Annotated in this window: 46 protein-coding genes (1 of these 46 running past the window's edge); 16 read left to right on the top strand and 30 right to left on the bottom strand. The window is 43.7% G+C overall.

The features are described from left to right. The 3 genes in view from KUV50_RS09015 to aroB are tightly spaced (at most 30 nt apart) and all read right to left on the bottom strand, a layout consistent with a single transcriptional unit that may run on beyond the window. Positions 1 to 1,104: the 5' portion of a peptidylprolyl isomerase gene (locus KUV50_RS09015; protein WP_222579806.1), read on the bottom strand. It extends 1,026 nt beyond the left edge of the window; 1,104 of the gene's 2,130 nt are visible here — the first part of the coding sequence; it begins with the start codon at positions 1,102 to 1,104; its stop codon lies off the left edge, out of view. A 30-nt stretch (positions 1,105 to 1,134) separates the two neighbouring features. Further along, positions 1,135 to 3,666: a transglycosylase domain-containing protein gene (locus tag KUV50_RS09010; protein WP_222579805.1), complete on the bottom strand. Its 2,532-nt coding sequence runs from the start codon at positions 3,664 to 3,666 to the stop codon at positions 1,135 to 1,137. Continuing rightward, positions 3,659 to 4,732: a 3-dehydroquinate synthase gene (aroB, locus tag KUV50_RS09005; RefSeq protein ID WP_222579804.1), complete on the bottom strand. Its 1,074-nt coding sequence runs from the start codon at positions 4,730 to 4,732 to the stop codon at positions 3,659 to 3,661. Before aroB ends, KUV50_RS09010 begins: the two co-directional genes overlap by 8 nt. A 227-nt stretch (positions 4,733 to 4,959) precedes the next feature. On the opposite strand from aroB, the gene KUV50_RS09000 reads away from it, so the two are divergent. The 3 genes from KUV50_RS09000 (at position 4,960) to KUV50_RS08990 (ending at position 7,787) form a co-directional block, all read left to right on the top strand. Beyond that, on the top strand, positions 4,960 to 5,970 hold the full coding sequence (locus KUV50_RS09000) for a PhoH family protein (RefSeq protein WP_222579803.1): 1,011 nt from the start codon (positions 4,960 to 4,962) through the stop codon (positions 5,968 to 5,970). Positions 5,971 to 6,011: 41 nt separating this feature from the next. Further along, positions 6,012 to 7,271, top strand: coding sequence for a 3-phosphoshikimate 1-carboxyvinyltransferase (locus KUV50_RS08995; RefSeq protein ID WP_222579802.1), 1,260 nt, complete (start codon positions 6,012 to 6,014; stop codon positions 7,269 to 7,271). 108 nt (positions 7,272 to 7,379) lie between these two features. Further along, complete coding sequence (locus KUV50_RS08990) at positions 7,380 to 7,787, top strand: hypothetical protein (protein WP_222579801.1); 408 nt, start codon at positions 7,380 to 7,382, stop codon at positions 7,785 to 7,787. A 58-nt stretch (positions 7,788 to 7,845) separates the two neighbouring features. Here the strand turns inward: KUV50_RS08990 and KUV50_RS08985 are convergent, their stop codons facing one another. Then, complete coding sequence (locus tag KUV50_RS08985; RefSeq protein ID WP_222579800.1) at positions 7,846 to 9,285, bottom strand: OmpA family protein; 1,440 nt, start codon at positions 9,283 to 9,285, stop codon at positions 7,846 to 7,848. A 14-nt stretch (positions 9,286 to 9,299) separates the two neighbouring features. Here KUV50_RS08985 and KUV50_RS08980 point away from each other — a divergent pair, with 14 nt between their 5' ends. Next, the gene (locus KUV50_RS08980; RefSeq protein ID WP_222579799.1) at positions 9,300 to 9,947 is read left to right on the top strand and encodes an outer membrane beta-barrel protein; all 648 of its coding nucleotides are present in this window, start codon (positions 9,300 to 9,302) and stop codon (positions 9,945 to 9,947) included. Further along, the gene (locus KUV50_RS08975; RefSeq protein WP_222579798.1) at positions 9,944 to 10,867 is read left to right on the top strand and encodes a hypothetical protein; all 924 of its coding nucleotides are present in this window, start codon (positions 9,944 to 9,946) and stop codon (positions 10,865 to 10,867) included. Before KUV50_RS08980 ends, KUV50_RS08975 begins: the two co-directional genes overlap by 4 nt. Positions 10,868 to 11,083: 216 nt before the next feature. On the opposite strand, the gene KUV50_RS08970 is transcribed toward KUV50_RS08975, so the two are convergent. The 3 genes from KUV50_RS08970 to recG all read right to left on the bottom strand — a co-directional run bounded on the left by KUV50_RS08970 (position 11,084) and on the right by recG (position 14,663). Beyond that, a complete protein-coding gene (locus KUV50_RS08970) occupies positions 11,084 to 12,037 on the bottom strand; it encodes a D-2-hydroxyacid dehydrogenase (protein WP_222579797.1) in 954 nt (317 codons plus the stop codon). A gap of 50 nt (positions 12,038 to 12,087) precedes the next feature. Then, complete coding sequence (locus KUV50_RS08965) at positions 12,088 to 12,399, bottom strand: hypothetical protein (protein ID WP_222579796.1); 312 nt, start codon at positions 12,397 to 12,399, stop codon at positions 12,088 to 12,090. A 146-nt stretch (positions 12,400 to 12,545) separates the two neighbouring features. Then, a complete protein-coding gene (gene recG / locus KUV50_RS08960) occupies positions 12,546 to 14,663 on the bottom strand; it encodes an ATP-dependent DNA helicase RecG (RefSeq protein ID WP_222579795.1) in 2,118 nt (705 codons plus the stop codon). A gap of 164 nt (positions 14,664 to 14,827) precedes the next feature. On the opposite strand from recG, the gene rbfA reads away from it, so the two are divergent. Further along, on the top strand, positions 14,828 to 15,181 hold the full coding sequence (rbfA, locus tag KUV50_RS08955; protein WP_222579794.1) for a 30S ribosome-binding factor RbfA: 354 nt from the start codon (positions 14,828 to 14,830) through the stop codon (positions 15,179 to 15,181). Between the two features lie 179 nt (positions 15,182 to 15,360). Here the strand turns inward: rbfA and KUV50_RS08950 are convergent, their stop codons facing one another. Next, on the bottom strand, positions 15,361 to 15,906 hold the full coding sequence (locus KUV50_RS08950) for an FKBP-type peptidyl-prolyl cis-trans isomerase (protein WP_222579793.1): 546 nt from the start codon (positions 15,904 to 15,906) through the stop codon (positions 15,361 to 15,363). A gap of 69 nt (positions 15,907 to 15,975) precedes the next feature. Between KUV50_RS08950 and KUV50_RS08945 the strand changes: the two genes are divergently transcribed. The 5 genes from KUV50_RS08945 (at position 15,976) to KUV50_RS08925 (ending at position 21,450) form a co-directional block, all read left to right on the top strand. Continuing rightward, positions 15,976 to 16,281 (top strand): thioredoxin family protein, encoded by a 306-nt coding sequence (locus KUV50_RS08945; RefSeq protein WP_222579792.1) that lies wholly within the window; start codon positions 15,976 to 15,978, stop codon positions 16,279 to 16,281. A 976-nt stretch (positions 16,282 to 17,257) separates the two neighbouring features. After that, the gene (locus tag KUV50_RS08940; RefSeq protein ID WP_222579791.1) at positions 17,258 to 17,488 is read left to right on the top strand and encodes a hypothetical protein; all 231 of its coding nucleotides are present in this window, start codon (positions 17,258 to 17,260) and stop codon (positions 17,486 to 17,488) included. 242 nt (positions 17,489 to 17,730) lie between these two features. After that, complete coding sequence (locus KUV50_RS08935; protein WP_222579790.1) at positions 17,731 to 18,012, top strand: hypothetical protein; 282 nt, start codon at positions 17,731 to 17,733, stop codon at positions 18,010 to 18,012. A 351-nt stretch (positions 18,013 to 18,363) separates the two neighbouring features. Then, positions 18,364 to 18,747 (top strand): hypothetical protein, encoded by a 384-nt coding sequence (locus KUV50_RS08930; protein WP_222579789.1) that lies wholly within the window; start codon positions 18,364 to 18,366, stop codon positions 18,745 to 18,747. A gap of 438 nt (positions 18,748 to 19,185) precedes the next feature. After that, positions 19,186 to 21,450 carry a TonB-dependent receptor domain-containing protein gene (locus KUV50_RS08925; RefSeq protein WP_222579788.1) on the top strand — a complete coding sequence of 755 codons (2,265 nt, stop codon included), beginning with the start codon at positions 19,186 to 19,188 and terminating at the stop codon, positions 21,448 to 21,450. Positions 21,451 to 21,784: 334 nt separating this feature from the next. On the opposite strand, the gene KUV50_RS08920 is transcribed toward KUV50_RS08925, so the two are convergent. From KUV50_RS08920 to KUV50_RS08880, 9 genes are all read right to left on the bottom strand, one after another. Further along, complete coding sequence (locus tag KUV50_RS08920; protein ID WP_222579787.1) at positions 21,785 to 22,417, bottom strand: DUF3365 domain-containing protein; 633 nt, start codon at positions 22,415 to 22,417, stop codon at positions 21,785 to 21,787. Positions 22,418 to 22,755: 338 nt separating this feature from the next. Then, positions 22,756 to 24,183: a tetratricopeptide repeat protein gene (locus tag KUV50_RS08915; protein WP_222579786.1), complete on the bottom strand. Its 1,428-nt coding sequence runs from the start codon at positions 24,181 to 24,183 to the stop codon at positions 22,756 to 22,758. Positions 24,184 to 25,004: 821 nt separating this feature from the next. Continuing rightward, positions 25,005 to 26,189 (bottom strand): glycine C-acetyltransferase, encoded by a 1,185-nt coding sequence (kbl, locus tag KUV50_RS08910; protein ID WP_222579785.1) that lies wholly within the window; start codon positions 26,187 to 26,189, stop codon positions 25,005 to 25,007. Between the two features lie 11 nt (positions 26,190 to 26,200). Further along, positions 26,201 to 27,148, bottom strand: a complete 948-nt coding sequence (locus KUV50_RS08905) for an NAD-dependent epimerase/dehydratase family protein (RefSeq protein ID WP_222579784.1) — start codon at positions 27,146 to 27,148, stop codon at positions 26,201 to 26,203. A 124-nt stretch (positions 27,149 to 27,272) separates the two neighbouring features. Further along, the gene (locus tag KUV50_RS08900; protein ID WP_222579783.1) at positions 27,273 to 28,685 is read right to left on the bottom strand and encodes a hypothetical protein; all 1,413 of its coding nucleotides are present in this window, start codon (positions 28,683 to 28,685) and stop codon (positions 27,273 to 27,275) included. A gap of 17 nt (positions 28,686 to 28,702) precedes the next feature. Further along, a complete protein-coding gene (locus KUV50_RS08895) occupies positions 28,703 to 30,112 on the bottom strand; it encodes a hypothetical protein (protein ID WP_222579782.1) in 1,410 nt (469 codons plus the stop codon). Beyond that, positions 30,102 to 30,836 (bottom strand): type III pantothenate kinase, encoded by a 735-nt coding sequence (locus tag KUV50_RS08890; RefSeq protein WP_222579781.1) that lies wholly within the window; start codon positions 30,834 to 30,836, stop codon positions 30,102 to 30,104. The genes KUV50_RS08895 and KUV50_RS08890 overlap by 11 nt, the downstream gene beginning before the upstream one ends. Before the next feature lie 185 nt (positions 30,837 to 31,021). Next, positions 31,022 to 32,548 (bottom strand): bifunctional phosphoribosylaminoimidazolecarboxamide formyltransferase/IMP cyclohydrolase, encoded by a 1,527-nt coding sequence (gene purH, locus KUV50_RS08885; protein WP_222579780.1) that lies wholly within the window; start codon positions 32,546 to 32,548, stop codon positions 31,022 to 31,024. 89 nt (positions 32,549 to 32,637) lie between these two features. Then, positions 32,638 to 33,234 carry a thymidine kinase gene (locus KUV50_RS08880; RefSeq protein WP_222579779.1) on the bottom strand — a complete coding sequence of 199 codons (597 nt, stop codon included), beginning with the start codon at positions 33,232 to 33,234 and terminating at the stop codon, positions 32,638 to 32,640. A gap of 185 nt (positions 33,235 to 33,419) precedes the next feature. On the opposite strand from KUV50_RS08880, the gene KUV50_RS08875 reads away from it, so the two are divergent. Both KUV50_RS08875 and KUV50_RS08870 read left to right on the top strand, forming a co-directional pair. After that, positions 33,420 to 34,286: a hypothetical protein gene (locus KUV50_RS08875; protein ID WP_222579778.1), complete on the top strand. Its 867-nt coding sequence runs from the start codon at positions 33,420 to 33,422 to the stop codon at positions 34,284 to 34,286. Between the two features lie 486 nt (positions 34,287 to 34,772). Beyond that, positions 34,773 to 36,824 carry an acetoacetate--CoA ligase gene (locus tag KUV50_RS08870; RefSeq protein ID WP_261395073.1) on the top strand — a complete coding sequence of 684 codons (2,052 nt, stop codon included), beginning with the start codon at positions 34,773 to 34,775 and terminating at the stop codon, positions 36,822 to 36,824. Positions 36,825 to 37,526: 702 nt separating this feature from the next. On the opposite strand, the gene KUV50_RS08865 is transcribed toward KUV50_RS08870, so the two are convergent. After that, complete coding sequence (locus tag KUV50_RS08865) at positions 37,527 to 38,999, bottom strand: OmpP1/FadL family transporter (protein ID WP_222579777.1); 1,473 nt, start codon at positions 38,997 to 38,999, stop codon at positions 37,527 to 37,529. 210 nt (positions 39,000 to 39,209) lie between these two features. Further along, positions 39,210 to 40,541 (bottom strand): hypothetical protein, encoded by a 1,332-nt coding sequence (locus tag KUV50_RS08860; RefSeq protein ID WP_222579776.1) that lies wholly within the window; start codon positions 40,539 to 40,541, stop codon positions 39,210 to 39,212. Between the two features lie 230 nt (positions 40,542 to 40,771). Between KUV50_RS08860 and proS the strand changes: the two genes are divergently transcribed. Both proS and KUV50_RS08850 read left to right on the top strand, forming a co-directional pair. Further along, positions 40,772 to 42,238 (top strand): proline--tRNA ligase, encoded by a 1,467-nt coding sequence (proS, locus tag KUV50_RS08855; RefSeq protein ID WP_222579775.1) that lies wholly within the window; start codon positions 40,772 to 40,774, stop codon positions 42,236 to 42,238. Positions 42,239 to 42,849: 611 nt separating this feature from the next. Further along, entirely contained in the window at positions 42,850 to 43,278 is a 429-nt protein-coding gene (locus KUV50_RS08850) for a DUF2147 domain-containing protein (protein ID WP_222579774.1), read from the top strand. Between the two features lie 197 nt (positions 43,279 to 43,475). Here KUV50_RS08850 and atpG read toward each other — a convergent pair whose 3' ends face one another. The 7 genes from atpG to KUV50_RS08815 all read right to left on the bottom strand — a co-directional run bounded on the left by atpG (position 43,476) and on the right by KUV50_RS08815 (position 50,571). Then, positions 43,476 to 44,384, bottom strand: a complete 909-nt coding sequence (gene atpG / locus KUV50_RS08845) for an ATP synthase F1 subunit gamma (RefSeq protein ID WP_222579773.1) — start codon at positions 44,382 to 44,384, stop codon at positions 43,476 to 43,478. A gap of 34 nt (positions 44,385 to 44,418) precedes the next feature. Continuing rightward, positions 44,419 to 46,002: a F0F1 ATP synthase subunit alpha gene (gene atpA, locus KUV50_RS08840; protein WP_222579772.1), complete on the bottom strand. Its 1,584-nt coding sequence runs from the start codon at positions 46,000 to 46,002 to the stop codon at positions 44,419 to 44,421. 26 nt (positions 46,003 to 46,028) lie between these two features. Then, positions 46,029 to 46,568 (bottom strand): ATP synthase F1 subunit delta, encoded by a 540-nt coding sequence (gene atpH / locus KUV50_RS08835; RefSeq protein ID WP_222579771.1) that lies wholly within the window; start codon positions 46,566 to 46,568, stop codon positions 46,029 to 46,031. 12 nt (positions 46,569 to 46,580) lie between these two features. Next, on the bottom strand, positions 46,581 to 47,093 hold the full coding sequence (gene atpF, locus KUV50_RS08830) for a F0F1 ATP synthase subunit B (RefSeq protein ID WP_222579770.1): 513 nt from the start codon (positions 47,091 to 47,093) through the stop codon (positions 46,581 to 46,583). Between the two features lie 85 nt (positions 47,094 to 47,178). After that, on the bottom strand, positions 47,179 to 47,385 hold the full coding sequence (atpE, locus tag KUV50_RS08825) for an ATP synthase F0 subunit C (RefSeq protein WP_261395072.1): 207 nt from the start codon (positions 47,383 to 47,385) through the stop codon (positions 47,179 to 47,181). A gap of 45 nt (positions 47,386 to 47,430) precedes the next feature. Further along, the gene (gene atpB, locus KUV50_RS08820; protein WP_222579769.1) at positions 47,431 to 48,663 is read right to left on the bottom strand and encodes a F0F1 ATP synthase subunit A; all 1,233 of its coding nucleotides are present in this window, start codon (positions 48,661 to 48,663) and stop codon (positions 47,431 to 47,433) included. Between the two features lie 1,056 nt (positions 48,664 to 49,719). Next, positions 49,720 to 50,571, bottom strand: a complete 852-nt coding sequence (locus KUV50_RS08815; protein ID WP_222579768.1) for a hypothetical protein — start codon at positions 50,569 to 50,571, stop codon at positions 49,720 to 49,722. 469 nt (positions 50,572 to 51,040) lie between these two features. On the opposite strand from KUV50_RS08815, the gene KUV50_RS08810 reads away from it, so the two are divergent. Beyond that, positions 51,041 to 51,871 (top strand): tyrosine-type recombinase/integrase, encoded by an 831-nt coding sequence (locus KUV50_RS08810; protein WP_222579767.1) that lies wholly within the window; start codon positions 51,041 to 51,043, stop codon positions 51,869 to 51,871. Between the two features lie 298 nt (positions 51,872 to 52,169). Here the strand turns inward: KUV50_RS08810 and rny are convergent, their stop codons facing one another. The 4 genes from rny to pheT form a co-directional block, all read right to left on the bottom strand. After that, on the bottom strand, positions 52,170 to 53,831 hold the full coding sequence (rny, locus tag KUV50_RS08805) for a ribonuclease Y (RefSeq protein WP_222579766.1): 1,662 nt from the start codon (positions 53,829 to 53,831) through the stop codon (positions 52,170 to 52,172). Positions 53,832 to 53,996: 165 nt separating this feature from the next. Continuing rightward, the gene (gene zapA / locus KUV50_RS08800; protein WP_222579765.1) at positions 53,997 to 54,290 is read right to left on the bottom strand and encodes a cell division protein ZapA; all 294 of its coding nucleotides are present in this window, start codon (positions 54,288 to 54,290) and stop codon (positions 53,997 to 53,999) included. A gap of 4 nt (positions 54,291 to 54,294) precedes the next feature. Continuing rightward, entirely contained in the window at positions 54,295 to 54,594 is a 300-nt protein-coding gene (locus KUV50_RS08795) for a hypothetical protein (protein ID WP_222579764.1), read from the bottom strand. 12 nt (positions 54,595 to 54,606) lie between these two features. Next, positions 54,607 to 57,030 carry a phenylalanine--tRNA ligase subunit beta gene (pheT, locus tag KUV50_RS08790; RefSeq protein WP_222579763.1) on the bottom strand — a complete coding sequence of 808 codons (2,424 nt, stop codon included), beginning with the start codon at positions 57,028 to 57,030 and terminating at the stop codon, positions 54,607 to 54,609. Positions 57,031 to 57,671 lie beyond the last annotated feature (641 nt).

The following is a 57,671-nucleotide window of genomic DNA, read 5'->3' as shown; positions in this document are numbered from 1 at the left end:
CGAATAGACCGATGACCCATATTCCATAATCAACCCCGCCGCTGTACGGGCTACCTGGCTGTTCTGATCACGCAACGTTCCAGCCCATATCCGATGTCGAACTGCCAAAGGCAACGCCGTACACCCGCGCAATAACGCGATGCAAACCCGATCGTCTTTTTCAATTCGAAGAGTTCTTCTAATCCAAGACTCCGCTTCTGACCCCGATTTCCCAATGGCTGTACCAATAAACATCCGGATTTCCGGATTCTCTTCAGCCTCAAAGGATTCGATTAGTTCCTGTCTGTAAATTTCCCTGTTGTTTGAATTTTCCACAGCCAGATAATTGGCTGCAATCAGTCGAACAGACCTACTATAAACCGTGTCTTTGAGGTACTTCACCATACGTGCAGTGGCTGTCGGATCTGAAAACCCACGTTCAGCCATTTTCAATAACCCCAGACACTGTCCTTCCATTAAAAGTGTATCGGTGGGTTGATAGGTCGTGATCCCAGCCAAATGAGACAAAAAACTACTATCTGCACACTTACCCATGCCTTCCAGTGCATACCTGAAGGTCATTGGATCAATCCCCAGTGAATCCTGATTCTGAAAAACCTTCAATAGATAAGGTACTGCCCGCTCATGATAACTTTGTCCCAATACATAAGCTGTTATCCGACGTACTTCAGGAATGGGATCTAAAATACCGCTTCCCACCGTATCGATGTATGCCTCATCCATCATTCCTGAAAAACCACGGATCGCCAGAACCCGGAATGAAGGATCCGGGTGAGACAAATAGAGCAGTAAAGAATCCTGTTCTCCTTGATCAATGAGATTGTAAACCTTTTGGAATTGAACCGAATCAAGTGCAATGTTCACTTTCGTGATTATCGGTCCCTCCCCTCCCGACTCATCTTGGGAACATGAAACCAGTCCCATTACCCCAATCAGAAAGATAAGAACGGTGTTTATTCGGGAAAACCAGCGTAGTCCCATCAGGTCGGACGATGTTTTTCCTTGGAGATCCAAGTCCTGACCTCCTTTGCCTCGAATGACAGAGATAAAACAGTGCAAGCTTGAAGTCATCCTGGCATCAATCCGGGAAAGCATAGATAACATAACTGTAAATTAATTCAAGGAAAATAAAGCCTAGCCGCCAAAAAATTCTTCCTCATGAGCGGGTTCTTCCGGGTGTGTTCCGTCATCTTGCAAAGGGTGGTTATATCGGTCACAATCTATATTAATATCCAATTCTCCGGGAGGTCGAAAAAACTGAGCCTGCGTATCAAAATTCATATCCGGATCATCTTCCAGGCTTTTTATAAACTGAGAAAAAATAGGCCGTGCCATAACAGACCCTTGCCCCATGGTCAGTGATCGAAACCGAACCCAACGGTCTTCACCACCAACCCATGACCCCACGACCAGGTTGGGTGTAATACCCATGTACCACCCATCTGTTTGATTTTGCGTGGTACCGGTTTTACCCCCATTCACCGTTTTAAGTTGATTAATTCCGGGACGACCAGCTGCAGCTTTTTTCAACATATCGACCATGACATAATTGGCATCGGGCTGAAGCGCTTGGCTCTCTTCGGTAATTGACCGATAAATTAATTTCCCATTGCTATCCGTTATAGAGGTTATGAAAGTCGGAGTAACATAAGCGCCATTATTTGAAAATGTAGAATACGCACCCGTCATCGACATCAAACTCAAATCAGGTGTTCCAAGACAGATAGAGGGTTGCCTCGGCAAATAATCTGGATTTATTCCCATGTTCGATGCTAACTGAATGACCGGAGCGACATCACCCAATTGCATCATCAGATATACACTTATGGAGTTAATCGAATTTCGCAACCCTTCATACAACGTCACTCGTTCATTACTAAATTGGCCATCCGAATTTTTGGGATCCCAGGCTTTCTGAAGATGAAAATTACCTTCCCCAGGAACAATAATATATTGACGGTCCAATACTTTTGTACACGGAGAAACCCCCTGGATAGCGATTGAAGTCGCGTAAACAAATGGTTTGAACGTAGACCCCACCTGTCTTCGATTCAAGACATGATCATTCTGAAAGTATTTGAAATCAACACCACCCACCCAGGCTTTCACGTATCCGGTTCCGGGCTCGATCGCCAGCATCCCGGCCTGCAATATCATACGATGGTACATGATTGAATCCATGGGTGTCATCACCGTATCTTTCTCCATTTTATCGTTGTACGCAAAAACTGTCATTTCTACTTCCGTATCAAAAACGTTGTCCGCTTTTGCTTTAAATTCTTTCCAGGCGCTGGCAATAGGCCCATATTCATCGCTGTTGGCGACCTCCGATAAGTAGCGGGACCTGGACGTTGAGATCAGCTTATCATCAATCAATTTCTGAAAATATTCTCCATCTCCCCGGGCACTCTCCAGCACCTCCAAGGTAAAAGGTGTAAACTGAATATCTTTGAATTGTTCTTCGACGTGAGTAAGTAAACTATCAAACTGAGTAGCTTTCATGGTCAAGAACCGCTCTGATTCCATCTTTAGATTTTCGAGGTGTCGGTACTTGAGAGCCACAAAGTCCTTATCGCTTCCATAGGACCATGGTGTTGCACCATAACTCCAATGCTTAAAGAACTGCCCCTGCAATTTTTCCATATGCGTGGTCACCGTTCGTTCTGCATGGTCCTGCATGTCCGGATCCAGGGTAGTATATATTCGCAGGCCGTCCTTATCGAGGTTCCAGCGCGTTCCATCCGGTTTGAGGTACTCCGGTTGGGCCAGCAACCGATCAATGTGTTTTTTAAGTTCCATCCGAAAATAAGGTGCAGGACCCCGGTCATGGGCTGTGATGGTAAAATGGGACATATCCACCGGCTGCGCCTGCAGTGAATCACGCAATTCTTTACTCAGGTGATCATGGTTATACATTTGATACAGAACGACGTTGCGTCGCTTACGCACGTGTTCCGGGAATCGACGTGGATTATAATAGCTTGGATTTTTGAGCATACCGACAAGAACTGCAGCCTCATTCACTGTCAAATCAGACGGTGATGTATTGAAAAAAGTTTCTGAAGCCGCTTTAATTCCATGGGCATTATAACCAAATTCAAACTGATTCAGATACATACTGATGATCTCTTCTTTGGTATACGCTCGTTCCAGTTTGACGGCCGTCACCATTTCTTTTAATTTCTGAGGTGCACGCGCAAAAATATTAGAAGCCGGTTTTTGAGTGAACAATAACTTGGCGAGTTGCTGGCTGATGGTACTTCCACCACCGGCGTTTTTATTCTGAAGAATTATCCGCTTGACCAGGACACGCATCAAAGCTTCAAAGTCAATCCCGGAATGTTTGTAAAAACGTTCATCTTCGGTGGAAATTAAAGCGTTAATTACATTTGGTGAAATCTCGTCAAAACTGACCGGAACGCGGTTCTTGACAAAAAACCGTCCCATTTCGGAATTATCATTAAAGTAAATCTCCGTTGCAAAATCTTCCGTTGGATTTTCTAAATCTTCAAAGGAGGGTAACTTAGTAAAACTCGTAATCACAAAGATCAATAATCCCAGACCAACCCCGCCGAGCACAATGATCCAGAGTACCTTGACCAGGTTTTGTTTCCAGGTTTGTGTGGTATTGTTTTTGGTGTTTTTTGATTTCTGGTTCTCAGACATTACTGTAATCAAATTGTTCTTCTAAATAAATCAAACCGACTTCCACTTCTTCGAGTGAGATATCCTGATTGATAGCGTATTGCCCGATGGCATTCAACAATGTGCATAAGATTTTATCACCTTCATTCTTCTTGTCTCCCTTGATCAGATTTATAATCATATCCCGTTGCTGGAGATCAAAACTGAAATCTACATATTTACGCAGATGATTGGTGATCTCACTGAGTTCATTTTCATTCAGTAATCCTCGGATCTGTGCGATTTTACTTTCGGCTATCATGCCCAGTAAAACAGCTTCTCCGTGCAACAAGGAATGTTCTGTTTCCAGCAAAACCCCTTCAATGGCGTGACCAATGGTATGCCCGAAATTCAAAGCTTTCCGCGGTCCTTTTTCATAGGGATCATTTTCTACGATCCGTTTTTTGATCAACAACGATTCTTCCAGGAAAGGTTCCCAGTCGATGGTACGTAAATCTGTAATACCCTTGATATTATCCCACATCGACCGATCTGCGATCAAAGCGTGTTTGAGCGCTTCCGCAAACCCGCTTTTTAACTGGCGGTCTGATAAGGTGTCAAAGAATGCAGGATTGATAAATACGGCTTCCGGATTATTAAAAACACCCAGGGCATTTTTCAAACTCAGGAAATCTACACCGACTTTTCCGCCGATGCTCGCATCCAGTTGGCTCAGTAACGTCGTAGGCACTTGGATAAACTTAATTCCGCGCTTATAGGTACTGGCTACAAAACCTCCCAAGTCACCAACAACTCCCCCACCCAGGTTTATGATCAAAGCCTGCCGGTCTGCATCATGCAGAAAAAGTTCATTCCATACCCGCTGGCAGGTTTCGATGGTTTTATACGTTTCACCAGCCGGTATCTCGATGATTCCATCTGGTTTGATCTGACTTTTTTCCAGGAACAAAGGCAGGCAATATTCTTTTGTCATGGCATCTACCAGTACAAAACATTTACTGACACCGTTAAAATCAATTGTATTTTGAATTTCAGCCCAAGCATTCCCGATAGACACTTGATAATCCTGTAGTTTTATTTGACGCATCGATAAGTATTATTTCCTATTGTTTATGAATGATTTTATTACAGCCTCCTGACCTGCTTCAGTTTACGAAAGTACCATTGCACAAAACTACTATTTAACTGCGAAAAACGTAAGAAAATTTCGCGGTTGTCCTTTAATTAATGAAGTATTTGAACCATCCTACCTGAAATTTCATTGTATATTCCGAAAGTGATAAGATAAAACTTTAAAAACTAAAAACATCTCATTTGAGCGAAATAGAATTAACCATAGACGGTGTGGATCTGAGAGAGCTTTATGGCGAGCGAAACAAAAACCTCGACATCCTTCAGGAATCCTACCCCGAGTTGCAAATAATATCACGAGGTAATTACCTCAAACTAAACGGTAAGAAGAAAGCCACACAAAATGCAAAAGCCAATCTGGAATCCATGATCCGGTTACTCCGAATGAATAAACCATTGGATGACATGACGGTCAAAGACCTGGTGGCCGGAGAAAATGTTTTTGAAAATCACGTGGAGGAATCCAATTCTAAAACGACGATTGTTCATGGACGCAATGGCAAACCAATCAAAGCCCGGACCCGGAATCAACGTAAAATGGTAGAATCCATCGATAAAAACGACGTCGTTTTTGCCATCGGGCCCGCCGGAACAGGAAAGACCTACACCGCCGTAGCACTTGCTGTACGAGCACTGAAACACAAACTGGTGCGAAAGATTATATTGACACGGCCGGCAGTGGAAGCCGGTGAAAACCTTGGTTTTCTTCCCGGTGACCTCAAAGATAAGGTAGACCCATATCTTCGGCCGCTGTACGATGCTTTGGACGATATGATTCCAGGTGAAAAACTGAATCATTTTATGGAAAACCGAACCATTGAAATCGCGCCACTAGCATATATGAGGGGTCGTACCTTGGACAATGCATTTATAATTCTCGATGAAGCCCAAAACTGTACGATGGCACAGATCAAAATGTTCCTGACGCGGCTCGGTCCATCTGCAAAATGTATGATCACAGGTGACATGTCGCAGGTGGATCTTCCCAGAAGTCAACATTCAGGACTAAAACAAGTGGTCCGGATGCTGGAACCCATTGACGGAATCGATTTTATAAAGCTCGGCGCAGAAGATGTGGTCCGACATCGGTTAGTCAAACAAATCATACGTGCCTTTGAAAAGGAGGATGATCAGAATACTAAAACCAAGAAGAAAAAGGCTACTTTTGCACCCAGCTTCTCTGAAGAGGAGTAGCCATCAATTTTATAACGTATTTCTGAGAACAGATACATCGCATGAGTAAGCAGGTAATAAACATTTCACTCGACCGGGAGAGTCTCGAGGGAGAGATCGCATTGGACGGCTCAAAAAGCATCAGCAACCGAGCCCTGATCATTCAGGCATTAACAGAAATGCCCAAACCTATTCATCATTTATCCACCAGCAATGACACCAAAGCGCTGCAGCACATTTTAAATTCATCCGGGGACGTTTTTGATGCCGGCGCTGCAGGCACCACTTTTCGGTTTCTGACAGCTTATCTGGCGGCATCGGGAAAATCGTGTACGCTAACCGGTTCCGAACGCATGAAACAACGTCCTATAGGTGAATTGGTGGAGGCTCTTCGCACACTGGGAGCAAACATCACCTACTTGGGAGAACCGGGTTATCCGCCACTGCGATTTGAACCAGCGACGTTGACCAAAAATTCTGTACTCCCCATTGCGAGTCATATTAGTTCACAGTTTATCAGTGCTCTGTTGCTGATCGCTCCGACACTTCCGGGAGGTCTTACCCTACAGCTGGGCGGGGAGATGGTCTCTCGTTCTTACATCGAATTGACCCTCCAAGTCATGCAAGCTTATGGTGTGCGTTATGAATGGAAGGACAATGAAATCACAGTTCCACATCAATCGTACCAGGGCAAAGAGTTTACTGTAGAATCTGATTGGTCTGCAGCTTCCTATTATTACAGCATAGCCGCTTTATCGGACTCTTGCCGGTTGCAGTTGCATGGATTAAATGAAAAAAGTTTTCAGGGAGATGCCGTTTTACCTGAATTATATGAGTCGTTTGGTGTTCACACAACCTATACTTCTGCCGGAATTACGTTAACCAAAACAAGTCCTTTAGTACCCGCCTCTTTTGAACATAATTTCATACTTTGCCCAGACATTGCCCAGACCATAGCAGTGACCTGCGCGGGATTGGGTACAGATGGTCTGTTTAGTGGATTGCAAACGCTGAGTATCAAAGAAACCGACCGGATTGCTGCATTGAAAACCGAACTGGCCAAACTCAACGTTTCTTTTACGAAAATGCCGCCTAAATTCAGTCCTTTGACCGGCGAAGAATTTTACTTGGTTTCAGGTAAAGCAGCCTTCCCAGAAACGGTTACTTTTCCGACTTATGAAGACCACCGAATGGCGATGGCATTTGCACCTTTGGCGGTATTGCACCCCGTCCGAATCGAAGAACCGGATGTAGTCCGAAAGTCATACCCTGATTTTTGGCTGGATCTGGAGCGTCTGGGATTCTCCGTGGAGAAGGGATGAGGTGGAGATAGAAGTGGAGTTGGAGATGGAAAATTGACATGAGAAATCATTTATTAGCAAAGAATTTTATCATGGTGTCCGGCTGTCTTAGTATAAGATGGTATAGACTTGGTAACGCCTGATCGTAATTTCAAACATGGCGACCTGGCTGGGATCGTTGCCGGACTCAATGAATATGTGCTAATAAACTGTGACCTCTCTGAGGTCAGTGTAGAAGATACTGGCCATGTGTTCCCAGGTTATGGCTCTGCATCTTGGTATGAGGCATGTTTATTTTATTATAAACAATTTAATTTAACTCAAAATGAAGTAATGACCTGCGGAGCGGGTCAAAGTATACTAGCTCCAAAGTATGGAATCACGCTCGACCCCGTAGGTGGTCGCAATGAGAAAAGGGCAGACAATCTGGAGTTTTACGATACCAATTATTATTTTCTACCCTCATTCCAAAAAGTTGTTCTTCATAAAAACAACTTTCGGCTTTTTAGAACGAGACCTGTGCTGGATGTTGGCTAAAAATAGTAATCCTCTTGATACAGACGATTCCGCAAATCAAGATTCTTAAATCTGAAATCTATTGTCCTATTTTTAGTATTTTAATCTCGACCCGCTGATTGCGCTTTCGTCCTTCGGGTGTTTCATTGGTCGCAATCGGATATTTTTTACCATACCCCATAGCGGTCAACCTTTTAAAATCAATGCCGCGTTCGACCAAATAAGTAGCTACCGCCATGGCCCGTTCCTGGCTTATTTTCTGACACTCCCTGCCATCGGGCAAACTATTCGTATGTCCGCCAATCTCTATTTCTACTTCGCGGTATTCCTGCATAAACTGAAATAGTTCATCCAGTATCATGCTGTCTTTTCTACTCAAGTCACTTCGATCTGCCTTAAACTGCAAATGCTCGAGATTTACAATATCGCCTTTCTTAAGAGAAGACTCACCATCTTTATTTGTGAGCTTATATTTACTGGCATTGATCGTTGTTTTGGGCTTGGATACCGGTTTATTTATGGGCTCGGGTACTTTGTTAACAGCAGCCAAGGGATCAATCGTCCGTATAAACGTGGAATCCGTATCAGTGCCTGCCCGATTACTTCCGATCACTTTGATGGCATTTCGGCCGGGAGCTAGTTTTAGATAGGTAGAAAATGCTCCGGTCTGCGGATTAAAGGTAAAATCTTTGATTTCATAATCATTCACAGCAATAAAAACACGTTCTTTGGAGTCTACGTTCTCTATTTTGGCATGCAGTCGATAGAGCATTTCTTTGGTGTCGATTTTTTCAACCGGATCTATGATTTGCACCACGGGAGCTTCTACGGGATCTTCTTCCTTCAATTTATCATCACAGTGCGCCAAAGCAACGATATCTGATGCATCATCCACCAAGATATTCCCATTATAAGCAAAGAGGGTGGGCGTTTCATAATACGCCTCCAGAAAGATGTATTTGTAGTTTCCCCGTTTTGGAGAGAGCTTGATGTGGTACCGTTCCCATTCATTGTTGGTTACCAGACCGGTTTCACCGATCAGCTCTTGTTTGTGGCACATATCATTTCCAGCCCAGATCCGCAATTTAATCGGTGTCACAAAATTTTGCACCGGCGAGCGTTTTTCTTCATCACCACTGATATCATTGACGCTACTAAAATATACGGGACTCTTACATAGAAAAAAAGAAATCTGATAACACGTCCCGGCCCACAAGATATCATTCAAACGCTGACCCACGCTTTCATAGGTATCATTGTGCCGAGCGACCATCCCCAGATAAGTCTTCCCATCCATGGCTGGCCAGAAGACGCCCCAAGCACCCGATGGCTGAACATCTGGTGGAGACTCATCAAAAAATCCACAGTCCGACCACCCTTCCGGGGGATGACTGTGTTGCGGCCAGTCTTCAAATGATGGGTTATTCAGCTTTATCACTTGTTGGGCACACAACTGCGTCCATGGTATGAGTACCATTGTCACAAAAAATCCGATATTGCGTATTGAAAACAGTTTCATTGATATTCAACTTCATGACCACGTCTGTAACCAAAGATATTAATTCTTTTTTTGTTTCCGTAAAAGGAGTTACCCGGGCTCTTTTAACACTACTTTTTATATTACAGCTTACCAGTCAGAGCTTTAGTCAAAATAACGTTTTTTCAGCCCGAATTATTACAGACATCAATTTTTCACAGATTCGCGGAGATATGCTGGCGGGGTATCATCGGATAGGATATGGCATCGGTACCGGCGTCGGGTACCGAATGGCTCCACGCTGGAATGCCCATTTGGATCTATTTTACCGCAATACCGGAGCCAAAAACAGTCCATATGATCCCATAAAACGTTCTATTGATATTCATATGGCCCAGATTCCACTCTACGCCTCCTATCTGACCTGGTGGGATAACGGACTATCTCGTTTTCATTTTGATGTGGGATTTATGTACGGGCGAATCCTCCATTCCACGATCCGATTTCCGAAATTTGAAAAATATAGTACCTTTATCCGGGACGATGATTACAGTGTCATGACCGGAATGGGGTTCTGGTTCTCTCAACACCATGGGATCAACGTCCACTATATTCGTTCCTTGTCTTTAATATTAAATGTCAAGGCCGACGATGTAGAATGGCAGCTGTATTATATTAGTTTACAATATCAATTTAGATTTTGAAAAAACGAGTCGGCCTTATTGATTTCGGATCCAATACCTTTCACCTTATTATCGCTGAAATAACAACAAGTCAATGGCAGGTAATTTTTCATCAAAGAGACTATGTATTTTTAGCGCAGACGGGAATAACCCATATCGCAGATGAAGCCATGAACCGCGGCTTAAAAGCTGTAAAAAACTTTCATTCCATCTGTACGCAGCACCAGGTAGATGAGATCCTGGCTGTGGGGACAGCGGCACTTCGAACAGCTGATAACAGCAACGAGTTTACATCCATGATTCGCCAAGAATATGGTATACATACCAGGGTCATCGATGGGGAAAAAGAAGCGAACTATATCTATCAGGGCATGGGAATAGCCTGCCCGGACTTCAAAAAAAATGCACTCTTCATGGACATCGGAGGTGGTAGCACGGAATTTATTATTACCCACTCTGACAAAAAGGTTTTTCAGGTAAGTTTGCCGATTGGCTTGGGGGTATTGAAAAACGCCATTCCTTTTAGCGATCCGGTTACCCGGGAAGAAATCCATCAGTTCAATGAGTTTTTAGATAAACATGCAGCGATAATTTCACTTGCAATCCATGAACAAGCACCAAAAACCCTAATCGGCGGCTCCGGTACATTTGATGTCCTAGCCGAAGCGCTAACCGGGGAAGTATTTGATGCAGCGAACTGCAGCAGTATTGAACCAGGGCAGGTTCGTCGATACATCACCGACCGTCTATATACCACAACCAATGAACGATTGGAGGATCCATCTATTCCAGACAAAAGAGTTCCACTAATCATCCACGCCTTTTTGCTGATCATATGGTTAATGGATCATCACCAGTTTCAGCAAGTCGCTTTTTCTAAATATGCTCTGAAGGAAGGGTTCATCCAGGAATACTACGAGCAATGGTTGAAAGAACAATGAAAAGCATAGAGGTGTCCGTTGGAAAAAGAACTCTAAGTCCATCCATAAGTTCTTTTTATTCCCCCACTCTAAGGAGAGTTTTTACAATGCGCTCCAGATCAAAGTAATTGATTAAGGTTTGTGTATGAACTCCATTTTGAATGCCTCAACACTTGAAAAAATGGGAAGCAAATCAAATTTACCTCCCACTTTATGTTCGAATTAATTCTCTGAATATTATTTCAAGGCGGCAATGATCTGATTCGCCAGCTCTATACCTATGTTCTCCTGTGCTTGACCAGTAGATGCACCAATGTGTGGCGTATCGGAAACTCTGGGATGGTTTAGCAAATCTGCTCGTGGCGATGGTTCATTGACAAAAACATCAAGCCCGGCACCCCCGACTTGTCCTGATTCCAATGCATCGAGCAGGGCATCTTCATCGATCACACCTCCACGTGCTGCATTCACGAGAATCACTCCTTTTTTCGCTTTAGCCAATTCGCTTTCACCCAAAACAGCTTGTTTTCCACCGGGAACATGCAATGTGATGACATCAGCTTCACGGAGGAGCTCTTCCAGCGACACCGTTGGGATAGTCACCGATAATTTTTGATCATAGGATGGGTGTAAAGCGACTTCGAGGGTAACTTCCTCCACCATGGGATCAGTTCCGACCACCTTCATACCCATTCCCAGGGCAATCTGAGCAGCTTCGCGACCGATACGGCCCAATCCTACGACGCCAAATGTCTTTCCGCGCAATTCGATGCCACCGGAGTATGCTTTTTTAAGCTTTTTAAATTCCGTGCTGCCAGAGCGCGGCATCTCTCGATTCGATAAATGGACGGATCGGACCAAGGATAAGACATGTCCGAAGACCAGTTCAGCCACGGAACGAGAACTAGCGGCAGGGGTGTTCACTACCGTTAACCCTTTGTTGCGAGCATATTCCACATCGATATTGTCCATCCCAACGCCGCCTCGGGCGATTACTTTCAGATTGGGACATTGGTCGATCAATTCCTGACGTACTTTTGTGGCACTACGAACGATGATAGCATCGTATTCATTCAATTTGTCAGCGAGTTCGTCCTGAGGGATTCGTTCAAGATCCACTTGGAACCCGGCTTCTTCGAGCATCTTTTGTCCGGTCGGGTGAATACCATCGTTGGCTAATATTTTCATCATAGTAAATTTAGAAATTCGTGTAAGGTTAAATAATTATTTCTGGGTGAAGATTAATTCTTGATTCGGGCATCCTGGCATTCATCCAGGAGTTTTTTATAGGTTTCAGCTTCTACCTTATAGTAATCCACATCTTTTTGAAGCCGTCGAAGTTCATCTTGTAAATCGGTCGTTGATTCTTTATCCGGCCGATCTTCATGGCGCATAGAAACGGAAGTTTCTTCTTCACTACCAAAAAGACCGCGAAGCGTGTCCATTGGATCAGACCCATTGATGTAGGACGCCGCAAAAAATGCGAGCGGTGCAACAATAAGTAACACAATAAAAATCCGCGCACATCCTGTCGTTTTATATTTTCTGGCCATTTTAAAAGAGGAGATTGATCATGAAGAATGTTTTTCTATGCCGCTTTATAAGTGTACCACCATAACGCCCGTCAAAGTTACAAACTTACATTGTGCTATTGAAACTATTTAAAAATTTTCAACTTTCCATTTTCAACTTTCCAATTTCAACTTATCCTTCCCCACCATTCAGCTGATTTATGCCGGGCCTCCAGATAGGCCTTGATCCCCCTGTGCTTATCTGATTCCAAATCGGGATCTTCTTCCAGGATAATTTTTGCTGTTTCCCGGGCCGCTTTTAGAATATGCTTGTGTTCGATCAGATCTGCTTTTCGAAAATTCAGCCGACCACTCTGTTCTGTGCCCTGTACCTTCCCTGGTCCCCGAAGCGCCAAATCCACTTCGGCTATTTCAAAACCATCATTCGTCCGAACCATGGTATCAATCCGGGTCCGGGCATCATCACCCAGTTTGTTCCCGGTCATCAGGATGCAATAGCTTTGATAAGATCCCCGACCGACTCGACCCCGCAACTGATGCAACTGAGCCAGACCAAACCGGTTGGCATTTTCGATCACCATCACCGCAGCATTGGGTATATTGACCCCCACTTCAATCACGGTGGTGGAGACCAGGATATGGGTTGTTCCTCTGGAGAAACGCTCCATTTCCTTCTCCTTTTCATCGGGCGTCATCCGGCCATGGACTACACCGATCTGATAATCGGGTCGGGGAAAAAAAGTCAACAGTTTTTCATACCCATTGTTCAGATCTTCGAGATCCAGGCTTTCTGATTCTTCGATCAAAGGATAGACTACATAAATCTGACGACCTTTGGCGATTTCCTGCTTCATAAATTTGATCACATCGGATCGGTAGAATTCGGTTTTGTGCAAGGTTCTGATGGGCTTTCGACCCGGGGGCAGCTCGTCGATCACACTGACATCCAGGTCTCCATAGGTGGTCATATGGAGGGTTCGGGGGATGGGTGTGGCAGACATGACAAGGACATGCGGTGGCAGCCGCTTCCCTTTTTTCCACAGTTTTGCCCGCTGAGCGACACCAAATCGATGCTGTTCATCAATGATGGCCAGCCCAATTTCTTCAAACTGAACCCGGTCTTCCAATAGAGCATGTGTCCCCACCAACAGATCGATGGCTCCAATCCGCAACATCCGCAGTAGCTCCTTCCGTTCCGCTGTTTTGGTCTTACCCGTTAATATAGCGACCTGATATTTCATGCCCTCGGTCAGTTGGGTCAGGGATTCAAAATGCTGCTGGGCCAAAATCTCTGTCGGCGCCAACAATGCAGTCTGAAACCCATTGTCCCGGGCCAGCAAGGCAGCCAGCAGAGCCACAATGGTTTTTCCACTCCCCACATCGCCCTGAAGCAGCCGATTCATCTGTTTTCCCGTCCCCATATCCCGTCGAATCTCCCGCAACACTCTTTTCTGCGCCCCCGTTAACTCAAAAGGAAGATGTTCCTCATAAAAAGTCATAAAATAGTCGCCTACGGTCTCAAACACATGGCCTTTCAGATCCCGCTTGCGAGTAAGATATTGCTTGATCAACCGCAGCTGAACGAAGAAAAATTCTTCAAAGATAATTCGGTTCTCTGCTATTCTTAGTTGTTTCTGATTCATCGGATAATGAATCATTCGTGTGGTTTCATAGATATCGGCAAACCGGAATTTCTGCCGCAATTCGTCCGGGAGGTATTCCTTAAAAGCATCTCTCGGTAATTCCGCAATCAGGGGTTTCATAATCCGATTCCGACCTTTGGTATCCAGTCCGCGTTTGGTCAGTTTTTCCGTACTTCGGTACACCGGAATAAAAGTCTGAAAAGAATCCGTCTTTTTTTTCGATGCCGCTTCCATCTCCGGGTGGGCCATGTTATACTGGTTGCGAAATCGTGACACGCGGCCATTGACCACATATTCCATTCCACGAGTGAGGTGGTTGACCATCCATTCAATGGATTTGAACCAGACCAGTTCCATACCGCCAGTATCATCAGAGACCAAAGCCACTAAACGACGCCCTCTTCCCTGCCCCATCACGCGGAAATCTTTCAGGATTCCTTTGACCTGCACATATTCGCCTTCGGATTTGGCTTCAGCGATGGGAGTGATTTTCGTCCGGTCCAGATAACGGATCGGAAAATCCAGCAAAAGGTCTTCGATCAGGTATATCCCCAATTCATTCTGCAACAGACCGGCCTTGGCGGGGCCGATGCCTTTCACAAATTCGATCTTTCCAGTCAGATATGAACCTGGTATAAACAATGGCAGGGCATTTTTTCTAAAATGGCTAAAATACTAATTCTTTAAAACAATAATCGAATTGTATCTTTGTTTGTTATGCAGACCCATCACGAACGGATGAGGGAAATACCTTTCTGCTATGGTTGCAGGTAGAATCTTTTTTATCACACAAAAACCACGTTATCATGCAAAACAAAAGACAAAGTCAGGTTGGTGAATTGATCAAGCGAAATTTTAGCCTGGTATTGCAGGAAGAAGGTTCTTACATCTATAAAAATGCCCTCGTCACCGTGACCAGAGTGCTCATGAGTCCGGATCTGAAATATGCCAAGATATACCTTAGTGTGTACAACCGGGATGACAAAGCCATGGTGATCCAGGAACTGAACCAGGAAAAGTCCCGATTGAAAAATGGACTGGGAACGCGCATTCGAAAGCACGTTCGTAGAATACCGGAAATTGATTTTTTCCTGGATGACACCCTGGATGAAATGTCCCGGCTCAATGAGCTGTTTGATGAGTTAAAGAAAGAGGACTAGGAATTTGGGACGCTACGCTTTGGAACACTTCGTTTTGGGACGCTATGCTTTGGAAGCTAAACTGTGCTTTTGGTTTTTACAACTGAAATCCACCGTCCCTGTTGTCAGAAACTTGCCGCCAGACCTGGTGAAGAGGATAGTATACCGCTGGATCGGCATGAGACCTGGCTCCTGATACACTAGCGAACGACTGCAATCAACTCCACCTCAAAAATCAACGGCGAATACGGTGCGATCACATTCCCGATCCGCTGGCCTCGATATGCCAGATCGGAATGCGTGAGGATGGTCATCTTCCCATCCTCACCGATCAGCTTGAGGGCCTCCTGCCAGGCCGGGATCATGTCAGAGAGATTAAATTCAACCGGTTCACCGGAGGCGGGGGATTGATCAAACACCGTTCCATCGAGCAGATTGCCCTTGTATCGGACCAGGATCTTGTCTTCTTTTTGAGCTCTTTGATCATTCCCAGGCTTCTGAATCCAATAGAGTAAACCCGATTCGGTTTTATGAACAGGCAGATTGTGGTCCAGGGCGTACTGGAGCAATCGGTTCACCTGGTCTTCCTGATAGGTCTCCGGAGCCGGATCAATCAACATCGTGACCCGGGTCAGTTCCGTTTCATCCATTTCGGGATGCTCGGACGAAGCTGCACCTTTGTGATCTGAGTTACATGAGCACAGCAAGATTAAACTAATCAGGAAAAAGGACGTTGTATATTTCATAAGAGTTAGTCGGTTGGTTATATCATAAATCATCTGACTTCAAATTTAGAAAATTAAATGAAGACAAAAATGTCAAAACTACCTTTTCAGAATCTGATCAACGGGGACATCCCGGTATTAGTGGATTTCACTGCCACGTGGTGTGGTCCGTGCAAAGCGTTTATGCCCATCCTTCAGCAGTTCAAAGATGAAATGAAGGATAAAGTCCGGATCGTCAAAATCGATATCGATAAAAACGAAGCCTTTGCCAATGAAATGGGCATCCGCGGTGTACCTACGGTCCATCTTTATCAGAAGGGTGAGCTCAAATGGTCCGCGAGCGGCGTCCAGTCTTTGGAGACGTTGAAGAATCAGGTGGAAGCAATAAGTAGCTAGGTCATAGGTCGCTTCGCTTTTAGGTTTTAGGTCACTGGGTTGACTTTAAAAAGTGTCTGGCCTATACAAATAACCTGCTTCACAAGAGATCCTTCTGGTATTTATTGGTCACCCATTATAATTCCGACAAATACAGGGCCGGAAATACAGTGAGAAAGTTTAGATGGCTTTCCACACAACTCAACCCAAAGAATTATTCTACTATAAGAAACAGGAGTTCCTTTTATCTCACAAGGTCTCCCCCATTCAGAGCACTTCGCTCTACCTGAAGAGTTGATCACGGAAAAACAGAAAAAGTTGACAAGAACATTTAACCTCAAATGTTAATATTCCGGATTATCGAATCTTTTATATAAAATTCCTTATTTTTACAATCTACTACGTTTATCATATCGCTTTTATTCTATTTCTAGAATACATCTAACCACCTCAAAAGTTATGGTATGATTGCATAACTTATTTTTTAACCATGAAAAGCTTATTATACTTTTCACCCCAAAAGTCTAACTTTTTTAAACACCCCAAATTTTTGATATTATTGGGTTTTCTGATGTATCACTCTTCAATTGGGCGCAACTTAACATGAAGAATGTTACCCACTTTATGGATTAAAAACGATCAATCATGCATCTGATGGAGTTGTAGTAGAGGAATCCGCTAAAGCTTTCGCAGGTGCGACAAAGGTGAAATTTACAGGCTCTAATCATCAGCAAATGAGAAATGATAATATGACGAAAAATTCATTATACTATTTGTTTGGTGGTAGTTATGGTTCATATTGTTCAACCCCTCCCAAATAATGAGAATCTCTATGTATATGTTGTTTTTGTTTTTTGTTTTAATTGAGATTAATTCATGTTCAAAACCCACACCCCCACCTCATGAACCACCATGTATTTGGGATTGCGACACCTTTGACATATCCAAAATAGTATGGACAAACCTTTTAGAGGATGAGCTAGATGGGACTGTATCTATGGAACCTAGAATAGCTGATAGTATTGTGGTTTTTTGTAACCGATTTTATAAAGGGAATCCTGAGATATTTCGTGGGTATAATAGATTTAGTGGTGATCTTGAATGGAGTTGGCTTTTCCCACATCCCGATGGAGGAGAAGAATATACGGCATCTTCCCACAGAAATAAATACATCGTTGATGATCAGATGATATTCTCCATTGCTACCTATTATTATAATCGGTTTTAGTTATAGCAGGAACTGACCATGCTATGTACCCGTTTGGCGTCTCAGACCCTGGGAAAACGGAGCTCCAGCTCCGTTCATATATGAAAATCATATAAAAATCACACATTATAAATTAATTCCCAGGGGATTAACAGCGCTAAACAAATACATAGCGTGGTATCTATAGTGTTGCACAATATTATTATTATTATGGATACATTTCACCATTCACAAAACTGTTTAATTGGGCAAGTATCCTTGATGTGCGGACAGGACGTGAAACCGGAACGACAAACCAGATCGCTATTCCTACTTCCGGTATTGTTACTTACAATGAGCTTTTTTATTATGTCAATGGGTCTCGATTGGTGTCACTTGACCCAGAGGGTCTTAAAATAACCTGGAGTTATACCCCACAACGAAGAAATTCAAGTAATTATGGAAATCAGTTTCCTCACAGAGATGGCATTGCTATCGATCCGGAGAATAAATTGCTTTACACCACTGATAAAAGGTATGCACTGTGTATAGAGCTGCCTGACTGATTGGAGCTCCAAATCCGATATTCAAAGTCAGGGCGATTAAAAAAAAAAATAAATTAAAAAATCACGCAACAAGCCGTTAAGGTTGAAAATGATTTCTTCTTATTTCAATGGAAATAAATGACAAGTTTGTCCGTACGATCTGATATTGCAAGTTTAATATCCTAATAATTTCTATTTCTTTGTGCCGGTGCGGACTTCCTACCTCGTAACGGGAGGTACACTTTGCGAGAAACAGAAATCGAAATATCGAATTTCTTTTGATTGGCCTGTTTTAAAGGTTAAAAATGTTCCGTCTTTCTGAAAAATAGATTACCTTTATATCCGAAATTATTTTTCATCAAACTTGAAGCGGTGAAAACCATAAAGTCTGTATGGGCGGGTGCTTTAATTTTTATGGTGCTGATTATGAATTTTCAGACCATAGGTACCTATGCGTGGTTTTTATATCACCAGGATTACATCGCTGATGTATTTTGCATCAACAAAGACAAACCAGCCCTGCATTGTGAAGGAAAATGTTTCCTGATGGAACGACTGGCTGAGCAAGAGCCGATTTCAACTCAAGATCCAGAGTTTCCCGGTGCCGAAGAACGTCCGGTCTTCCTCTTCTACAATGGGTATGAATCCCCTAATTTCCTTGCAAAAGTATTAAGCTGTACTGACTTACCTTCCTACTCTTCTCCTTGGATGGGCACGGATTATACACAGGGATTGTTCCGCCCTCCAAAATGTTGACATCCTATATCTTCTTTTTTATTAATCGTGCATTTCCAGCCGGGAATGACGTAATATGCTATTCCGGTGTACTGGATTAGCACGATTTTTTCTCAATGAATGCAACAATTATCAAATTCGAAAGACTGTTTAGCATCATAACTTAACCGAGATGACTGCTGGCTATCAGGTACCGGTTTTAGCCCCGGGAAGTCAGAGCTCCTGCTCTGACATAAATTAATCATATATGAGTTTTCATGTATAAACGGAGCTGGGGCTCCGTTCTCCCAGGGATTCCTGGACCTACCATAAATTCGACTGATAGTCACCACTACACTGAATAGTGCCACTACACTGAATAGTGCCACAATTTTCGCAAGCGTCTTAGGTAGTAATTCAATCAAAGGGTCCTGGAATTTGGTACGTGCTTTACAAATAACGAACAAAACATTAAAATCAATGAAACGATTACGATTTCTAATAACGGGAATTCTATTCCTACTTTATTTCTTTATTATTTCCTCTGTCCAAGCACAGGACAACAAAACGATCATCTTAAGAGATACGGCCGTTGAGAGTCCCATCACCGGTGCCACCTTTCAATACGGCGATCAATCCGGTATATCGGACGAAGAGGGTCAGATTACATACCAGGTACTGGATCAGGAGAATATGCATCTGTCCCATATCAGCTATGGCACATGGATTCTGACCGCAGATGCATTAGCTTCAGCAGAATCACCGATGGTTTTTCACCGGAGCAGCTCTGCCGTATCCTTGTTTCCCGTCACCATCATATCGGTTCGACCCAAAACGGAAGAGTCTAAGGTCCTGGATCTGGATTTTCAGGAAAAAATGGCGCACGACGCCGGCGCTTTGCTCACGCAGACTCCGGCCATCGGTACCATCCGAAAAGGCGGGAACTATGGATTTGATCCGGTCCTGCGGGGATTCAAATATGATCAACTGAACATCGTGATGAATGGCAGTCAAAGCGCTACGGCCGCCTGTCCCAATCGGATGGATCCGCCGACCAGTCAGATGGCCCCGAATATGATCGACCGGATCGAGATCCTGAAGGGACCTTATGCACTGCGCTATGGCGCCGGTTTTGGCGGAACCATAAATTTTGTGGCTAATGACCCCCGATTCGCGTCTTCGACCACTTCCTTCGGGCGCCTATCCGGCGGATATGAAACCAACGGGCAATTGCTCCGCAGCGAGGCGATGGTTGGGTTGCGTGGTGAAAAATATGAAACCAACCTATACGGATCCTGGTCTCAGGGCAATGATTACACAACCGGCCAAGCCTCTACGGTTCAGGCGGACTTTAAGCGAGTCAGCTTCGGTGGACAAGTCAACTTTAAGTTGGCATCCAACCAGACCTTGCAACTATCTGCCAATAAAAATGTGGCCCGAGATGCCGATTTCCCGGCATTGGGGATGGACCTTCGGGACGACGACACCTGGATGTTCCAGGCATCGCACAAAGTCACGCCCGTCCACAGTAACCTTCAATCGTGGACAACTACCTTATTCGGTTCTTTCGTGGATCACCTCATGGACAATGGCCTCAAACCACTCAATCCCCGGATGATGAATGCCGCCACTAATGCCAAGACGAATAATTATGGTGGAAGGATGGAAGGAATTTGGAATACCGGTTCCGGAAAGTGGTTCACCGGTGCTGATGTCCGTATTGAAAACGCCCGTGGCATCCGAACCCGGGAATTTCTGATGGGGCCCAACGCTGGTAAAGTCCTTTATGATAATGCCTGGCAAAACAGTCAGATTAGCAAAGCAGGCCTTTTTACAGAGTATAAATTTCCTATAGACCGGTACCGATTTGTGTTTTCAGGTCGCGTAGATCTCAATCACGCTATGCTCTCCAACGCGGACCAGGAATTTACACAACATTACGACCAGACCACCAACACGCAGTTGAATCCCAATATAGCGCTGGGTGGCCTTCGCTACTTCGATCATGGTATGACAGTGGGACTGTGGCTGGGACATGCCCGTCGGAGTGGCAGCCTGACCGAGCGGTTTATCAACTACTTTCCCGTGGGGCAGGATCCGTATGAAATGCTTGGTAATCCTATGCTCCGACCGGAGAAAAACAATCAGGTCGACCTGACTTATGAGTGGAAAACTGTTCAATCGGCACTAAACGTAGATGTTTTTGCGGCTTACATGACCGACTATATCTCGTCCGTGATCCAGAAGGACCTCAATCCAAGGCTTCCCATGAGTCCAGGAGTGAGAAAATACATGAATATTGACCAGGCCCTCAAAACAGGTATTGAGATTCGGTGGAAACAGAACCTGACCAGGTCACTAAGTCATCAAATTGCCTTCGCCTACACCTATGGGCAGAACCTAAAGCTGGATGAACCATTACCTGAGATCGCTCCGTTTGATGTAAGATACCGACTGGCGGGAAGTTTCTTCCAACAAAAATTCAGACCCGAAGTGCAGTTCCGTTATGTATCCGCCCAGGATCGAATATCCAGTGAATTTGGAGAAACAATAACACCTTCGTTTTCTTTATTGGACCTTCACATGGGCTACACTGTGACTCAAAATATAGGCATCAATGTGAGCGTAAACAACCTACTGAATAAAGGCTACTATGAACATTTGAATCGGTCTGTACGAGGGAGTAAAAATCCTATTTATGCGCCGGGTAGAAGTTTTCTATTTTCATTTAATGTCCGGTTTTGAGTAGAAAAAGCATCAAGTCTGGCTCAAGTGTCGTCCCTGATGGGACTTGCAAGCAAGTAAATACCTCATTCCAGGGTCTCACGACCCTGGCTATGAGCTACCGTCCGATAATCGGACTTTAAGTCCGTGTGCACCAATATTTATAACCTGGTCAATACAGCTTTTAGCGACAAAGTTTTCGCTACTCACACAGTCTAATGACGAAACGAGAGAGCAACCCGCATCGATGCATTTCTCACAAAGCTTTCTGAAAAATGACAGAAAATAATTGGTACGATTTCTACGGAGATGAAAACCTGTCTACCACTTCAACAAGGTAGGATCCGGCTGCTTTTTACTCCTCAATATGCCCGGAGCTTGTAGCTCCGGCGGCATCCATCTCCACTACCCAGATGCCACGTACTTCATGGGGCTGGTAACCGACTGCCCGGTCATCGGGATAGCGTTCTTTGATGAGGTTCAATGTTTCTTCATTGATGTCTTTACCAGGTTGGCCGTGGCAATTCATACACATCGCGTTGGTGAGAATGGGGTAATATCCGATCATCTTACCTTCCATTTCTTCTATGGCCGGATGGATAGTTTCTCCGGCGGCCAACTGTTCTTTCGCCCGGGAAATGTACTTGCTTTCTTTTTCATTGGCTTGATTGCCCGGGTTTCGATATTTGTCCGATACCCGTCGGAGCGATACCTTTAGTTCCTGAGCCGCACTATCCGTGATGGGAATGGCTCGGGTGTTGCAAAAATCGACCGCAAACGGCGGACCACCTTGCTGTAGCGCTGCTTTTAAATTTTGCCCCAGAGCCTGCTGAGCTTTCATCGCATATTCCTGACCCTGTGTCTTCCAGGATTCTAGGTCTACTTGCGTAGTTTCCGTCTTATCTTCCGATTCTCCGACGGACTGGCAACCATTCCAGGCATTTACCAATAGTGCGATCATCAACACCCCATATCCATTCTTTTTCATAGCCAAGTTCTTATTTTTATTAACTTTGAGTACCTCGACTTTGCGCGGTGTGCCCCTAATGTACGCAATCATATATAATGTATAGGTATTATCTCGCGCTTCCAGATCGCGACATTTCACTCTGCGCTCACGAGTCGCTTTTATTGAGCGGCAATCCATGTGTGTAGCACGAAGTGTATCCAACTTGTTGGGATGAGAGCGCCACATACAATGCCTGCAACTTCTGAATTCGAGCACTGGTGATCCAATTCACAATTACCGTACACCTGTTTTTTTCAGCCCCAGACAGCCTAACGCCTAAAAAGCCCGGTGGACCGGACGCCCTAACAACTAATCACCTAATTAGCCGCCCGGATCGTGGTTTGTTGCTGGATCCAGCAACCCACCGTAAACGAATCTCCTTCATTCAGCGTACGCTGAAAGATATCTCCTTTACTGGGCATATACTGTCTGTAATTGTTAATGAGCTTATTTGCTTCGGCTGCCGCGTCCGGATCGATGCTCCGCGCCTTCTGCCACTCATCGATGGCCGGCCAGACGACGATCTGACTGTCCCACCCCGTTCCGGGTCCGCACAACGGCCCAGAACTGGCATAAAGTTTTCCGATCAACAAATGAGGCTCTCCCCAGTTGGGTCGGGCTTCTGCAGCCTTCCGTGCAAATTGGCGAGCGAGTGGGAATCTTTTCAAACTTCCATAATATATCTTGGCCACCAAAAGATAAAGCTGTGCCTTGCGATCCAGGTCGTCGGTTTCTTCCGCGGCTTCTGTAAATTTATCTATAGCCTGTTCAAATTCACCCGATTCCAGAGCATTAAATCCTTCTTTAGCAGTCGACGAAGAAGCAACCTTTTCCACCACCCGACAATTCTCATCATATACCGCTTTGATGCGTTGAAAGTCCTCATTTCCGGTATCGCTGCATCCCCCCCATATCAAACTTCGGTATACGCTGGTTACATTTTCGCAATCATCCGGATTCTCATCAAACTGAGGCACATATTTGGCCAGGTAATATTCACAGTCATAAAATCCTTTTACCCCCTCAAAAGCAGCTAACCGCGAGGGTACATAATCGTTAATGATCGACCATTGGGCTTCATTTTCCCCACTTTCCAATCCTGTCTGGAGCCGATTCATAATCATACCGGCATACTTTTGGGCCTCTTCTTTACTGATTTTTAGATCAAAATACCGTTTTACCAGCAGATCGGTGAATGGATTGAGTATAAAGTATCGGGCAGTATCCCGGTCCAGATCGATGGATTGTTTGAAGTAATCATAGACCACATCGTCGTCCTCCATTTCCGGATATTTGAAATAGAGATCAAAAGCCTTCCTTCCAAGCACATACCCGGTTTCACCGTAGCATTCTTCCATCTGATCATAGAGCATAAAGATGGTATCGACATATTTTTCTTTCAACAGACTATCCGTTGCCTCGTCATAAAAATTCTGATAAAATGTGATTCCATCGGCAAAGTGAGTATTTCGTTTTCCATCCGCAGCCGGCGCAATCGTAAAAGCTTTTTTCCAGAGTGGAAAGGCTCTGTCATATTGCTCCTGCTTCAATAAATCGCGGTAGAGGACATGCGCTGTGATGGCTTCTTCCCCCATCCGGCTATCTTCAAAAGTTGCGCATGGCCCCGTATTCGCAGTTTCTTCCTGTTCGGTCACCTCTGTACTGGTCACCGGTTCCGTCACCTTGGGTGAACAAGAATACAAGAACATCCCCAGCGCCACAACCATTAATCGATATCTTAACATAGAGCTATTTTTTATTGATCAACCAAAAATAACATTTCCCCATTCAATCTGCAAATGTAAAAGCTGAAAGGCTCAAGCTCAAAGCATCAAAGATTAATGTTGAAAGCAAATAAGCTCAAAGACCCAAGCTCAATGCTGAAAGCAAATAAGCTCAAAGACCCAAGCTCAAAGCTAAAAGCAAAGAAGCTCAAAGACTCAAGCTCAATGCTCCGGCTTCGCTCAGCAAATATCATACATCATATCGACCAACGAACACAAATTACTGCTTGAGGCACTAACCCGCAAAATTCATGGCTTTTGATTTACCTAACTGGCGTTGATTATTGTTTTAATGGCAGTTAGACAGGTGCAGATGCAAGGCATCTGACTCCGCCGGAATAGTATTCTATTTCAAGGAGTTAGTAACATGAACGAATGTAGTCTCATCTCGGTAAAGCCGAGCTGAGACAGAAAGTTCAGTGAACTTTCTATGAGAGAACCGAGGGCTCTGTCCCGAGGATAATGTATGAATCAAAAGTCAAACGTCACCCAAAATTGGGCTATGTAATATGCCCAATTTTGGAAATTAAGCAATTGATGCACTGTGTATTATACGTCATAATAAATTGACGTGGTGAATAAAGCGGGCTAAATACTTAAAATTAAAATAACGGCAAATAAATTCGCCGAAGTTGACGGTTAAAACCGCCGATACAGGGGCTTTTGCATATGTTGGACCCTTCTGGTATGGGATCCACCGGTATTTTATTGTCCGAACTTAGTTCCTGGTACACTATAGACCAACAACTGAAAACTACCAACCAACAACTACTGACTACTGTCTACCCAATAACTTCAAGCTCCTTTCCAACCTTTACAAAGGCCTCCACCGCGCGATCAATGTGGTGTGGTTCATGGGCTGCTGACAACTGAACCCGGATCCGGGCTTGACCTTTCGGTACCACCGGAAAGAAAAATCCGATCACATAAATGCCTTCATCCAACAACCCAGCCGCAAAATTCTGGGCCACATTCGCATCATACAGCATAATGGGGACGATCGGATGGATTCCATCCAGGATATCAAATCCTGCTTTCGACATTTTTGTGCGGAACCGAATGGTATTATCAGCCAGCTTGTCACGAAGTTCGGTTGTTGTCGATAATCGATCCAACACAGATATGGTCGCTCCCACGATGGCGGGTGCTACACTATTCGAGAATAAATAAGGCCGGGATCGCTGTCGCAACACCTCGACGATTTCTTTCCGCGCGGCAGTAAATCCACCAGAAGCTCCCCCCAGTGCCTTGCCAAAGGTTCCAGTTACGATATCCACCCGATCCATGACTCCTCTAAATTCGTGGGTCCCCCGGCCACTTTCTCCTACGAAACCGGTCGAATGGCAATCATCGATCATCACCATGGCTTCATACTGCTCTGCCAGGTCACAGATTTTATCCAGCTGGGCAATGGTGCCATCCATGGAAAACACACCATCTGTAGCAATCATTTTCCGTCGTGCTCCGGAAGCCGCTTTCAATTGTGCTTCTAAATCTTCCATATCGTTGTGTTTAAACCGATATCTGGCGGCTTTGCACAGTCGGATCCCATCAATAATCGAAGCGTGATTTAGTTGATCAGATATAATGGCATCCTCCTTGGTCAAAAGCGGTTCAAATAAACCCCCATTCGCATCAAAAGCGGCTGCGTACAGAATGGCATCCTCCATGCCCACAAAATGAGCTATTTTCTTTTCGAGTTCTTTGTGAATATCCTGCGTACCGCAAATAAATCGAACCGATGAAAGTCCAAAACCATGGCTATCCACCACTTTTTTGGCAGCTTTCAAAACTGAAGGATCATCGGATAGTCCAAGATAGTTGTTCGCACAAAAGTTAAGTACCTCTTTCCCATTCGCTTCAATCTCTGCCCCTTGCGGTGACTGAATAATCCGTTCTTTCTTATACAATCCTTCATCGCGGATCGTTTGAAGTTCTTCCTGCAAATCATCTTTAATGGTATACATATGCTAATTTTTTACTTCAATATATTTCTATCCTGCAGATGTGTAATCATTTCTTGAACCATACCTGCCAGGGTATATTCGGGTTGCCAGCCCCAGTCCTTACGGGCTTGGGTATCCACTATTCTATTGGGCCAGTTCTTTGCGATATCATCCCGAAAGTCAGGCTTACACTCCATTTGGGCGTCAGGTATATATTTTTTGATCTCGGCGATTAATTCAGCCGGCGTAAAACTCATGGCACCAAAATTATACGCAGTATGAATTCCTATATCTTCACGTGGAGCTTCCATCACCTCTAAAGTACCCCGAATGGCATCTTCGACATACATCATCGGCAATTCGCGGTCCCGACTCAGGAAACAAGAATAAATACCATTATGAATGATCTGGTGAAAGATGTCGATGGCATAGTCGGTTGTTCCTCCGCCCGGCGCTGTCTGATAACTTATTATTCCCGGGTACCGAAGTCCCCGAACATCCAAACCGTGTTTTTGAAAATAATATTGCCCGAGGTTCTCTCCGGCGACCTTCGTAATTCCATACATTGTGGCGGGATGAAGCGGAACATTCTGGTCCGTATGGTCCAATGGGGAGCCTGAACCAAACACAGCAATTGAGCTAGGAAAAAAAACCCGGTCAACCTGATACTTCACAGCCAGATTAAGCGTATTGATCCAACCACCGGTGTTCACTTTCCACGCCAGTTCCGGATTTCGTTCTCCGACCGCTGAGAGAATCCCTGCCATGTGGTAAATCACGGTGGGTTGGAAGTCCTTGATCATTTCTTCGTAACGGTCATAATCTAAGACATCCAATGTCAAAAATTTCGCAAAACACGAAACGGGTTTCAGGTCTGTAGTCAATACGTGATCAGCGCCATACTTATCCTCCAGGACTAGTCCGAGTTCCTGTCCGATCTGCCCCCCGGCACCCGTAATAAGTATCCGATCTTTGTTCATCGTGGTAAAAATTACAAAAATTTATGCTAATTCCTGTACCCACTCAAGAAAAATGGTCCACGTAGCGGCGCTACGTGGACCATGGTAAATCTATCATTAATAATTGTCGTATAAAAACGACTTCTTAGAATCGCAAGGTAACGGTTTCAGCAATCCAACATCCCACCTTGGTCGTCGAGCCATTTTCTAATCCACGCATAAATGCATCCCCTTGTTCGGGACGGGAACTGTGGTACTTTGCAATTCTGGAACTGGCTTCCTGGTCAAAATCAGAATCAACAGCCTTTGCCTTCGCATATTTATCAATCGCGGCCAACACAGCCAGACGCTGGTTCCAGGCATCACCGCAATTCCGACTCGTGGTCGCATACATATCACCGATCAACATATATGGTCGTCCCCAGTCAGGACGCAGTTTTGAAGCTTCAAGCGCACTTTTCCGGGCATCGCTATATTTATCCATTTTTCGAAATTGGATAGAAGCCAACGCAAAATAGTACTGCGCCTTTTTCTCATTGTCGGTTTCCTTTTCGATCGCTTCCTCGTATTTTTCAGCCGCCTCCTCAAATTTTCCCTCATCGTACCGCTTTCTAGCTGCATAAGCTGGATTCTTCTCTTCAAGTTCTTTTAGACGCTCTTCATTGTATTCTGCTGCCAGTGTTTCATACTCCGATTTGATTTTTGTCAAAAAAGGATCTGCATCATCACATCCTTGTTGGCGCAACGTATTGAATACATACTTCAGCACATCAAAATTATCCGGATCCTCTTCATACATCGGCTTGAGCTTTTCTTTGAAATACTCACAATCGAAGATCTCTTTTTCGATGGGTTTGAATACTGCTTCTGACCGACGTTTGGTAATATCAAAATACTCCCCCAATTCCATATCAGTTTCGATATTGTAATCTGCGATCTCCATAATTCGATCGTAAACAGTCCGAACTTCTTCTGCACTCCTGGAACCTTGCTTAAATTGATAGGTAACAATATGCGCCCAGGGCTCGAGTACGACGTATTCCGTTCCTTTGTCGCCATATTCGACCGCTTTCTCGATAGCTTCGAGTGTCTTATCATAGGGCGAACTCAACGTATAGAACATATCATAGGCCATGCGACCATATTTTTGACCAATCACGGCTTTTAGACACAAGTCGTCACAGTTTCTGACCTTAATCACTTTATTTTCGTAGCAATTAATCATTCCCTGATACAGATCAAGAATCTTTTGTTTGTATTCCTCCTTTTTGGCATCATCAGTTGCCGTTTCTAAAAAATGCTTATAAATCGTGATACCGTCTTCATAATGATAATCACGTCTGCCGTCCGCTGCCGGAGCGATATTAAAAGCTTTTTCCCAGTGGGGAAAGGCTCGTTCATAATTTTTGTTTCGGACCAGGGGCCGGTATATGCTATGCTGGTTTTCTCCTTCTTCTTTTTGAGGTGAATCATTCCATGTCTTGCATTCCGGTAACTGTGCCTGAACTTCCAGCTGAGCTCCAATAAAAACAGCCAGGATAATTAATAGTCTTTTCATTTTTATCGTTTCAATAATTATTCAAATCTCCGCTTATAAAACCAGAGGTTATTGTTTAAGGTTACGCCGATGTTAAACCGAACAAATTTTTCACTAAAAGTTTGGCCGGCCAATTTACCATAATCTATGGAAAAATTAATATACGACAATTGTCTTTTCTGAAAAATAGGTAACCCCAGACCGATCTGCACCCCTTTTTCATCGAGGCCGTCATCACCCGCAATCACACGGGGATCTTTAGTTACGTATACGCTAGATCGATATGATACCCGATTCCAGTAATTCAATAATGAATTCGGATTGGGTGTATACTCTACTGACGCAGCAGCTGACCAGGAGTTACGCAAATCCCCAATATTTAATAAATTATTAAAGCTTTCCCAGTTGTCAAAGGACATGTTTACACCCGCCTGCAAGCGGTTTGCCATTGAGTACGAGACCCCAAAGCCAATCTGAGACGGCAAATGATTGCGAAGTCCTTCATCCCTATGTTGGGATATAGTATCCAGCGTGGTTCGATTGGGATCTGCATCATCCAGTCCGGTATAACCGTTGGCTTTTCGCAACGTTAATATTTGCTGATCAACCTTCACGGGTTGCTTGGAGTTTCCATAAACTCCAATGGAAATCCATCTGTTTTTTGAAGGATTCTCCAGATTCTTTGTTAAATAATGGCGATACAACAATCCTGCGTCCCACAACAACCCACTATAGGCACGTTCATTGACGTTATAAGTATGGTGTCCATTGGGAAGTTCCTCAAATAATAATGATTTTTCATTGTCAATGGTTCCAAAAAGGAAGCCAATATTGAAACCAGCCGAAAAATTCCGGTATTGCGCCCCTGTCCCAAATTGTAGTTTATTCAAACCGCCATTACCACCGTATTGCCGGGTCACCTGGCTGCCGTCAGTCAGTTGGGTCTTTTGGTTGATGCGATAATCCATCTTACTGACAGGAAGTAGTGCGATGTTCATGCCCATTTTGAACAACTGTTCTTTCCGATCCAATACAATATTGACCGGACTGACCAACGGAAATGACAAAGATAAATACTTGAGATTACCACCCCAGGCACTTTGAGACGATGTATTGTCATCCAGCGTGATATATGATGCATCTACTCCCACATCAAATGCAGTGGCGGCAAGTCCTGCATAAGACGCCGGATTGACCAGATTGACATTATACCCATTGTAATAGGTCGCGAATAATCCTGAAAGCGAATTGCCAGCCACCGTTCCGGGCTCCGTCAGTTCGCCGATTCCCAGCGATGACAATGGAGAGTTCTCGCTCACCTGAGCATCAGAAATATGAACAAGACCAAGGATAATTGCAAGAATTTGCATCCCACGCAAAACCGTCGATCGGCTTTGATGCTTCAGGGATGATATTCCGAAAAGAATCGGTATAAAGTTAAATTTCATTGTTTTTTAGTATTTCATTCAGACCATAGAGGATGAGATCGGGATGCACATCGCATTCATCCGTGAGGTACTTTTTTATAAATCCTGCATCTCCACCGGTCAAAACGGTCGTTAAATGTCCGTAATTTTCTTTTAAATAAAAAATAAAGCCTTTTGATTCCAGAATAGCCATCCCGACACCCCCGGTTTGTAAAGCTTGTTCCGTGGACTGTCCGATCCATGGAAATTCATCTGGAAATTCTACCAAAGGTAAGCGGTTCGTATATTCGTGCATGGACCGAAGTCGCATACGCAATCCTGGAGCAATATTGCCCCCCAGGTAATCTCCATCTCCAGTCAAGAAATCATAAGTTATGCAGGTTCCACAATCAATAACCAATACATTCTTCTTTTTATACAACGCGTAAACAGCACTTACAGCTGCCAGTCGGTCCTGTCCTAGTGTCTCAGGGGTATGGTATTGCACATTGAACGGGTAATTTACATCGTTATTGGCTTGCACTACTTTATTTTGATTAATCCATTCGTGTTGGGCGTCCGTTAGTTGGATGGTGGCAGAAAGTGCTATCCGATGCGGATCCCACTCCCTTCTCCACTCTTCCCATACCTTCAAATCCAAATTTTGAACAAGCCGTTGATCGGTATAAATCAAATGATCGTCCTCAAAAACACCCATTTTTTGTCGGGTGTTCCCCAGATCAACAACTAAATGTCGGTGCTTCATGAAGGCCTTTTTTAATTTTTTATAGCTCGATCCAAATTTCAAACTTCTTACTATGCCCTGAGTCTTTGGTTTCTTTACAGAAAAACACTGACTGGTTTGTTCTTCAACACTTAATTCTGTTTGATGTAGTCATCCTTAATTGATTTCAATAACTTATTTTCACTCAAACCCAGTTAAGCTACTAGTTAATGTTTAAAATGGCGAACTCCTGTCAGCACCATGGCCATGCCATGCGCATTGCAATAATCGATGCTGTCTTGATCCTTGATCGACCCACCGGGCTGTATAACGGCTTTCACTCCCGCTTCATCTGCTATTTCGACACAATCCGGGAATGGAAAAAAAGCATCGCTGGCCATAACCGCACCTTCAATATCAAATCCAAACGCCCGCGCTTTAACAATAGCTTGTTTCAAAGCATCCACCCGACTGGTCTGTCCACATCCCATCGCGATTAATTGCCTGTTTTTGACCAATGCGATGGTATTGGACTTTAAATGTTTTGCACAGATATTTGCAAACAACAGATCTCCGATTTGTTTTTCATTGGGTGCCACCTCCGTAACCGTTTCTAAGTCTTGTGCCGTTTCTTTTTTCAGATCAGTGTCCTGGACCAGCACTCCGTTCAACAAGCATTTGAACAATTTCGCCGGCCGGTAAAAATCCTTGATGCGCAAGAGTATGCGTTTTTTCTTTTTCTTCAGAATCTTCAGTGCTTCGAGATCAAAATCAGGAGCGATCAAGACCTCATAGAACAAATTACTGATTTCTTCCGCAGTAGCTTTGTCAATAGGTGTATTCGAAATCAAGATTCCCCCAAATGCAGAAACAGGGTCTCCGGCCAACGCTTTTTGCCAGGCAGATAACACACTGTCCGCTTGCGCCACACCGCAGGCATTCGTATGTTTTAATACTGCAAAAGTGGGCTTATCGTCCTTGAATTCGGCCATTAGCTGGACTGCAGCATCTACATCCACGAGGTTATTGTAGGAAAGTTCCTTACCGTTCAATTGTTCAAATACATCCTCCAGGGGACCATAAAAATAGCCCTCCTGATGGGGGTTTTCACCGTAACGAAGTTGTTTCTCTCCCGTGTAGTTCATTACAAACTGGGACTGGGGCTGCGCCCCCGAAAAATAGCTCTGAATGGCTGTATCATATTGGGAACTGACCTCAAAAGATTTTAAAGCTAAATACTTCCGTTCTTCCAAGGAAGTCACTCCGTGTCGTTTCTCCAACAGCTGTTGGAGATATTGATATTCATTTTGAGATGGGACCACGACCACATCTTGAAAATTTTTGGCCGCCGCTCTGATCAATGATATACCACCTATATCTATTTTTTCAATAATTTCATCTTCATTTTTAGTGTCGCGCACAGTTTGCTCGAATGGGTACAGATCCACGATCACCAGATCAATTTCCGGAATATCATAATTTTCCAGTTGACCCTGATGACCAGGTTCACGACGTGCCAGGATTCCACCAAACACCTTGGGGTGCAACGTTTTGACTCGACCATCCAGAATACTTGGGTACGATGTCAGGTCTTCGACTTTTTGGACCGGAATATCAAGGTCCGCCAAGTATTGATAGGTTCCGCCCGTAGATAAAAGTTGAACCCCCAGTTCATTTAGCTTTTTAGCAATCGGCTCTAAACCTTCCTTGGAAAATACCGATAGCAGGGCTGACTTTATCTTGATGTCCTTCATTGGTCGTGTTTTTTATCATTTATAATTTCAAGGGTGCAAAAGTAGTAAAATAATGAAAGCAAATGAACTAATCCTCGTGCCTTTAATCATCAATTGTTTACAGATTTAAAATCTAAAATATTTCCCATGTCAAAACACACCCGGCACCGCGCCTCATATTGTTCCTGAGCCCCCACCAGAATTTGATCTCTGGAGGGGATCAGGCGATAGGAATGAGTGGCTAGACTACCACATTGCTGACAAATGGCATGCAATTTCGTTACATATTCAGAAACAGCCATCAATCCCGGAACAGGACCAAACGGTTTACCGGAGAAATCCATGTCCAACCCAGCCATAATAACCCGTTTTCCTTTGCGAGCCAATTCCTGCGTCACATCAATGATCTGATCATCGAAAAACTGAACTTCATCGATTCCAATTACTTCATACCCTGCGGCTCCATCCAAAATATCGGAGGATTGATGAACTTTTTGACTTAGTATGGTCGTCCGGTTATGCGACACAACCAATTCTTCACTGTATCGATCATCCAGAGCCATTTTAAAAACCACCACCTTCTGATTGGCGATTTCTGACCGCTTGAGTCTTCGAATCAACTCCTCCGTTTTTCCGGAAAACATCGATCCGACGATGGCTTCCAGCCATCCACGCCTTTGGTGGTGAAATTGTGGTTCTAAAAACATATTATATTTTTATATCATGTAAAAAAACGTATATTTACATCGGCGGGCTATTTTACTGCTTTTTGCTGGTAAAAATGCTCTCCAATGCTGTTGATATTCTCAAAAAGCCACAGATGATGCCATCCAATGGAGTGCTGTGGCAATCTTGAAATCGATTTTTTCGTTAGTTACAAAAAACCACAGAAATGCAGACCAAAAAAGCCAAATATCATCTAAAAAGGATCGAAACTATTCTTTCATTGCATGAGGACAGTTTGTCCAGATTGGACCGGGATATTCTTTTGGAAGATATCAGGCAATTGTATGACCTGGTTCTGAATCACGACGAAGTTATTTCTTCTCAAGAACAGCAATCATTTCATGAACACCTCGCGACGAATCCGGAATCGGTGATTGAAGAACCAGTAAGTGCGGCGGTCACCCCACCAGCTCAAGAGAACAAGGCGCAAGTATCCGAGCCTCAAGAACCTTTGTCGAAGCCTGAGCAAACCATCTCCTCCTCGGAACCGGTGCAAGACGAGCCGAAGCCTCGTACAGAAGTTACCCAGAACCAGATAGAGCCAGAGACTACAGCCCCTGCTGTGTCCCAGGAGGAGAAAGTAGTGCCCCCCCACCCCAGTTTCAGCAATACTGAAGAATACCAGGATCATTCTGCATCTGAAAAAATGAATGGAACTTCAGATAGTCACACATCAAACCAACCGGAAACCGAAGAATACGAAGATGTAATGGTCAAGGAAAATGAATCCTACCCCGAACTATTTGATTTCCCGAGCACTTCAGATCTATCCGATCGCTTAGCCAATACAAAAATTGAACATCTGAACAAAGTGCTTACGATCAATGACAAGATCTTGTTTATCAACCATCTTTTCAGCGGAGAAGCCATACCCTTCCAAGAAAGTTTGAAAAAGTTTGAGGGTTTCTATACCTACGAAGAAGCAAAAAAATACGCCTCGGAGGAATTGGTACAAACCTATAACTGGACTGTTGATGAGAAAAAAGAAACCATTCGGCAGTTTATGCGACAAGTGAAGCGGTTGTATTCTTAGGTTATGGTTTGTGGTTTGTGGTTAGTATAATATCTCATATTTTACACATAGCGTCACTTAGATTATCCATAAAAATCTGGTGGACGCTCGAATCCATCTGCGTAAGCATTGCCAGAGTGTATGTTATTCTGACATTCAGCGGTTAAAACCAGCTTGCCTCGTATGGAATTTGGGGCCGATACGGGGGCACGGAGCGTTGTATAATATGGACTGGCATTCTACCTAGTTGGGTGCTTTGTTTTTCAGAAAGGTAGTACCCCATACTAAGGATTACCCCAGTCCGTCAACAAATGCTAAGAAGCCCCATATCGGCGAATTTGCCCAGTAGGACTATATCCAAAGGGCGAATTAGCTGCGGTCTGTAGCCTCCACCACCCAGTAAGTTTAATGACCTGGATAATAGTTCATCGTAAACGGTAAATACTTTTGCCATTTATAGAATTTGAACTCAGGCCTTTCCTCTAAAATCACTATATTCCACCTTTTATGAACCAATTCATATTCCCTACCATCATGGAATCAAAAAAACTATGGGAAGCTGATCAAAAGACCATTCAGAAAAGCCACTTAGTTCATTTTATCAATTGGTTGAATAAATCATATCAATTGGACCTCCCCCAGGACTACGAAACTCTTCATCAATGGTCCGTCGACCACACTGAGATGTTTTGGGAGTCCATCTGGAAGTTTTTTAACATCATCAACCACCGGTCGTACGACGCCATCACCAATGGACTCGATATGCCTGACACCCGTTGGTTTCTCAATGCACAGATCAATTACGCGGAACACATCTTCCGGAACAGTACGACGGAATTTCCGGCGATCATCAGTAAATCAGAAATCAGAGACACCGAAGAGCTGAGCTGGAAAGAACTCGAAGATAAGGTAGCTTGGCTCCAGAAATATTTAATGGACTCAGGGGTCGAAGCCGGAGATTGCGTAGTTGGATTTCTCCCCAATATTCCCGAAACAACGATATCCTTCCTAGCTGCAAACAGTCTTGGGGCGATTTGGTCCTGCTGCTCGCCTGATTTTGGAGCAGATAGCGTGGTTGACCGGTTTCGCCAAATCCATCCCAAGATCTTGATCGCAACAGATGGGTACAGTTATGGCGGGAAAAATTTTGACCGAAAAGAAGTAGTCGCCGAGGTGGTTCGACAAATACCGTCGATAGAGAAAGTGATCATCGTTCCATATCTGGAGAGTGAGCATGATGCATCTTCCGTTCCGATACCTATTGGATCGGAAACAGATAAAGCAGCTAACAAGTATGTCTGGTGGTCGACCATTTTAAAAAAAAATAAAAATGCACCGGAATTACGATTCACGCCGGTCGAATTCAATCACCCCATTTGGGTGCTATATTCTTCGGGCACAACCGGTCCGCCCAAGGCCATTACGCACAGCCATGGGGGGATGTTGTTGGAACATATCAAGTACATGGCTTTTCACAATGATGTACACCGCGGTGAACGCTTTTTTTGGTATTCAACCACGGGATGGATGATGTGGAACTTTGTCCAAGCCAGCTTATTGGCCGGAGCTACGGCGGTGCTTTATGATGGAAGTGCCGGTTACCCTAATCTATCTGCATTATGGGATTTTGCAGAGGAAGCAGAGATCCACCATTTTGGAACCAGTGCTCCTTTTATCGTGGCCTGTATGAAAGCAGGGTTGAACCCGGCAGCAGACCATTCATTCGTCGCATTGCGGTCCATTGGATCAACCGGAGCTCCACTCCCTCCGGAAGGATTTGATTGGATCTATGACCACATAAAAAAAGATGTATGGCTCTGTTCCATGAGCGGTGGAACGGACGTTTGCACCGCATTTGTAGGCGGTTGCATTATGAAACCAGTGTACGAAGGATATATCCAGTGTCGCGGGCTTGGTGTATCACTACTGGCATATAATGATGACGGTGAATCCGTGCTTGACGAGACTGGAGAAATGGTGGTAACACGCCCCATGCCCTGTATGCCCATCTATTTTTGGGCGGATACAGAAAACCATCGTTATCGAGAAAGCTATTTTTCCTATTATCCCGAGGTCTGGCGCCATGGGGACTGGGTGGAGATCACAAAAAAAGGTATGCTGCGGATACTGGGGCGGTCCGATGCGACATTGAATCGGCATGGTGTTCGCATTGGAACCGCAGAAATCTATCAGGTTCTGAATAATTTTGAGGAGATTGAAGATGGGTTGGTTGTGAATCTGGAATTAGCTAACGGCGATCACTACATGCCACTATTCCTCAAGTTAAATCAAGGGGAGAGTTTAACTGAAGGTCTGATTGATAAAGTAACCAAACAGTTGCGGGCTACCCATTCTCCCCGACATGTTCCAGACCAATTCATAGCTGTAGAAGATATACCGTATACTATCAGTGGTAAAAAAATGGAAGCACCAGTCAAAAAAATATTGTTGGGAAAGGATACGAAAAGCACACTCAACCCGGATGCCATGCGCAATCCGGAAAGTCTGGAGATATATAGAAAAATGGCCGAAGAGGAAGATTTTAAAAAGGATGAATAGGCGCTACCTTAGCGTTTTCCAACCTGCTACCACAACAGGTTGGTATCTACATTAACCTGACGAGCGCCTGCGATACAATGGATATTTTAAAACAGACTGGGTTCACTTACCTCAAATGCATCGGGGACGATTGACCGACCTGTCAGCGGGATTTTCTATCGCGCCCAAACAATCTGACAGGTCAGCATTTAGCACTTAACCCGCTTATTTCACCACGTCAATCTAGTATGATGCATAGTATGCAATGAATCAAATTGCTTAATTTCCAAAAATGGGTCTATTACATAGCCCAATTTTGGGTGACGTTTGACTATTGATTCATAGACAGAGCCCTCCCACAGCCAAGGCGGAGACAGGTCGGTTCACTCATCCAAGGTTCACCGAACCTTGTGCCCCGGCTAAGCCGAGGATTCATTGGCTCATCTCCATCAAAGATGGATTTACCATCTTTGTTCTGGGTTGCACTCCGACTATATTCAGTCATTCCTTGCATCTGCACCTGTCTAACTGCCATTAAAACAATAATCAACGCCAGGTAGGTAAATCAAAAGCCATGAATTTTCCGGGTTAAAAAGAATATCCCAATCGAGCACAAATATATTTTCAGGTTATTCACCCGCGTAAAACAAAGCATACGAGGCTTCACGGACACCATTCATTTTAAGGTAAAAAGCACCACCGGTATGCCTGACACTTACGTTCTTATATCTTAAATCCGATCGTCAATCCAATATCGGAAGTTCTGGTCTTAATATCCACAGACGGAACCACTGCATTATTCAATGCATACGGGCTGTAGTTATAGCCATTGGAACGATTCATATAAGCCAGATCCAGGTACCAATTGTCCCCACGAAAGCCAAACCCAAGACTAAATCCTTTGGTGTTCTCAAACTGGTCCATCGGAGAAGAATACATAAAAATACCACCTCGAAGCCGGAAGGCATTGAGGACATATTCCCCGCCCAACCGGAGGTTCAAAGCGCTGCTAAAGTCGTTTTCGATCTGGCGATTCAGATCATTCTGATAATTCTGATCGGATATCCCGGCACCTTTAAAGTCAAATTTAGAGAAATTATACCCTACATAATCTATTTCTCCGTTAATAAATCCACTGCGTCCAATCTTATAGGCTGCTCCAGTGGACACCCGCCAGGGATTAATAAACCGGTATTCAAACTGGCTTTCTTCCGTATCCGCCTGAGCTGATTTTTGAGCATTATTTTCTGTCCATTCATATTGAATGGTATTTCTAAAATTATCTGTCAGATTGAGTACTGTAGGACTTGCCAGGGACAAACTCCAGGAAACAGCCGGTGTAAATTTTACAATGGCTCCGATCTTCGCATTTACACCTACTCCGTTGGTCGAGAGGTACTCATTAAATCGCAACCGATCAAATTGAGGAACTTCATTGCCTTTATCGTCTTCTATGTAGGCTTTCTTACTTTCAAAATTGATAAAATCCAATCCAAGTGTTCCACCAATTAACAATTTATTCCGGTAATTTCCGGCAAATGTAATTGCAGCTTCGCTCCATCCCCCCTCCGTATCCAATAATTGACTGCGATATAGTTTTTTATCTTCATTGCGAAAATAATCATACTCATACAAACCATCACCTTCGAGGTCATAGATCACTCCTGCACTATAGGCTGGACCGGCTTCGAGATAACCAAGATCATCCGGGTGCAATCCATCTCCCAGAGCTGCCCACCGCTCACTAATACTACCCAGGGTATTTCCTTCATAAAAAATTTCATTGTCAAACTCAGCTAATTTGTTGTAGGTAATACTAAAGCTTTTGGCCATCCAGCTTTTGTTGGGTGTATAAGTGGTGAATACAATTCCACCTTGAGGTATGGTCATCTCAAAATCGGAGGATCCGATTTTTCCTGTGCCACCATTAATCAAAGTTGCATCATTGGAGAATACAGATACATCCAAAGTTCCTGAGACCTCACTTTTCCAAAAAGCGGCGATCCCGGCTGGATTGTGACTGGCCACACTCATATCTGCACCGATGGCACTCATTGCTCCGCCTAAACCATTGAACCGGGCAGATCCTGTGGGTGTCTGAAAGGAGTATCGGTATGCATCCAGGATGTTCTGACCATGTACACTGCTTCCTAAGATCAACATGAACAATCCCATTATTATATTTCGATATTTCATCGTTCTTCTGTTTTATTAAAGAATACTATTGTTGCTCTATTTCTTATCCAATCCTATTGGTATAACATCCATATCGGTCACCACTATACCTTTTCGAGAGCGAGCTATCCAAAAAAAAGGCTACCTAATTTTATAAATTTACTAGGTAGCCCGATATATATTTAATCCCTTGTCATACAGGTCCTATTCGAACCAATCATCTCTATTCTCCTATCGTGGAGAGCTGCGTCGTGATGACGATGATGATGAACCGCTGCTTCGTGAACTGGAGGAACCGCTACTGCTCGATGGCGTGTAGCTTCTCCGAGATGGTGCACTGCGGTTAATAGTTGAACCTGAATTCCGGGATGAAGGCGTATAATCTCTTCCTGAACTTCGGCTGCTTGGTGTATACGTACGCCGGCTTGAACCTGACGAAGGGGTATAAGACCTCCGAGGTGATTCCTTGGAAGGTGTATACGAATTCCTTCTGGAACTACTTCGTGGTGTATAGGTGCTTCGATCTCCGGAAGATTTTTGTTCTACCCGGGATGGTGTTCTGTACACCCGATTTGTTGTTCCTTTTCGATCCGGAGTATACGTATTGGACCTTGGGGATGCATTTGTATTTGTCCGTCCAGATGTCCGCGGACTCAATTTTTGATCTCCGCTGCTGCGTACGCTTCCTGTCGTCTTATTCGATCGATCACTGGAGCGTGGTGACGTTCTTGTTGTCGGCTGGACATATCCATCGCTACTATTACTACCGCTTGACCGAACCTGAATCCGTCCATCACGGGCTGTAGGAACCAATCCGGCTCCACTTGTCCGGGCACCGTTGTTATAGTAAACCGGACGTTCACCGTGGTTTACATTATTGCGGTATACGTAAGGATATCGGCTGCCATAAATTCCACCGTCATAACCATATCCGTATCCATAACTGTTGTACGCCAAAATCGGATCGTAAAAGCCATACCTATACGGGTTATAGAACCGACCATACATGTTACCATAGTGCATTGGATATCCCATGCCAAAATGTGAGCCTAAACCATATCCCATGCCAAATCCAAGCGAAAAGCTCAGTCCGGGACGGTAGAAAGGACTTCCAAATCCGGAAAACCGGTATGGGTTGTAGAATCGATGCGGGTGGTACATACTTCCCATCATGAAGAAATCATCGTACATGAATGGGTCGTAAAAGAATCGGTTTCGGTGAAACCGGTTTATTCTTCGCGTGTACGCATAGTCATCGAAATAATAGTTCCCTTCGGAATAATCATCGTTGTAATAATCGTACTCGTCATCGTCATAGGCGTATTGTCCGTCATCCATCCGTGCCCGGTCGTTGTTTCGGGTATAGTTATAGGATTGATCCGAAGAACTTCCTATATTGGAATTGGAACGCTGACTGGTAGTTGGAGCCATGCTATTTGTACTGGCAGCATATACATCTTTCGACGGGTCAAAATAAACATCGTCGAATTGGGCATATGCGGCTCCGGTGTAGGCTACCATCGCGACAACCAAAAAGCCGATATGTTTCATAAAATTTTTCATAATCTATTTTTATTTCTTAGCGTTGTCAAATATCTCTCGTCTAATTTATTACTTTTGAGGCGAAATGTTAGTTAAAATCCATTAAATCTGGAGGTCCACTCGATTTTTGTCATCTGTTCTATCTTGCACTCATCTATATGACGTAAAATGAGGCCGAATAGTTTCACGATTAACAAAAATTTATGAGGAATTCCTGATTTTCGATAACTCTATAATATACAACGAATCATATGGCCAAATCGATTGCATCCAGAGCAGAAAATTATTCACAATGGTACGTGGACATTATAAAAAAAGCCCGGCTTGCAGAGCATTCTGCAGTCAGAGGAAGCATGGTGATCAGACCTTATGGATTTGCCATTTGGGAAAATATGCGCGATCAGCTGGACCGCATGTTCAAGGAAACGGGACATATGAACGCTTATTTTCCATTGTTTATCCCAAAATCATTTTTAAGTCGAGAAGCCGATCATGTGGAAGGGTTTGCAAAGGAATGCGCCGTAGTTACGCACTATCGCCTGATGAACAACCCGGATGGTGATGGTATCATAGTTGATCCGGAAGCCAAACTTGAAGAAGAACTCATCGTCCGTCCCACCTCAGAAACTATTATTTGGAACTCATACCGGGATTGGATCACTTCGTACCGGGACTTACCCATCTTAATCAACCAATGGGCCAATGTCGTTCGCTGGGAGATGCGGACTCGTCTTTTTCTTCGCACCGCCGAATTCCTGTGGCAGGAAGGACATACCGCTCATGCCACAAAGCAGGAGGCCATCGGCGAAGCGGAAAAAATGCACGAGGTGTACGCCACTTTCGCAGAGGAATATATGGCAATGCCTGTTCTACGAGGGACAAAGACCGATAGCGAAAAGTTTGCGGGTGCACTCGAAACTTACACCATAGAGGCTTTGATGCAAGATGGCAAAGCATTACAAGCGGGTACTTCTCATTTTTTGGGTCAAAATTTTGCCAAAGCGTTTGATGTAAAATTCGCTAACGAGGAAAATGAGCAAGAATATGTATGGGCTACTTCCTGGGGTGTATCTACACGGTTGATGGGTGCGCTGATCATGACCCACTCTGATGACGATGGTTTGATCATCCCACCCAAAATTGCCCCGATTCAGGTCGTGATCGTACCGATCCCTAAACCCAATGATCAAGTAGATGAGGTCGCTCATCAAATCATGGATGATCTGAAATCGAAAAATATAACCGTCGAATATGATAATGACCCCAAAAGTCGGGTTGGATTCAAATTTGCTGAACACGAACTCCGCGGGGTTCCTGTCCGGATCGGCATAGGGAAACGTGACCTTGAAAAGAACCAAGTCGAGATTGCCCGACGTGACACCAAAGAAAAATCCTTTGTTTCGCTCAATGGTGTATCTGATTACATTGAAAATTTATTATCTGATATCCAGGATAATTTGTTCAGCCGGGCATTGGAGTTCCGCAAAGAGCACACCACAGAAGTGGATACCATGGAGGAATTTGAATCGGTCATCGAATCAAAAGGGGGCTTCATCTATGCCCACTGGGACGGGAGTCCGGAGACCGAAGAAGAAATTAAAAAACGCACCAAAGCCACCATCCGGTGTATTCCCTTGAATGCTGTGGAAGAAGAGGGCACAGATATGATCTCAGGGAAACCTTCGAAAAGGCGGGTGGTGTTTGCGAAAGCGTACTAGGATTACTGGGATTACTAGGATTACTAGGATTTATAAGGATAGTAGGATTCAATGGCACATGAAAAAATATTGACATCTGACAACTAATCTTCAGGCAACCATCAAAAAGATGCGTGCTCACAAAAGCTTACTAGGATTACTAGGATTCAATGGCACATGAAAAAAGATTGACTTCTGACAGCTAATCTTCAGGCAACCATCAAAAAGACGGGTGTCCGCAAAAGCTTACTAAGATTAGTCGGATTTATAAGGACTTCGGTAAGCGATAGGTGGACAGCTCTCGGGCGAAAATGTTTTCATAAGCATCATCAATTACAAATGGTATTACTTTAGGGTGTAGATATCATATTACGTTATTACTCAAGAATTTTAAAATCCTGCTTGTTTTATATATAATTAAGGAGTCAGTTGGTTTTATAATTAAAATATTTTATTCCATGGTTTGACAACTTAACAAGAACGCAGACACTAAAGGATTCCTTCCACGCCCTAAAATCAAGCGTAAAGGTGTAACACAATATAGTGTTAAGCTAAGAGATATACTATTAATTAGATCCATTAAGTTATATATTATGTGTCCATCGCCATAAAGCCGCAAATTTAATGCACCAATGACAAAGTACATCACCATTCTCGTTATATCATTATCTTCCATTGTCGTCACTTTAGCCCAGTCTCCCGAAGGAACATGGGTAACCATAGATGACAAACGCAATGTTGATATTGCTCACGTCAAAATTTTTAAGGAAAATGGTATGTTGTATGGGAAAGTCCTAAAGCTATTACCGGAAGCCCGGGTACGTACATGCGAAGGTTGCTCTGGCGACCTCAAGGATAAACCTCTGAAAGGTGTCACTCTGATCACAGATGTCAAACCCACAGGAAATAAATACTGGTCCGGAGGTAGGCTACTCGATCCAAAATCGGGTCGGCAATACTCTTGCAGTATTTGGTTGGATGATCCAAACACCCTTAAAGTAAGAGCTAGCTTTGGTATATCATTGATCGGAAGGACACAGACATGGAGACGGCTTCGTTAAATAATAATTCTGGAATATAATTGATAAATTAGGCGCCAGTATTGATCTACTGGAGTTTCGTTCTTCTACACCGTAATTTAAAAAAGGAGACGGGTCTTGACGGTAAGTATACTGCTCAAGCTACAGTACTCTACCGTAAAATCTTAATGGCTGAGCAGACTCGAATCGACCATCAATCTTTAACCACCAATGATCAACTATCCTTGAAGGGCTGCCACGCCACCTACGATTTCAGAAATTTCATTGGTGATGGCTTCCTGACGGGCTTTGTTAAAGCTGATGCGAAGATCTTTGAGTAGATCATCTGCATTTTCTGTAGCCTGATCCATCGCCGTCATACGTGCGCCATGTTCTGCTGCATGCGTATCCAGAATATACTTCTGGAACTTGATGTGTAATATCGATGGGATCAACTGCTCTAAAACAGTATTTTGATCAGGTTCAAAGATATAATCCGCCCGATAGTTGCCATCCGATTGAATCTCCTGCCGGCTGATGCCAGACAATTTACGCACTGGCAAAAATCGTGAAGCACTGGGAATCTGAACAGCTGCGTTTTTAAACTTGCTATATACTACTTCAATCCGATCGACCTTCTCATCCAAAAATCGATCCATCAATTCCTGAGAAACCCGCATCAAATTCTGATAATCGAGGTCTTCAAAAAGGTTGATATAATCCGTATTCAACGGGATCTCCGGAAAATTCTTTTTGATGTAATCCGCCCCCTTCTTACCGATCGAAAGTATTTCTACCTGTCCCTGACTCACTTGTTCTGCAAAGGTGTTCTTGATCAGGTGCACGGTTTGTTTGATCAGGTTGGAGTTAAACGCTCCGGCCAGACCCCGGCTAGAGGTGATTAACACGATTAATATTTTCTCAGGTTCTTTGGTGCTGCTGAATTGATTATTCACATCCTCGTCCATATTGGATAGAATGTTGCGCATGATGTGATCCAGTTTCTCAGAATACGGTCGCAGGCGGGTAATCGCATCTTGTGCGCGGCGGAGTTTGGATGCCGACACCATTTTCATAGCCCTGGTGCTCTTCTGTGTATTGATCACCGAACTGATTCTTTCCCGTACTTCTTTTAAATTAGCTCCCATCGATGCGTATTTATATCTAAATTCTTAAAAAACCTTACCCAAACATGGTTTCAATATCTGCGACCAGATTTTTCATTTTATCAATATCTTCATCCAGCAATTTGCCATTTCGGAAATTCTCAAGTATTTCAGGATGAGCGGATCGCATTTGTGATAAAAACTCTGCTTCAAATTCCTGAACTTTATCCACAGCTACGCGACGCAAAAGATTGTTCGTTCCCAGATAAATGATCGCGACCTGCTCACCAACAGGTACCGGAGCGTATTGATCCTGCTTCAGGATTTCAACGTTACGTGCTCCTTTATCCAATACAGATTGTGTGGCCGGATCCAAATCTGACCCAAATTTTGCAAAAGCCTCCAACTCACGGAATTGTGCCTGATCCAGTTTCAACGTACCAGATACTTTCTTCATGGACTTGATCTGAGCCGATCCCCCTACCCGGGATACAGAGATACCTACGTTGATGGCGGGCTTGATTCCTGAGTTAAATAGATTTGTTTCGAGGAAAATCTGTCCGTCCGTAATTGAAATCACGTTGGTCGGAATGTAAGCAGAAACGTCACCAGCCTGTGTTTCAATGATGGGCAATGCGGTCAATGATCCACCGCCTTTGACCAGTCCGGCATCCACCAGAGACTGAGGCAGGTCATTCATATTTTGGGCGATTTCATCATTATCAATCACCTTTGCAGCCCGTTCCAATAAGCGCGAGTGGAGATAAAACACATCACCAGGATATGCCTCACGTCCGGGCGGTCGTCGAAGCAACAAAGACACTTCACGATAAGCCACCGCTTGCTTGGATAAATCATCATACACGATCAGTGCTGGTCGTCCTGTATCGCGGAAAAACTCCCCGATAGCAGCGCCGGCGAATGGCGCATAAAACTGCATGGGAGCCGGATCGGCAGCTGAAGCACTGACGATAACGGTATAAGCCAAAGCACCTTTTTCTTCCAATACCTTGGCAACCTGAGCCACGGTAGACGATTTCTGTCCTGATGCGACATAAATACAATAAACCGGTTCGCCGCGGTCATAAAATTCTTTTTGATTGATAATGGTATCAATCGCGATGGCAGTCTTACCTGTACCTCGGTCCCCAATAATCAATTCCCGCTGTCCACGACCGATGGGAATCATCGAGTCAATCGCTTTAATTCCTGTTTGGAGTGGTTCAGATACCGGTTGACGATAGATCACACCAGGGGCTTTACGCTCCAGAGGCATATTATAAGAAGTCCCTTCGATCGGTCCTTTTCCGTCAATGGGTTCCCCAAGCGGATTAATGACCCGGCCGAGTAAACCTTCTCCCACGTTAATCGAAGCGATCAAGCCAGTTCTTTTCGCACTGGAACCTTCAATAATATCATCGCCTTCACCCAAAAGTACAACCCCCACGTTGTCTTCCTCCAGGTTCAAAGCAATCGCCTGAGTTCCGGATTCAAATTCCACCAATTCCCCCGCCTGGACACTGTTCAATCCATAAATCCGGGCGATACCATCCCCTACCGACAATACGGTTCCAACTTCTTGCAATTCCGCTTCGGTTTTAGCACCAGAAAGCTCTTGCTTGATAATCGCGGAAATTTCATCAGGTTTTATATTCGCCATAACTTAAAAAATTTTGTACTCTGGTATTAATTTACCAGCTTTTGTTTTAGTTTATTCAGTTTGCCTCTTACTGAAGCATCGTATTGTTTGTTGTTGTATTCCAGTATAAATCCACCAATAAGATTTGGGTCGACCTTGGTTTGGATTTCGATGTTTGGTTTGGTCGTACCGGACGCTTTGACTTTTTCTTTAATTCGATCCAGTGTTTTTGCATCCAATGGTTTTGCAGAAGTCACGACCACCTGGGTTATTCCTTTGTATTCATTGTACTGCTGAAAAAAGGTATCCACCATATCGGGCAAAACATCCTCCCGCCCTTTTCGCGTAACGACTTCTACGAACTTCAAAGTCAATGGCGACCATGCGTCAGCAAATATTTTTTGTAAAATGGCATTCTTCTTCTCGCCCCGGACAGTGGGGTTCAATAAAAGGTTGGCCAAATCCCGTGATGCTAATGATCCTTTGAAAAGCGTCATATCATCGAAGACTTGATCCACCTTGGAGGTTTCAATAGCCAGATCCAATAGAGACCTGGAATACCGTTCTGCTACACGTACTGATGCCATTATACTATTCTGTTATGATAAATGAATATCGTCCACCAATTCATTGACCAGTTGTACCTGTTCTTTATCTTCGGACAGATTTTTCTTCATGACCAGCTCGGACACTTCCAGTGCCAATGCCGTCACCTGATTCTTCACATCGCGCAAGGCTGCTTTCTTTTGATTCTCGATTTCCACATTAGCCTGTGCCACGATCGCGCGGGCGTCTTCCTTGGCTTTCTCTTTGGCATCTTCGATCATTTTACTGCTTTGCAGCTTAGCCTCTTTGATAAGTTCTGCACGTAGTACTCGTGCTTCATCCATCATCCTGGTGTTTTCTTCTTGTATGCGACGCAATTCTTCCTTTGCCTTACTGGCATCAAGCAATGCATCCTGGATGTGGTTTTCCCTTTTGACCAGTGCATTTGCAATGGGTTTGAACGCAAATTTTGCGATCAAGAACCAGAAAATCAAAAAGAACAAAAGCGACCAGAAAAACAAACCCGGTTCCGGTCGAAGGATATTAAATTCAGCTAATACGAACATATCTGGTGGTTAACTTTTTTTCAAAATAAGGTAGTTTATCTGCCAATCGCAGTATAAACTACCTTTTCTCAATTTCTGTACCTGCTTAAGTCAGGAATATAGACAAAACGATCGCGATCAAAGCAACCCCTTCTACCAGGGCGGCCATCAAGATCATGTTTGATCGAATGTCATTCACTGCTTCAGGCTGACGTGCAATAGATTCCATGGCTTTACTCCCGATCCATCCGATACCAAAACTGGCACCGATCACGGCGATTCCTGCTCCTATTGCTGCAATTGATCCTGTCATAATTAAATTATTTATATGAAATGATTAAATCCAAATTTTTATATATCAATGTGCTTCTTCAATCGCAGCTCCGATATAAGATGCTGACAATATGGTGAACACGAACGCTTGAACCAAGGATACTATAATCTCCAGCGCCATCATAAACATGGCCAATACAGATGAAAGCAACAACCCAGGTGCGGAACCAGCCATATTTTGACCGGCATTATTAAATATAAACAGCAAACTGACGAAGATCACGATCATAATGTGCCCCGCCGTGATATTCGCAGCCAAACGCAAAGTCAATACGATGGGCTTCAAAAACAACCCGATAAACTCCACCACAGACATGATCGGCTTCACAAAGGTCGGAACCCCGGGCATCCAAAACGTATGCTGCCAGTAAGCTTTCGTCCCGTTGATATTCACTACGATAAAAGTCACAAAGGCCAAAGCCAGGGTAAACGTAAGATTACCCGTCACGTTGGGATTTCCGATAAAAGGGATCTGACCAATAAAATTCAAAGTCAGTATCAGAAAAAACAAAGTCATCAAAAAAGGAAGGTATTTCAAATAAGCTGCCCCCAAAAATGGCTTAGCCACCTCATCTCTGATGAATATAAAAATGGGCTCCAAAAACGACTGGATCCCTTTAGGGGCCTGCAGCGGATTGTCCTTGTACCGTCGCGCTGACTTTAAAAACACCCAGAGCAACAGCAACATGGCCACGACCATTGTCACTATATTTTTAGTAATAGAGAAATCATAAAAGGACGTCAGTCCGCCTCCGAGCACCCCTCCGTCCAGGGTAGATTTATTATCTAAGCGGTACGTATTACCATTGTGCGACAAATAGACGACTTCTGCATCGGCACCATCCTCTTTCGATTCGGTTTGAAAAGTATATGGATGGTCTTCTAACGCTACTTTGCCACCGGGAAAACTTTTATCGGTAATTCGTCGCACAACACCTTCCACCAATACGTACCGATCCACTGCGTAATGACCATTCCCATGATGCCCTATACCAAATTTGCCACTGGAGAACATTTTCAACCCATCCTCCGGGGCATAAAGAATCATCGGTAACGGGATCTGTGCAAATCCAAGTGAATACACATTCTGATCAGAAATATGATGCAATGTCGTATTGGTCGGATCATATCCTTCCTCCGTCAAGTCCTTTTCATCGGAATCGATGTGGTGATCCTGTGTGAATCCCATTTGAGGACCCAGGATTCCTGCTAAAACGAGGAGAAACAGACTGATTTTTAAGGTCAATTGACGGCTCATAGGCATCGTTATAGTAGCGCTTTTTAAAAGATGGGGCAAAGATAGGATTAATCCCTTTACTAGGCAAAGAAAAGAAGAAACTAATTTTGGAGAATGTCGGAATGTACCTAAACTACCTTCTGTGTCTCTGGCATGCATGTCCGCATCCGGTGTGCTCACCCTTTTACATACTACTCTGTGTCCGAAGCTCGGATGCACCTGCTTCATTCATTATGTCGGAAAAATGGAGACCACATGAACACGATAATGCAAAATAAAGAAACCAGACAGAATTTAGCTCTGTTTGTTTGTAAGAGATAGAGCTCTAACCTCCTGGTATCAGATCTCAGAAACCCGTTCTAGATTACGTGAACCGCGCTTCATTAATAACAAAACGGCTCTAGTGCTTGAAGAACTAAATGCCTAATACTAAATTTCCTGCCCCAGTATGGGCCCGTATGGGCAGGCCTTGGTGATTTTCGCAGATTTACCTTGCCACTGGCGAGTAGATTTCTGCGTTGATCTGGGTAATTTGCCTGCAACCCTTGACTGCGCGTGAGGGTGGCAATTAACACCTTTTATATCACCCACAATACCCAAGAACCTACCTGTTGTGTCGCGATAAATCATAAGAACAGGTCTAATGAGCTGAGCAAAATCTAATACCCGTGATTCTTTCCCGAACGAGGGTGGCCAGGTGTAAGCCCTCTCGCTCTCCCGCTCTGCTCCCACCACAGAATTCTTTACCCTCCATCCCGCAACACTTAGTGCAAATAGCCTTAAGAAATTAAAATTTGTATCACTAGTCACTATGCATTCATATCGGATATACTCAAGCACGAAAATACAAGAAACTAAACATTTTCCTCTTTGACTGAGTTCACCAATTTTTGCTCAATCCAATACGTCAAGATTGATGCGGCGACCGAAATCACACCGAGTTTGACGAAAAAATAATCCGGAAAACTATCCACTCTACCCAATAAGTTAAAAAAACCACCGATGAAAAAAGGTATCCCAAAGTAAAGGATAAACTTTGATACCATTATCAATTTTTTACTCTCCACAATAATATATTTAAAGTTGTGAAATCACTGATGTCGATGCACCACTAATAACTCCTACTACACCTGCTGTAGGTATTCCGCCCAATAATGGATTTGGTATCGCAGTTGCCCCACCGGATGAGACTAATGAAGTAGCTACTCCAGCAACAGCTCCAACAGCATCACTAATTATAAATTTACCAAATTTTTTCGACGACACCCATCTAGTAAACCAATTTTTCCTCAATTTTATTTTAGTATTACTAATTTTAGCAGATAGTATTTCATTATAGCCGAGTCCACCTAAGTTTCTAGGAAACCATAATTCAACGGAAGATTTAACCACACGAATAAAGTCTTTATATTGATTTCCAATGTCACTATTAATTTTTCTCTTTGAACTAAATTTTTCAATCTTATCTTGGATAATATTAACTAGAGCGCTTGGGTTATTATTATAAATAGCATGATAATCAATACTATACAGATAACTTTCAAATTCATTTATTTCTACGATTAATTCATTAGATAATTGAGACTCTAACGCAATGGATTTCAAATCTATCTCTTCCGTTTGATAAATATCCTTAAAATTCGAAAAATCAATTTCATTAAGAATATTAACATATTCAACTTCATCAAAGCCAAAATGGGCTGAAATTTCTGATTTACCAGTGAGTAATACATCTTTTATATCTGAACCACAATGATAAACATCGTCAAAATTTGAATTATCAACAATATACTTTGCAATGTAGTTATGATAGGTACCAATCTCAGTTGGATCTAGGAAGATTTTTACAGGTATAGAATTATCACCATCTTTACTGCAACTTAATAAAAGCAGAACAGAACAAAAAATAATTATTTTAATTGAATTCATGATAAAATAAATTTATAATCTACACTTACTCTTTTCTTTATTGTCGCTTTTCAGTAATTCCCGACTTTGCACGTCATAGCTATGTTGTAGCGCCGGCGGACTTTGTGCGCCGAAGCTCTGCAAGAGCGAAGACGTACCTTGCGTACCATAGCTGCAGGGAGCGTCCAAGTACTTTATGGGCCAGCCCTACAAAAGCTAAAGCATGCGTTGCGTGCCATAGCTCCCATGGAACTGTTCGCTGCAAGAAGGACATCATACAATAAGATTGATCAATCAGTATTAAATATAAGTCAACTATTTAATTCCTAAAAGCCAATTTCGCTTACTGAATTTATGCAGAAAGGAGAAATGTTCTTGTGTATTAGGATTTACGAATTTTTTAGTCTATATTAAGATTTATCAAAAATATTTGTAAGCGAAATCCCAAAAGATAGCATGATCATGTTCGTGAACTTAACGTTGCCATCTTATGAGGAATCGGGAATTTTTACAGGAATATAAAAAGAAGCTTAGATCCTGTCGCTATGCAGCCAATACGGTGAATACCTATCTCCATTGTGTAAAACCGTTCCTTAGAGAATTTGAATCACGAGAACTGGAAGAAATATCAGAAAGGGAAGTGACGCAATTTATTAACAGATATAGATCAGAGAAACAGATCAGTGAGTCATATGAAAGTCATATGTTGACTGCCATAAAGAAGTTATTTCACTTGGTATTTAACAAGGAAATGGAGCTGAGAAAGATATCTAAAAGCAATTTGAAAAGAAATCTACCCCTTCATATAGATAATCGGGAAATAAAACGAATGATTGATTCCTCTCCAAATTTGAAGCATCAGTGTATAATAGGGCTTCTATACTCAGCAGGACTGAGGGTAGAAGAAGTCATAAATCTGAAAAACTCAGCTGTTGATTTTACAGATCAGCAAATACACATGAGAAATCCGAAAACAAAAAAGGAAAGATCACTACCCCTCTCGCCATACCTGATTCCGTATCTAAAAAGTTACCGAAGATCTTATTCGAATGAACGACCTGTTTTCGAAGGCTATAAGAATGATGTTTTGTGCCCGAGAACTGTTCAGCAAATAGTGGGAAGTACAGCCCGGTTAGCGGACATAGAACAAGATGTTTCACCTACCATGTTGAGAAATAGTTTTGCTATACATCACCTTCAGGCAGGAACCCGGCCGGAAGTAGTCCGGAAACTACTGGGGCTCGGATCGGAGCAGTCTATTCATAAATATATTTTGGTGGCTAACCAGGAGGGTGAAAGAATGAAGAGTCCACTGGATTAGGAAGTTGTTCATAAACGCTCTCACTTTTGAAATTACCCAAACAATAATCCAAAGCTCCTGGATTACATGAACCCTGGACTATTGAGACCACAGAAGAAACGGTTTCAATTAATAGTCCGAGCTGGAGCTCTGACCTCTCGGTGGCAACTTCCCGGGAAGAATAAAAAAATCCCTGCCACCCTTATGGGCGACAGGGATACCTTTATGAGCCATATAAAAATTTCTTTGCCTTCTTATCAGGTGGGAGGCATCACGCTAGCCGCTAAGCTTTGCAGCAGATTCCTTTCACCAAAGTGAGTTATTTCGCTACGGAGACGGCTCGTTTCTCCCGGATCACCGTGACCTTGATTTGTCCCGGATACTGCATTTCTTCCTGAATGCGCTGCGATATCATAAACGACAAATCATCGGCGAACTCATCGCTCACTTTTTCACTTTCCACAATGACACGTAACTCGCGTCCGGCTTGCAGTGCATAGGCTTTGTGCACCCCATCATACCCCAAAGCAAGATCTTCCAGATCCTTGATCCGCTCCAGGTAGCTATCCAGGATTTCTCTTCGAGCACCGGGACGCGCTCCTGAAATCGCATCACACGCCTGCACTAAAGGCGACAGGATGTTGTTCATCTCAATTTCATCATGGTGTGCGCCAATCGCATTGCAAACATACGCATTTTCTTTGAATCGTTCAGCCATATTCATTCCCGCTACGGCATGGGACAATTCATTCTGTTCTTCAGCCACTTTCCCAATATCATGCAACAGCCCGGCCCGCTTAGCCAATTTGATCATTTTACGGGGCAAACCGATCTCTGCGGCCATGATCGCACATAAATTAGCTGTTTCTATCGAGTGTTTGAGCAGATTTTGACCATATGACGAACGGAACCGCATCCGCCCGATCATGCGAACGAGGGCCGGATCCAGACCGTGAATGTCGAGATCAATAACGGTGCGTTCTCCGATTTCTTTAATTTGCTCTTCGAGTTCTTTTTTGGTTTTCGTCACCACTTCTTCGATTCTGGCCGGGTGGATCCGTCCGTCAGCCACCAATCGTTTTAAGGACAACCGGCAAATCTCGCGACGTATAGGATCAAAGCTTGAAATCACAATGGCTTCCGGGGTATCATCAACCACGATCTCTGCACCAGTAGCTGCTTCCAAAGCCCGGATATTCCTTCCTTCCCGTCCAATAATCTGGCCTTTGATATCATCAGACTCCAGATTGAACACCGTCACGGTATTCTCAATCGTGAATTCGGCACTCATCCGCTGGATACTTTGAATCACTAATTTTTTAGCTTCTTTGCTGGCCGTCGATTTGGCTTCTTCCATGCGTTCTTTGACCAGGGCCATGGCCTCATTTTCTGCTTTTGCTTTGACTGCCTCGAGAAGTTGTTCTTTGGCTTCGGCTTCTGTCAACTTAGCTATCGATTCCATTTTATCGATAAATATTTCATTGGAGCGGTCCAGTTCTTCCCGTTTCTTGGCGATGATTTGTACCTGGCGATCCAAGTTTTCCCGGATATTCTGATTTTCCTGCTCCAGAGATTCAAGTCCGTCTGCTTTGGATTTAATCTCTTTTTCCAATCGGCGGATGTCTTTTTCTTTACTTATGACTTCTGCCTCTCTTTCTTTAAGTTCTATTTTCTTTTTCCCGCGGTATTGATCATAATCAGATTTTAATTTGGAAAACTTTTCTTTAGCTTCCTGGATCTTTTTCTGCTTAATGGCTTCATTCCGACTTTCAGCTTTGGCCATCGCTTTTTCGGCCTTCGTCTCTGATTCATCAATGATTCGTTGGGCAGAAAGCCGGGCTTCCTGAAGGACCAAATCAGCTTTTTTATTTAATTCGTCGATTTGAGATTTACTTGATCGCTGGAAATAGGTACGAATCACAAAGTATCCGATCACCGCTCCCAGAATCAACCCTCCGACAATACTCAGTATTAATTCCATGGTTTTTAGTTTTGTTAGCCGTCGCGCTCCAAGTTGTTTTATCGGAAACGACAACCAATTATTAAAATATAACGTCGAAGGAATTCTACCGCAACGCTGGCTTAAAAGCCGACCCCATCGCAGCATGGAAAGTAAAAGATAAGAAGATCACAACCTGAGCAAACCTTATTGCAATAGTTTATCGAGTAGGTCATCAACCTGGTCAAAGCTGTCCATCAGCTCATCTTCGCCAGGAAATACTTGAGTCTCAGTCTCTTTTTGAACCATCAGTGACAAAACAGTCATCGCCAGTGCTTCTTCCAGTTTCTTATCCGGATACCGAATCTGGATATCCTTCAGCGTAGTATTGATTTTTGCGGAAATGTCATGAATCTGATCTGCCTCAGACTCATGGACCTTCACGGGAATATTCACCCCCCCAATAACTACTTTTAAACTTTTAGTGTCGCGGTCTGACATTTATTTAAAGTTTTTGCAAGTCTTCAATGCATGCATTAATTTTGGACACATATTCGTCAATCTCCACATTCCATTTTTCAACCTGGTCCTCACGAATTGCCACGGATGCATGATCATTGTCTATTTCTTTTATTTCCTCCCTCTCGCCTACAAAGTTATTACTTTTATTTTTCTCAATTTGTTTTTTTAATCGAACATTTTCAGACAAGAGCTGCATATTCTGCCTTTTGAGCATGGACATCTTCCCTCCTACCTGTCGCAATTTATGGTCTATTTGATTCAATCGTTCTTTGATAGAGTCCATATAATATTATATTTATCGGAGATATATCCCCCACTTTTTTTGCAAGTTATCCAAAATTTTTGACACTTTCTTATCAACTTCTTTGTCCTTCAAGGTCTTCTCCGGGTCAGAAAACACCATTTTAACACCATATGATCGTTTCCCTTCACCCAGCTGTTCTTCGTCTTCGTACACATCAAATAGGTCCACCTCCCGAATAAGCCGCCCGCCTACTTTACCGATCTCCTTTCTGATTTCCTGAAACGTAACGTCTGAAGTGACGATAAGCGCCAAATCCCGCTCCACAGTGGGATATTTACTGATCGGTGCAATGGTCCGCACTGTCGAGACCATCTGAACAGCAGCAGACCAGTCGATATCTGCAAAGTAAACATCATTGCGAATATCAGTTGAAGGAAACTGACTAAGATCTATCAGGCCGAACCGTGCAACTTCTGTTTTCCCACGATGAATGCGGACGCCATACCGGTATTTTTTATCTGTCAGCATACTTTCCTGAAGTCCCTTAATATTTAGTCCTTCCAAAATCTGCATGACTACAGATTTTAAATAATAAAATCCTGCAGGCGGTTCCGGCATCACCCAATTGCCCGCCTCCTCGTTCCCGGAAATGGTTATCGCAAGATGACTTTTCTCGGTAAATCCATCGTTGATGTACTTATACGAACGGCCAAACTCATAAAACCGAAGTGACTCGTTTTGGCGTTTTTGATTGTACTCCACGATCGAAAGTGCTGAACCGACCATGTCCGGACGCATAATTTCCAGATCCTTATTGGAGGTATTGTTTATCCGAACGAGCGCATCGTCAGACTCATCGGTCAAAAAACGGGGTAAGGTAAACGACAATGCCATCGTTTCATCAAATCCCATGCCCGATAAAATCGATGATACCTTGTCTTGATATACGAGTTGCATATCCCGTTCCCCGCTGTCCAAGGCAATTTCCATTTTCCCGTCGATGGGAATATTGTTAAAACCATAAATCCGCAACACCTCTTCGATGACATCAGCTTCCCGGACCACATCCACCTTACTCGTCGGTACGGCAATTTCCAGCTCATCCTCTTTGCGGCTAACTACTTCCATTTGCAATGCCTCTAGTATAGTCAGAATTTTCTCTTCCGGAATTTCTACGCCGACAATCTTCCGGATCTGGGGTAATCGGACTTTGACCGCTTTTCGTTCTATCTTTTCTTTATATTCATCAGAAACTTGGGAGGTAATGGACCCGTTTGCAAATTCTTTAAAAAGCAAAGCCGCCCGTTTTAAGGCATAGGTCGTCACAGAGGGATCGCTTCCTTTCTCAAAGACCCGGGCTGCATCTGTCCGAAGGTTGTGCCATACACTTGATTTCCGAACTGATGTGGCATTAAAATGTGCCGATTCCAGAAAAATATCTTTGGTGTCTGCCGTCACTCCTGAATGAGCACCGCCAAAAACGCCAGCGATACACATGGGTTCATGGTCCGAATTACAGATCATCAAATCATTGGCGGTCAGTTTCCGCTCCACTTCATCCAAAGTAACAAATGCCGTATTCTCCTTAAGGCACTCTACATAAACATGGCTTCCTTTTAGTGCCCGCAGGTCAAAGGCGTGAAGCGGCTGTCCCGTTTCATGAAGAATAAAATTGGTGATATCGACCACATTATTAATCGGGCGTACCCCGATTGCTTTTAAGCGATCCGACATCCACTTCGGCGATGGCCCCAGTTTCAGTCCACTGACGGTCAGACTGGAATATCGCGGACACAAAGTACTATCTTCTACGTGTACGCTAATGTCATGATCTACACTATCCGCATGAAACTGACGCACATCCGGCAATTTCACTTCGTAAGGTTTATCGTGTTGATAGGTCAATGCTGCAGCCAAATCCCGGGCGACTCCAAGGTGGCTGGTCGCATCAGACCGATTCGGAGTCAAACCTATTTCATATACATAATCCGTCGTCACTTCAAACAACTCTGCGGCTGGTTGTCCAATCTTCACTTCAGGATCCAGGACCATAATTCCATCGTGACTTGTTCCCAAACCGATTTCATCTTCTGCACAGATCATGCCTTCAGATACTTCTCCCCGAATCTTACTTTTCCGAATTTTAAACGGTTCGCCGTCCTCGGGATAGAGCATGGTCCCCGGTACGGCTACGACAACTTTTTGTCCCTGAGCTACATTGGGAGCCCCACAAACGATGTGCAACAATTCGGATTCACCAACATCGACCGTTGTTTTCTGCAAACGATCTGCATTGGGATGGGGCTCTACGCTGCGTACTTCCCCGGTAACGATTCCTGCCAATCCCCCAGGTACACTTTCGACTTTCTCAAGCCCTTCTACTTCCAAGCCGATCTCCGTAAGAATTTCTCCCAATCGTTGGGGTGTTTCTTCAAAAGTCAAATAGTCTTTTAACCAATTGTATGATATTTTCATCCTGCGTTTGCCGTATTTTCAAAAGAAGGAGCAAAGATATTGATAATAGTAGATAGTTCATAGCATATGGTTCATTGATTGTAGTCAAGCAAGCTCAAAGTATCACACAGAGCGGAGCCGAGGTGGGAAAGGAGAAAGCAAGAAAGCTCAAAGACTCAAGCTGAAAGCTTAACGGGGAAAGAGGAAGTATTTTATTAATAAAGGATCAAAGAAATTGCTCACAATTTTCTAAACACTTGATACGATGACTAATGATCTTCAAATACTTCAAAACATTTTGGTAAATCAAAAAGCCCCAACTCAATAAGGACGTGTGATCACAGCCGCGGTCGTGAGCCCCTGGAAGATGTGATAGTTTTGTTGAGTCCTGTAGGGACGCAAGATATACCTCTCCCCAGCCAAGGACAGTCTCAATTAGGTTATTCAATACAAATTTTGGATCTGGCAACCCATAGTACCGCTGTAGGGGGACTGTCAAGTAGTTTGTGTATTTGTGGAGTTCAAGAAGACTTTCCAAAAAATTTTGTGTTGAGCGGAATTGATCTGATTTTGTGAGTCTAAAAACTTTATACTATGAAAGATCAAACTCAAAAATTACTCGATGAATTGGTCAATCAGATTGCAGACAAGGATGAACTTGC

This window comes from Membranihabitans marinus (assembly GCF_019802045.1).
GTDB classification, from domain to species: Bacteria; Bacteroidota; Bacteroidia; order Chitinophagales; family Saprospiraceae; genus Membranihabitans; species Membranihabitans marinus_A.
Note: the sequence above shows the minus strand (reverse complement) of the source record. Positions and strands in the feature narration are given on the sequence as shown.

Excerpts from the sequence above, each read along its gene's own strand:
- KUV50_RS09010 (WP_222579805.1), bottom strand. The coding sequence starts at position 3,666 with ATGTCTGAGAACCAGAAATCAAAAAACACCAAAAACAATACCACACAA.
- aroB (WP_222579804.1), bottom strand. The coding sequence starts at position 4,732 with ATGCGTCAAATAAAACTACAGGATTATCAAGTGTCTATCGGGAATGCT.
- KUV50_RS08995 (WP_222579802.1), top strand. The coding sequence starts at position 6,012 with ATGAGTAAGCAGGTAATAAACATTTCACTCGACCGGGAGAGTCTCGAG.
- KUV50_RS08985 (WP_222579800.1), bottom strand. The coding sequence starts at position 9,285 with ATGAAACTGTTTTCAATACGCAATATCGGATTTTTTGTGACAATGGTA.
- KUV50_RS08980 (WP_222579799.1), top strand. The coding sequence starts at position 9,300 with ATGACCACGTCTGTAACCAAAGATATTAATTCTTTTTTTGTTTCCGTA.
- KUV50_RS08970 (WP_222579797.1), bottom strand. The coding sequence starts at position 12,037 with ATGATGAAAATATTAGCCAACGATGGTATTCACCCGACCGGACAAAAG.
- KUV50_RS08965 (WP_222579796.1), bottom strand. The coding sequence starts at position 12,399 with ATGGCCAGAAAATATAAAACGACAGGATGTGCGCGGATTTTTATTGTG.
- rbfA (WP_222579794.1), top strand. The coding sequence starts at position 14,828 with ATGCAAAACAAAAGACAAAGTCAGGTTGGTGAATTGATCAAGCGAAAT.
- KUV50_RS08950 (WP_222579793.1), bottom strand. The coding sequence starts at position 15,906 with ATGAAATATACAACGTCCTTTTTCCTGATTAGTTTAATCTTGCTGTGC.
- KUV50_RS08945 (WP_222579792.1), top strand. The coding sequence starts at position 15,976 with ATGTCAAAACTACCTTTTCAGAATCTGATCAACGGGGACATCCCGGTA.
- KUV50_RS08940 (WP_222579791.1), top strand. The coding sequence starts at position 17,258 with ATGGAACCTAGAATAGCTGATAGTATTGTGGTTTTTTGTAACCGATTT.
- KUV50_RS08925 (WP_222579788.1), top strand. The coding sequence starts at position 19,186 with ATGAAACGATTACGATTTCTAATAACGGGAATTCTATTCCTACTTTAT.
- KUV50_RS08920 (WP_222579787.1), bottom strand. The coding sequence starts at position 22,417 with ATGAAAAAGAATGGATATGGGGTGTTGATGATCGCACTATTGGTAAAT.
- KUV50_RS08915 (WP_222579786.1), bottom strand. The coding sequence starts at position 24,183 with ATGTTAAGATATCGATTAATGGTTGTGGCGCTGGGGATGTTCTTGTAT.
- kbl (WP_222579785.1), bottom strand. The coding sequence starts at position 26,189 with ATGTATACCATTAAAGATGATTTGCAGGAAGAACTTCAAACGATCCGC.
- KUV50_RS08905 (WP_222579784.1), bottom strand. The coding sequence starts at position 27,148 with ATGAACAAAGATCGGATACTTATTACGGGTGCCGGGGGGCAGATCGGA.
- KUV50_RS08900 (WP_222579783.1), bottom strand. The coding sequence starts at position 28,685 with ATGAAAAGACTATTAATTATCCTGGCTGTTTTTATTGGAGCTCAGCTG.
- KUV50_RS08895 (WP_222579782.1), bottom strand. The coding sequence starts at position 30,112 with ATGAAATTTAACTTTATACCGATTCTTTTCGGAATATCATCCCTGAAG.
- KUV50_RS08890 (WP_222579781.1), bottom strand. The coding sequence starts at position 30,836 with ATGAAGCACCGACATTTAGTTGTTGATCTGGGGAACACCCGACAAAAA.
- purH (WP_222579780.1), bottom strand. The coding sequence starts at position 32,548 with ATGAAGGACATCAAGATAAAGTCAGCCCTGCTATCGGTATTTTCCAAG.
- KUV50_RS08880 (WP_222579779.1), bottom strand. The coding sequence starts at position 33,234 with ATGTTTTTAGAACCACAATTTCACCACCAAAGGCGTGGATGGCTGGAA.
- KUV50_RS08875 (WP_222579778.1), top strand. The coding sequence starts at position 33,420 with ATGCAGACCAAAAAAGCCAAATATCATCTAAAAAGGATCGAAACTATT.
- KUV50_RS08870 (WP_261395073.1), top strand. The coding sequence starts at position 34,773 with ATGAACCAATTCATATTCCCTACCATCATGGAATCAAAAAAACTATGG.
- KUV50_RS08865 (WP_222579777.1), bottom strand. The coding sequence starts at position 38,999 with ATGAAATATCGAAATATAATAATGGGATTGTTCATGTTGATCTTAGGA.
- KUV50_RS08860 (WP_222579776.1), bottom strand. The coding sequence starts at position 40,541 with ATGAAAAATTTTATGAAACATATCGGCTTTTTGGTTGTCGCGATGGTA.
- proS (WP_222579775.1), top strand. The coding sequence starts at position 40,772 with ATGGCCAAATCGATTGCATCCAGAGCAGAAAATTATTCACAATGGTAC.
- KUV50_RS08850 (WP_222579774.1), top strand. The coding sequence starts at position 42,850 with ATGACAAAGTACATCACCATTCTCGTTATATCATTATCTTCCATTGTC.
- atpG (WP_222579773.1), bottom strand. The coding sequence starts at position 44,384 with ATGGGAGCTAATTTAAAAGAAGTACGGGAAAGAATCAGTTCGGTGATC.
- atpA (WP_222579772.1), bottom strand. The coding sequence starts at position 46,002 with ATGGCGAATATAAAACCTGATGAAATTTCCGCGATTATCAAGCAAGAG.
- atpH (WP_222579771.1), bottom strand. The coding sequence starts at position 46,568 with ATGGCATCAGTACGTGTAGCAGAACGGTATTCCAGGTCTCTATTGGAT.
- atpF (WP_222579770.1), bottom strand. The coding sequence starts at position 47,093 with ATGTTCGTATTAGCTGAATTTAATATCCTTCGACCGGAACCGGGTTTG.
- atpE (WP_261395072.1), bottom strand. The coding sequence starts at position 47,385 with ATGACAGGATCAATTGCAGCAATAGGAGCAGGAATCGCCGTGATCGGT.
- atpB (WP_222579769.1), bottom strand. The coding sequence starts at position 48,663 with ATGAGCCGTCAATTGACCTTAAAAATCAGTCTGTTTCTCCTCGTTTTA.
- KUV50_RS08815 (WP_222579768.1), bottom strand. The coding sequence starts at position 50,571 with ATGAATTCAATTAAAATAATTATTTTTTGTTCTGTTCTGCTTTTATTA.
- KUV50_RS08810 (WP_222579767.1), top strand. The coding sequence starts at position 51,041 with ATGAGGAATCGGGAATTTTTACAGGAATATAAAAAGAAGCTTAGATCC.
- rny (WP_222579766.1), bottom strand. The coding sequence starts at position 53,831 with ATGGAATTAATACTGAGTATTGTCGGAGGGTTGATTCTGGGAGCGGTG.
- zapA (WP_222579765.1), bottom strand. The coding sequence starts at position 54,290 with ATGTCAGACCGCGACACTAAAAGTTTAAAAGTAGTTATTGGGGGGGTG.
- KUV50_RS08795 (WP_222579764.1), bottom strand. The coding sequence starts at position 54,594 with ATGGACTCTATCAAAGAACGATTGAATCAAATAGACCATAAATTGCGA.
- pheT (WP_222579763.1), bottom strand. The coding sequence starts at position 57,030 with ATGAAAATATCATACAATTGGTTAAAAGACTATTTGACTTTTGAAGAA.